Consider the following 57,671-nt stretch of genomic DNA (forward strand, 5'->3'; position numbering starts at 1 on the left):
CCTAAAACACCGTTCATGGGTGTGCGTATTTCGTGGGAAATATTGGCTACAAAGTCACTTTTTGCTTGGCTTGCGGCAAGGGCTTGGTCAATCGCTCGCTCAAGTTCAACAGTACGCTGAGATACCTTTAACTCTAACGTGCTATTTAAACCCTGTAACTGTGATTGAGTGTGCTTTAACGAGCTGATATTACGCAAAATAGCAGCAACCTGGTAACGATTGCTAAATACATCAAATACGCTGGTAAGCGTGATTGAATAATATTCTTTATTGCCATCATCACCAGTATAAACCGCTTCAAATGGCATTTTAGAGCCATGCTCTATGGTTTCACTAATGCAGTTTTTATCTTCATCTGCAAGGGTAAATAAGTTACTAAAGCGGGTGTTGTCATTACCTAGCCTACTTGCAAAAACTTTTTTAGCCGTTTGATTACAGTGAATAATGGTTTCATCACTGTCTATGGTAAAAATAGCGTCGAGTGAATTTTCAATCACTTTATTATTTTGCTCTGTTAAAGAGTGTATAAGCAGCTTGCGATTAATATAACGCTGATATAACAGCGTTATAATTATAAATATAGTAAAAAATGTGGCGGTGATGGCAATAAAACTTTCGCGCCTTTTTGCAACGCGTTCCAACAAGGTTTCAGAATCAATAGAAACGGCCATCTCTAACGGCAGCATGGCAATATCGCCTTCAAAACTTACTCGTTTATTTAAAAAGTACTGTTTTGGCGCATCACCTATTAACAATGTTTCGTGAGAGTTCATGTTTTGTGTGGGGCTAAATTCATCGCTCCAGGTTTTGGCTTGGTTAAATTCAAAGCCAAACCGTAAATCAGGGTTTGGGTGGTATAAAAATTCGCTTTCATTATTAAGCAAATAAATATTAATCCCAGGTGGAAGTTCAAACGTTAAACTTTCAAATAACTTATCTGCGGAGTAGTTTGTCACTAAAATTGCAAACACTTGCTTTAAATGATCAAAAACAGGCTTAGCTACGCGGTATGTACTCACAAAGGGTTTTTGTATTTCACCGTTTTCGCGGTTGTAGTTAATAGGCGATATATACACGCTTTTTTCATCAAGCATGCTGGCTTTAAGTACGTAGTCTCGCCCGCCTTTTTTTTGCAGTTGTGCGCCCTCTAGCCTAATTATGTCACCTAAAAAGCGGTCTACACGTACTATCTCTTGGCCATTTTCAGCAAGCATAATGTAACGTGCTTGCAAAATAGAATCGTCGGTTTGCATAAACCCGCTAAAAATATCAGCAAGGCGGTCTTGCCATACAGCAATTGGGGTTTGTAATAATGGGTCGATTAATTGGTTGTCGGTCGCTCTAGATATACCTTGAATAGGTGGAGTGGCGTTTAAAAAGCGAATAGCGGTAATACTGTCGTTTAAATGATTTTTTAAAGACGCGGCTTTTGTTTCAAGCTCACGATTGAGTTCATTACGTGCATCGTTATATATCTCTGCGCGTACTTTTTTTTCAAACACATATACCGAAGGCAATGCAATAACTAAAAAAACAATAATGGCAACCAGTAATAATTTATTACCTTTTGCTGCTGTTATAAATACATTCCTTTTTAGCATTGAACCCTCACTCCTCACTATTTTCTAGGTTAGATTATAGAGGATTATTTGATAAAAAATAGAAGTAAAAATAATTAGTTACTTAAAAAAGTGTAATTAAAGTTTGAACAAATACTCTAAACCAATCACTTAGTATTACTATTAAAAAGCAGTGTTAATTTAAGATGAATACCATTCTAAAAAACATACAAATTAATATAGACGGCAAATAAAAAAATTATAAGCGATAACAGTAATGGGTAGTAAAAGTAAACGAGCAAGGCAATACCCTGCCCGTTTATAAAACCTTAAACTATCTAAATAATACGTCTTCGCGGTTAAACCACTTAACACAAAAAGCAAGTAATGCCCCAGCTATAATAGCTGTTGCTAAAAATATTAAGCCTACAAGGGTGTAATCTACCGTGCCTTTAACAATTTCTTTAATTGCGAGCGCAACATTAGTAACAGGAATAAAAGCAGTTTTAGCTGTTAGCTCTACATTAGGCATAATGGATACAATGATGGGAAAAAACACCCCCATACTCAATGGTGCCATGTAGTTTTGAGCTTCTTTAAATGTACGAGCATAAATAGATATTGCTAACGCCAATGCTGAGAATATCGCGGCAATAGGTAGTAACAATACAAAAATCATTAATAAATCGCTTACCGCTAATGAGCTAAATGCTGTTTTAATTACTTCTAGGTCTGCAAATGCAAGGGCTACCGCTATCCACCCGCCCATACTGAGTACAGTTATAGTTGTTGATGCAATTGAGGTGGTCAGTAAGGTTATAAATTTGCCTAGTACAAGCTCGGTACGCGTAATAGGTGTAAGCAATAAGGTTTCTAATGTACCGCGCTCTTTTTCACCTGCACCTAAATCTATTGCTGGGTACGTAGCACCCATAAGAACTATGGGAATAAGTAGGTAGGGCAAAAAGCCACCTAGTTTTTCACCTAAGTTTTCACGTTTATCGGCGGTATCAACCTTTACTACTTCAATAGGGGTTAAAAGTGCTAAATGAGCTTCTTTTTCAATACCAAAACTGATTAATTTTTCTGTTTGTAATGCATCGCTATATTCTTTGGCGAGCTCTTTTACACGCTGAAATAAAAAGTTGATAGATTTAGCATCATTAAATACCACTTCCCACTTACTTTGCTGGGCATCATTTAAGGCTTGTTTAGCGTTAGTGGGTAAATATATACCCATGTCTATATCACCTGCGATTACCCCTTCTTTTAGCTCTTCGATGCTATTAAAGGTTTTAGCACCTTTATAAAGTTCAAAGCTTTTATGATAAAACACTTTTTCGGTAAATTCTGGCGCGTAGTCGCCATTAATAATGGCGTAGGTATGTACCTTTTGTTCAGCATCGAGTGCCGCTTGAGAGCTAATAAACGCCATAACGGCAAATAATAAGGGAAACACCGCAACGGGTAGAGCGACTACAAACAACAAGGTTTTTTTATCGCGTAAGAGTTCTGTTAATTCCTTTTTAAAAACTTCAAACATCGTGTTTCTCCGTTAAAATATTCATAAACGCTTGGTTTAGCTCTTCACTATTACCTGCCTGTTTGAATTCAGCAAGTGTGCCATCAAAGCAGCTTACGCCTTCATTAATTACCGCAACACGGTCACATAAAAGGGCCACTTCATCTAAATGGTGCGTTGAAAAAATAACAGGCGTGCCTTGCGCCTTTAAGCCTTTTATAAAGTTGATCACTGTTTGTGTGGTCATGATATCAAGGCCTGTTGTTGGCTCATCGAGTACCACCACTTCTGGGTGATGTACCACAGCACGGGCAATATTAGCTTTTTGCTTCATGCCGGTAGATAAGTTTTCTGCACGTTTATCAATAAATTTATGCATGTCGAGCAAAGTAAAAAGCTCTTCACAACGAGCCGCTATTTGCTCTTTGTTCATTCCATGAAGCTTTGCAAAGTATTCAATATTTTCTTTAACGGTCAGACGACCATACAAACCAGTTGAACCGGATAAAAAACCAATAGACTTGCGCCCTACTAACGGCTTTTTAATTATGTCGTTGCCGGCAATAGTTATTGTGCCTTCATCGGGCTTAAGTGCAGTTGAGAGCATACGCAATGTAGTAGTTTTACCCGCGCCATTAGGGCCAAGTAACCCTAACACTTCACCTTTTGCACATTGAAAGCTGACATCTCTTACAGAATGAAAAAAATCTTTATCTTCACGCGGGTCTATATCATCAACTTTATTTTTTTTATGATCCTTGGTTAACTTAAACTTTTTTTTAAGCCCTGCGACTTCTATCATTTTCGTATCCTTCGTTTAGCTCTAAAGTAGTCGGTATTATCATAGAACGATTCATTCTCATTTGCGTCATGCCACCCTGGTACACCTAATAATGGCAATGGAGAAAGCTGTTTGTTATCGGCTAAGCAATGCTCTATTTTTATCTTCTCATAAAGTACTTGGTCTAGGTACTGATATTGAGTAACTAAATCTTTACAAAATATTTCATCCGGTACACTTACAAATAACGCTTTACCCGTTAAACCAATATAGGGTTTTGTAAGCATTTCATAATTAGCGTGGCCAAACATAAAAGGTTGTATTGTTTTGCCCCACTCTTCTCGGTGAGTTATAAATGCAGTTTTCCATTGATGGTCTGTTAAAAGCGTTTGCCACTTAGTATCACTAATGGCAAGCACCACGCCGCACTCGTCAAATAATGTGAGTGCATTACGATGTTTAGTACGTTGCTTTAAGCCATGTTGCGCTATTTCTTGCACGTGGCGCTGATTAATAAGCGCCTTAGTTTTTGGAAACAAACACCAAATAAAGCCACCAAATAAGTCGTGCCAATTTTTACTACGTGTAGGCACTACGCCAGTTTCAAAAATGACTTGCTCGTAATAGCGCTCACCAAAATCAACGTTTGCATCGTCTTCAAACGTTATTGGCAGGTTATTAGCATTAATGGCATTCAAATACACAGTGAACCAATCGGGGGTTGGCCAATCAGTTTGTTTATCAATATTAAACAGTGTTCGTAAGTGCTCAAACGCACCGCTTTTCAAACTACTAACTTGCCATTGCTCGGGCGGAGTAAAGCGCTTCATTTATACCTTTAACAATTTATGCTGTTAATTTGCGGGCAGTTTACCGCAAAAACTGGTTCTAATTAATAGAAGTTAATATACTAATCACATCTTAGAACAAGAATAGAGCTACTATGAAACGATATTTCTCTCTCACACTGATTGCTGGCGCTGTGTTAGCTGGCTGTGCAACAACAAGTATTACACCTACCGATGTAACAAATGGTTACAACAGTATTAAAGCAGATGAACTTGCAGCGCACATTAAAGTGCTTGCCTCTGATGAATTTGGCGGTAGAGCGCCTTCATCTGAAGGTGAAAAGTTAACGCTTGATTACTTAACTACACAATTTAAAGCATTAGGGTTTGAACCTGGTAATGGTGATAGCTTTTTACAAGAAGTGCCGCTTGTTTCATTAGAAGCTGATTCAAATATGGTATTAAGTATTGGTGGTAAAGATTATCAATACAAAAAAGACATGGTTATGGGCAGTAGCCGCATTAGCGCACAAGAAGGGATTGAAAATTCAGAGCTTGCCTTCGTAGGTTACGGTGTAAATGCCCCTGAATATAACTGGAACGATTACGAAGGCCTAGACGTAAAAGGCAAAACTGTTGTAATGCTTGTTAACGATCCGGGTTTTGCTACAAAAGATCCTACGTTATTTACCGGCGATGCAATGACCTACTACGGCCGCTGGACTTATAAATATGAAGAAGCGAGTCGTCAAGGTGCAGCCGGTGCTATCATCATTCACGAAACAGCCCCTGCGTCATACCCGTGGTCAGTGGTTGAAAACTCGTGGAGCGGTGAGCAGTTTGGTTTTCAAAAAGAGAACAACAATATGGACCGCGTTGCGGTTGAAGGCTGGGTAACCACTGATGTAGCTAAAGAGTTATTTGCTAAGGCGGGTCTTGATTTTGAGACTGCAAAAGCCAATGCAGCTAAAGGTGCGTATAACGTTGACATGGGCGATTTAACTGCATCGGTTAATGTTAAAAATACAATTAAAAAATCGGTGTCGTATAACTTTATTGCAACGTTGCCGGGTAGCGAAAAAGCGGATGAACATGTTATTTATTCAGCGCATTGGGATCACCTAGGTACAGATACAACCCGTAAGGGCGACCAAATTTATAATGGGGCACACGATAACGCCACAGGCACTGCGGGGCTAATTGAGGTTGCAGAGGCATTTACTAAGCTACCAAAGCACCCTACACGCTCAATGACATTTTTAGCTGTTACGGCTGAAGAGCAAGGCTTACTTGGATCTAAATACTACGCTGCTAACCCAGTTATTGCTGCCGATAAAACAGTCGCCAATATAAACATGGATAGCCTAAACTTATTAGGTAGAGTAAAAGACATGAACGTAGTAGGTTTAGGTAAGTCGCAAATGGACGACCTACTAGCCAAAGCAGCAAAAGAGCAAGGTAGAACAATAGCGGGCGACCCTAAACCATCATCAGGTGGTTATTACCGCTCTGATCATTTTGCATTTGCAAACATGGGTATTCCGGCTATGTATGCAGGCGGCGGTACTGTTGCTGCTGATGAGGATACAGCAAATTATCGTAAACGTATGAGCTTAGTGCTACGTGGTTGCTACCATCAACCCTGTGACAGATACCGCGATGAGTGGGATTTATCGGGTGCGGTGCAAGACTTACAATTGTTTTATAAAGTAGGCTTTGATATTTCTGAGCAAGCACAATGGCCAGCATGGTACGAAAACTCAGAGTTTCAACGCAAATAATGTATTTAGCCTGAGCGTAGGTTATTTACCATCGAAAAACTCAAACTGAGCTATCGATTTAAATAGATGCAAATGATATTGATTATCATTTGCAAAGTGTATACAGTGTGTCCTAGTTAAACTAAAACTGGGGCACACTTATGATTTTACTCTCTCAAATAGGATTTATTACGCCAGCTTCCAAACGGTTTGTTAGCCAAAATAAACGTTTACTCCTACCACTTTTTTTATTGGTATGTTTAGCTGTTCCTAGTCTTCGCGAAATAACCATTACTGCTCTCAGTGATGCGTTTTTTCAGGTTAGTGTATTTGTAGCGGCTACGTTACTTATTTACTACTACGCAATAGAACATATCCCTCAATTAGAAATGAGCTACTTAAGCGCTAAATCTAAGTCGCTTGAAGTGCTGTTTGCATCCGTTCTTGGCGCTTTACCCGGCTGTGGTGGTGCAATTATTGTGGTTACTCAATACACTAAAGGCCAAGCAAGCTTTGGGGCTATTGTTGCTGTACTTACCGCCACGATGGGAGATGCTGCTTTTTTACTGCTTGCTACGCGCCCCACTGAAGGTTTAACAATAATGGCTATAGGTTTAGTGGTAGGCACACTGTGTGGATTAATAGTTAATGCAATTCACAAACCTGATTTTTTACGTCCCAGCGCACAAGAGCAAAAACACCAAGTAAAAGTTTTGCCCACTAAAATAATAAAAATTAGCAAACCTGTGTGGATGTTTGCCATTATTCCAAGTTTAATCATTGCGTTTTTTATTGCCTTTAATGTGGACTTTAACCAATTTGGTCAATATACCAGCACCGGTATTAGCTTATTTGGTGCAGCAATGGCACTGTTTACGGTTGTTATTTGGGCCTACTCTTCTAAAGGTGAAACCTATAAAGAAATTACCTCTGAAGAGGATGAATGTAATCCGCCTTCAAAGCTTATAAAAGTATTACAAGATACCCATTTTGTAACTGCTTGGGTGGTGGCTTCGTTCATGCTGTTTGAAATATTAGTCAGTGTGGTAGGCCTTGATTTAAAAACCTGGTTTATGCACTACGCCTATTTAGCACCGTTAATTGCAGTCGTCATTGGTTTTTTACCTGGCTGTGGGCCACAAATAATTGTAACCACGCTTTATATACAGGGCATTATTCCTTTTAGTGCATTAGCTGCTAATGCGATTTCAAATGATGGCGATGCGTTGTTTCCTGCCATTGCAATGGCGCCAAAAGCGGCTGTAATTGCTACCTTGTATACCTCTATACCTGCTTTAGTTGTTGGTTACGGGCTTTACTTTTTAAGTTAACAGTTTAAAAAATCATAAGTACAAAAAAGCTCAGCAATTGCTGAGCTTTTTTAATGTTAGCGTATTATTTATACAGAAACAGGTTCAGCCGCTAACTCTTTTGGATTTGGGCCATAATCGTTCTCACCTTCATGTGAGTCTTGCGCAAGGAATACAATTATAACAATCCAGCCAATGATTGGCACTAACCAAAGTAGCTGCCACCAGCCAGAGCGGCCAGTATCGTGTAAACGGCGTGCGCCAGCGCTCAATTGAGGAATTAACAGTGCCAAGCTATAGACAGTACCAATTACAGCTACACCCATTAGCTCATCAACAACACCTAGTACTATGCTGATTAATAAATTTATTAAGTAAAACATCCAAAATGCTTTACGGCGATTACGTCCTGAAAAATCTGCGTAGCTACGCAGCGCGTTCATATAATGTTCCATTACAATTCCTTAGTGTTAGTTTTTATATTCCCTAGCGGGTTTGTTTTATTACCTTTTAGTAACATTTGTATCTTAATTAAAAACACCGCGCTTTAAAACAAAAAACCAGCAAATTGCTGGTTTTTTGTCAGTTTAATTTTTAACTCATTGCCATCATCATTGCCGATGGACTTTCTAGGTACGATTTCCACAAGTTATTAAAGCGAGCAATTGTACCGCCATCAATAACGCGGTGATCGCCTGACCAACTCACTTGCATAATAGCTTTGCTAACAACTTGGCCGCTTTCATCAAAGCGCGGTAAGTGTTGTAACTTCCCTAATGCTACAATAGCAACTTCTGGCTTATTAATAATCGGGGTCGCAATAGTGCCGCCAATTGCCCCAATATTTGAAATGCTAATGGTGCCCCCTTTTAAGTCATCTGGTGCTACTCGCCCCTCGCGTGCTGCATCAGTTAAGCTTGTTAAACTGTTTGCAACTTCAACAATACTCTTAGATTGGCACGATTTAATATTAGGCACTAGCAAACCCACTTTTGAATCCACTGCTACCCCAATATTATGATCGTCAAAGTAGGTAAGCTCAGTGCAATCATCATTTACTTTAGAATTAAGCACTGGGTACTCTTTCATCGCAAGCGATAACGCTTTGATAAAAAATGGCATCATAGTGAGCTTTACACCCTGCGCTTTATATTGCTCTTTTAAACTCGCTCGCAGGGCAATTAATTGCGTTAAGTCTATCTCGTCACTAAAGGTAAAGTGAGGGATTGTAGAGACCGAGGCCATCATTTGCTTTGCCATAGCCGCTTTAATGCCTTTAATTGGCTCTGCTCGCATACCACCGCTTTGTGTTTGTGGCGATTGTGGCTCTTTATTTTGAGTAACGCTGTTTTGAGTAGTAGCACTACTAAGTGGTGATGTATCTATTGTATTAGGTACCTCACCTTTAATAAATTCTTCTATGTCTTGTTTATAAATGCGGCCATTTTTACCACTGCCCGGTACGCACGTTAAATCAACATCAAGCTCTCGGGCTTTGCGCCTTACAGCTGGTGAGGCAACCGCTTTTTTATTAACAACTTTATTTGCTGTTGTCTGCTGCGTTGCTACAGATTTATCTGCCGCTTTACTTTGTGCTTTTACAACAGCTTCGTTTACATCTACATTGGGTTTAGCTGTACTGCCGGCTATGCTCATTTGAAATAACGGGCTATGTACCTGAGCAATTTCACCTTTTTGATAGTAAAGCTTTTGCACTGTCCCTGTGTATTTAGCCGGAATTTGTACCAGTGCTTTGTCAGTCATTACATCACACACAGCTTGATCTTCTTGTATTTCATCGCCCTCGGCCACTAGCCAATCAACTATCTCACACTCAACAATCCCCTCACCAATATCTGGAAGAATAAAATCTTCTAAATGCTCTGACGATGCGTTGTCGCTTTGTGTATTTTGCACTTGCTCTGTGTGTGTTTCATCGCTTTGGCTTTGCTCATCGCCTACATTCATAGCAAACAAGGGTGCATGAACCTGCGCTATCTCCCCTTTTTGATAATACAATTTAGTGATTACGCCATCGTGCACAGCCGGTATTTGCACTAGGGCTTTATCGGTCATCACGTCACAAATGGGTTGATCTTCTTTTACTGTGTCACCCTCTTGTATTAGCCATTCAACCACTTCGCACTCAACAATGCCTTCACCAATATCGGGTAATATAAAATCTTTAGCCATGGTATCCCCTAAAAATCCATTGATTGTTTAATTGCGGCCATTACTTTTAGCGCATCAGGCACATATTCTTTTTCAAGTGCTAATGGGTAAGGTGTATCTAACCCACATACTCGCATAATAGGTGACTCAAGGTGTAAAAAGCACTCTTGCTGAATAGTCGCCGCAATTTCGGCACCAAAGCCATTGGTAATAGGCGCTTCGTGGCTTATCACTAAACGTCCTGTTTTAGTGACCGACTTAGCAATTGTCTCAACATCCCAAGGTAATATGCTTCTAAGGTCAATCACCTCACAACTAATGCCTTGTTCATTGGCTTGTTTTGCTGCGTTTTCAACAATTTCCATTTGCGCGCCCCACGCAAGTACAGTGATATCTGTACCTTCTTGTACTACTTCTGCTTTACCCAGCTCAATGCTGTAATCATCCTCTGGTACTTCGCCGGTAGAAGCGCGGTATAAACGTTTAGGCTCGAAGAAAATAACGGGGTTATCGTCTTTAATACTTGCTCGTAGTAACCCTTTTGCTTGGTACGGGTTACGCGGTACCACTATTTTTAGCCCTGGCGTATGGGCAAAGTATGCCTCTGGCGATTGTGAGTGATATAAGCCCCCCGCAATACCGCCACCATACGGTGTGCGAATCGTTAAATTGCCCACGTTAAATTCATTACCACTGCGGTATCTAAACTTGGCAGACTCATTAACTATTTGGTCAAATGCCGGGAAAATATAATCAGCAAATTGTATTTCAGCAAGTGCAGGCGCGCCAAACGCGGCTAAGCCATTGGCAAAACCTAAAATACCTTGCTCTGTAAGCGGAGTGTTAAATACGCGGTGTTTACCGTACTTTTCTTGCAAACCTGAGGTCGCTCTAAAAACACCACCAAAATAGCCAACATCTTCACCAAAAATACACGCCTGAGGGTGCTCATTCATGGTGATATCGAGCGCAGAATTAATTGCGTGTAGCATGTTCATTTTAGCCATTACTTAATTCTCCCTGCTGTGATTGGGTACGCATCTGGGTGCTGCTTTATATGTGCTTTTAAATCGTTATATTGGCGCTCAAGTGAAGGAATTGGCGTATCGTAAACATCTGATATTAGCTCTTCAAGCGCTGGCTTTTGCACTTTTTCAGCACGTTTAAGGGCGGCTAAAATATCTTCGCGAATAGTGTCTTTCGCTTTAGCATCGTCCTCTTCGTTTAACCACTCTTGTTTGATCAACCATTTTTTAAATTTATCAATTGGGCAAACTTTATGCGTGGCCTCTTCATCTTTTGAGCGGTAACCACTTGGATCATCTGAGGTTGAGTGAGCACCTAATCTGTACGCTATTGACTCAATTAATACCGGCTCGCCCTGCGTTGCTGCAATTTCGCGGGCCTTTTGTGTTGCTGCAAACACGGCTAATGCATCTGAGCCATCAACTCGTATGGTTTTAATGCCATACCCTACGCCTCGCGATGCTATACCATCGCCTTTAAATTGCTCATCTGCAGGTGTTGATATTGCATACCCGTTATTACGTGCAAAAAATATAACAGGGGCTTTGTGTACCGCAGCCATATTTAAACCCGCATGAAAGTCACCTTCAGATGCTGCGCCCTCACCAAAGTAACAAATAGTCACATTATCTATGGTGCTTGCAAGTTCGCCGGTTTTTGCGTCAATGTGTTTTACTTTTTGCCCATAGGCATACCCTGTAGCTTGAGGAATTTGCGTACCGAGGGGCGATGATATGGTCATATAATTTAATTCTTTTGAACCATAATGAATCGGCATTTGGCGGCCTTTTCCTAAATCTAACTCATTAGAAAACATTTGATTCATAAATTGGTCAAGCGTAAATCCGCGGTAATGCAAAGCGGCTTGCTCGCGGTATTGCGCCATAATCATATCATCTTGATCAAGTGCAGCAGCAGAAGCAGTAACAGCGGCTTCTTCACCTAAACATTGCATATAAAAGCTTACGCGGCCTTGGCGCTGCGCGCCTTGCATCCGCTCATCGAGTAGGCGAATAAAACGCATTGTTTCGTATAGTTTAATCGCTGTGAGTTTAGAAATAGTCGGTGCGGTAGCACTAGGATGAATGTCGCCGTCCTCAGTTAAAATACTAAGGGTTGGAATAGTTAGCGCATGACCGTCTATAAACTCGAGGTCGTGGTTAATATTCAGCGATACGTTATTTGGATTACTCATAACCTACCTTCTCTTGTTGTCTGTGATACAGCGCCCCTTTTAAGTTTTTATTATGGGTGAGGCTTGCGAATAAACTTTGCAGCATCTGCGCTGTATTTAATTAAAGCTGCCACCACCTTACGTTAACGTAAGATGTTATTCAACAAGTGTAAGACGAAACAAAAGTAAAATACGATTAAAAAGATGGAAAGTTAACTGTACGCATTTATTAAACTAATAAAAACATACAGTTAAATATTCAAGGCGAGTGGTCTGATGAGTTTTATTAGACGAAATTACTATCTACTTGCATAGGAATAACGGTAAGCAGTGCCCTTTGCCCAAGCGCAACGTGCGCATTTGGAAAAATAATAGCTTCCCCTTCCACATCGGCATAATAAGGGGTATCGCCGTCTGTTGCTAGCAACTCACCTTTAGCAAACCCTGTGAAATTTTCTGCATCATCAGAAAACGGAAAGCTAAAGTCCTGCTGCGTTCTATTAATTGTGCGATGCACGGCAAACAGCTCAAAATCACTTGCATTAAATTGAGGGTATTGGACTTCTTTTTGGCTAATTAATGCAGTTAGCGTTTGCTTGGTTTTTGCAAAGCGAGCCATGTCGTTTTCACCAAACGGTTTAACTTGACCCAGTTCAACGGTAAATGAATCAGCGCCATGAACAAACGAAGAATAGTAACTGAATGTGGTTGCCGGTGATTTCATCATCAATACGGTATTTACACCGCAGCTAAGTAAAAATTGTAACTGCGATTTTTTCCATGGTTTACCATGAAGATAAGGATACACAGCGAATTTTTCATTTTTTGAGCCACGTATAGCAGTATGTAAATCATAATGATAACGTGCACTGCCTTGCTCGCCCCGTGCAAAAAAGTCAGTTACATACTCTTCTAGTTTTGCTGCGCGTTTGCGCTCATCATTCATTGGCACACCCTCAACAGTGTGGTGGCCATTAAACAAACGGTTTAGGTTTTCTTCTACAAAGCGCAGGCCAATATTTATTGATTTTGGATTACCAAATATAAAGAGCACACGCTGATTTAATGCAAGCTCACCTTTTATTATGGTTTTTATTAGCTCGTCACATATTTCTATAGGTGCGGTTTCGTTACCGTGTACAGCGCTTGAAAGCACAACATCTTTTGTTGTTGTACCCTGAGGTTGAAATTCAATAACGCCTGTATCGTGAACGGTTACGCGCGTGCCATTTTCTAAAGCAAATTCACTTGCCTCTAAATGCCATTCATTGTCGCGACTGAGTGTTAAAAAATCGCCGCTATTTATTAGTTCATTTAAATAATCTGGTTTGGCTAACATGATAAGCCCTTTTATAGTGTGAGAGATACAAACAAAAACGGCTGAATAAATCAGCCGTTTCTAAATACTGTAAACCGTGTTAGCTGATCACAGAATCAACTAATTGCTTCGCTTCTTTTTCTAGTAGTGCTAAATGTTCTTCACCTTTGAAAGACTCAAGATAAATTTTATAAATATCTTCAGTACCAGAAGGACGTGCTGCAAACCAGCCGTTTTCAGTCACTACTTTTAAGCCGCCAATGGCCGCATCATTGCCAGGAGCATGAGTCAGTTTTTGTAAAATAGGTTCACCAGCTAATGTATCGGCTTTAACATCGCTTGCACTAAGTGCTTTTAAACGTGACTTTTGCGCACTGCTAGCAGGGGCATCTAAACGCTTGTATAGTGGAGAGCCAAATTCTTGCTCTAGCTCTTTATAAAGCGCTGATGGTGTTTTACCTGTTACTGCGAGTATTTCAGCTGCAAGTAACCCCATAATAAAGCCGTCTTTGTCGGTACACCATACGCTGCCATCAAATCGTAAAAACGCAGCGCCAGCACTTTCTTCGCCACCAAAGGCAAGCTTGCCTTTGTTTAAGCCATCTACAAACCATTTAAAGCCAACCGGCACTTCTTTAACTTTACGCTCATTACGTGCTACTACGCGGTCAATCATTGAGCTAGAAACCAGCGTTTTGCCAATTTCTACACTGCTGTCCCAGTCGCGATGTTTTAATAAATAATCAATCGCTACCGCTAAAAAGTGATTAGGATTCATTAATCCATCTGGGGTAACTATACCGTGGCGGTCGTAATCGGGGTCGTTGCCAATAGCAATATCAAAGTCGTCTTTTAATTTAATTAAATTAGCCATTGAGTAAGGTGATGAACAATCCATACGGATTTTGCCATCTTTATCAAGTGGCATAAATGCAAAACGCGGATCAACACTGTCGTTTACTACGGTTAAATCTAAATTATATTTTTGCGCTATTAATGGCCAAAAGTTAATACCAGAGCCACCTAGCGGGTCAATACCTACTTTAATACCCGCATCGCTAACGGCTTTTAAATTAACGATATTTTCTAAGTCGTTAATGTATGGCGTCATTAGGTCTTCGTATTTAATAAACCCTGAACGCGATGCTTTAGCAAATGGAAACAGCTCAACTTCTACTAAATCTTCTAATAGTAATTGATTTGCTCTGTCTTCAATCCATTTAGTTACGTCGGTATCTGCTGGGCCGCCGTTAGGTGGATTGTATTTAAAGCCACCGTCTTCTGGCGGGTTATGTGAAGGCGTTACCACAATACCATCGGCTAATTCGTTAGGATTTAATTTGTTATGGCAAACAATAGCATGGCTAATGACAGGGGTTGGCGTGTAATCGTGATTTTGCTGGGTGATTACTTGCACCTCATTAGCCACTAATACTTCTATGGCAGAGTTAAAAGCAGCTTCACTTAATGCATGCGTATCTTTACCTAAAAAAAGCGGACCAAAAATGTCGTTTTGCTTTCTGTAGTCACAAATAGCTTGTGTAATGGCTAAAATATGAGATTCGTTAAACTTAACATCGTAAGAGCAACCACGGTGACCCGACGTACCAAAAGCAACACAATGCTCTGGGTTTTGCTCTAAGTCTGGCTCATTTAAGTAATAAGCCGATACCAGTTTTGGTACGTTAACTAAAGTTGAATGTGGCGCAGTTTTCCCAGCACCTGAATGAATAGCCATGTTTATTTCCTTACAAGTAATCGCGAATTTCTTCTGCTTGCTCTGCTGAATAACCTAAGCACAGCGCAACCTCGTGTAGCATCATTTTTTTACGTGTCGTGTTTGAATTTGTCATCACCCAGTACTCACTGTCGGTAATGTTTTTAGGGTTCATACTACTGCCGCTATTAACTAAGTCTTCTTTGCTGGTTGCAAAGTAAACGCGGTCGCGCCCTTTTATATCAAGCACAGCACTAAACTCTTTTTTATGTGTTCTATAAAAAGCACTTAAAATAAATAAAAACCTGCCTACCACCCCTTTTTGCATTGCTAGTTCTTCTTTATTTAGAATATTAAATACATTAGCGTTTGTTTGCTTCACGGGTGTGACAACCTCTTGCTCTTGGCTGTCGTTAGTAGCTGGCGTGTCGTCAAGTGGGGCTTGAGTAGCTGTTTGATTGTTTTGATTGTTCTTAGCAACGGGAGTGTTGTCATCACCGTTTAGATTTAATAAACGACGTAAAATAGTGGATGCGCTTTCGCCAATACTTTGTGTATTGCTAGCAATATACTGATATAACTCGTCGTCTATGTCGATTTGTTTCATGTTGTTCCTGTCATTACGGGCCACATTTTTTCTTTCCCCGTGATTATACCCAAACCAAATATAAATGCGAGTTACAACAAGCACTCGCACAAACATAACCTATAAACGCGCTAATAAAGGTGTGTTGATTATTTGCTTATAAACCCAATGTAGTAATTAACAGCTTTTAAAAGTACTACCCATATTATTATCTCCATTAGGCTGGTAACACCAAAGAGCCCATAACTGGCGTAAAAATAAACGGTGTTACCCCATAAAAGGCGCGTGCAGAGCAGTTAACCGTTATATCTTTTGCTTTTTAGGGCAATGCTCGGCAAACTAAGCCAAAATTTTAGGAGGCGGTCATGCTATTAAACTATAAACAATACGGTGAAGGTCCGGATGTAGTGATCATTCATGGTTTATTTGGCTCTTTAGAAAACCTAAATGTTATTGCAAAACCATTGAGCGAGCACTTTAGGGTAACGAATGTAGATTTGCGTAACCATGGCGCTTCACCGCACAGTAATGAAATGAACTACCCTGCAATGGCCGCAGATATTGTTGAGCTAATGAACGCGTTAAATATTAACAATGCGCACCTGATTGGCCACTCAATGGGCGGTAAAGTGGCAATGGAAGTGGCGCTAATGCATAGCCAAAAAGTAAATAAGCTGGTGGTACTTGATATTGCCCCTGTGAGTTACCCTGCCCGCCACACACAAATTATTAATGCACTAAAAAAAGTGGCAACTAGCCAGGTTACTGATAGAAAACAAGCTGATGCTATTATGAGCGAGTACATTAATGAGCTAGGTGTTAGGCAGTTTTTACTAAAAAGCTTAGCTAAAAACGACGATGGACAGTACAAATGGCGATTTAATTTAGATGTACTTGATGAAAAATATTCGACAATCACAGCCAATGTTAATGAAAACAATTCTTGTTTGTGCGATACTTTGTTTATCAAAGGCAACGATTCTGATTACATACTGCCAGAATACCGCGATGAAATAACAAAGCGCTTTAAAAATACACGAGCAAAAATTATACACGGTGCAGGACATTGGCTTCATGCTCAAAAACCCGCTGCAGTTAATAAAGCAATAAATGACTTTTTAACAGGGCTTTAATGCAATTTTAATCATGTGTTTTTGGTTATCCGTACTAAATTAATGCATATTTATATGCTATAGTACGCGCCGTTTAATTTAAAGGTTATACGTTGATGGTCAGTCAGTTTATTAACGAATTTGATACCCTAGGGTTGTACTTTGGCTTAGCCGGTATTTTTGTATTCATCGGCCTGGCAATTAAAGACGTACTTAATAGTGGTAACGTACCTAAGTTTGGTCGCTACATTGTGTGGGGCGTCCTCTTTTTAGGGTGTTCTGGCTTTATTGCGAAAGGACTTATACAAGTTTTTTGGCAAGGTGCAGGTGTAGGTTAGGCATGGCGAAGTCAGAAACAGATAGAACAACTCCCGATTTATTTGAATACGAAAAGCGCCCAGGCAGGCCTAAAACGAACCCTTTACCAAGGGATATGCAGTTAAAGGTTAATAAACGTAATCAAATAAAACGAGATAAAGCACGCGGTTTAAAGCGTGTAGAATTTAAAGTTTCATCACAGTTATATCAGGCACTGAGTGATATGGCAGATGCACAAAATATTAGCCGTAGTGCGCTGATTGAAACAATTTTACAAGAAAGATTGGCTATTGATAGATAAAAGGTTTGAAGTCCATGGCAAGTGTAGGCATTTTTTTCGGAAGTGACACAGGTAATACAGAACACGTAGCAAAAATGATCCAAAAAGAATTGGGTAAAAAGCTTGTGGCTGTACACGACATTGCAAAAAGCTCTAAAGAAGAGATTGCAGAGTTCGATTTAATCTTATTCGGTATTCCTACTTGGTACTACGGTGAAGCACAATGTGATTGGGATGACTTTTTCCCTGAGCTTGAAGAAGTAGACTTTGAAGGTAAGCTAGTGGCTATTTTTGGTTGTGGCGACCAAGAAGACTACGCAGAATACTTTTTAGACGCTATGGGTATGATCAACGATATCGTTACCGAGCGCGGTGCTATTGTGGTTGGCCATTGGTCTAGTGAAGGCTACGACTTTGAAGCATCTAAAGGTATGGCTGATGACACGCACTTTGTAGGCTTAGGTATTGATGAAGACCGCCAACCTGAATTAACAGAACAACGTGTTAAAGCATGGTGCGCACAAGTATATGATGAAATGTGCTTAAGCGAACTAGCAGACTAACCTCCCCCCCTTTTATCGCTAACTGTTTAAATAATTATCAAACAGTTAGCGACTTTAGAATTAATAGCAAAATTGATCAATTGTTCTTTGCACTCAGTGCTTAGGCGCGTTATCCTTGTTATTGCTAATGTGTCGTGTGCATCTGTAAGAGATGTCTAGTATAACCAAACAAATTTGAGACAGATTTAATGACTGATCATAACTTGGAACTTAAAAAAGCCGGTTTAAAAGTAACTTTACCGCGTATTAAAATCTTAGAAATTCTACAATCTCCAGATAACCAACACATCAGCGCTGAAGATGTATACAAAATTCTTTTAGATTTAGGTGAAGAAATTGGTCTTGCGACTGTTTACCGTGTATTAAACCAATTTGATGACGCAGGTATTGTAAGCCGTCACCATTTTGAAGGCGGAAAGTCAGTATTTGAACTTTCTGGCAGCACTCACCACGACCACCTAGTGTGTTTAAAATGTGGTAAAGTTGTTGAATTTGAAGATGACTTAATTGAACGTCGCCAGTTAGAAATAGCCGAAGAAAACGGTATTACACTAACAAATCACTCTTTATACCTATACGGTGAGTGTCAAGACAAAGCAGCGTGTAAAGCATTTAGCGATTCAAATAGCTAATAACGCGCTATAGTAATAAAAAAACCTGCTATTGCAGGTTTTTTTGTGTTTAAAATTAAACATTTAAACTGTGTTTAATGCCAATTTGCAATAATGAGATATTATGCAAATTGGTATTATAAAAGCGTTACTGCTTCTCGATTTTAGCCCATGAATCTCTAAGACCAACCGTTTGGTTGAATACTAAATTTTCTGACTTTGTATCACGTGAGAAATAGCCAGTACGCTCAAACTGGAAGCCTTGAGCCGGTTCGGCTTTAGCAAGCGATGCTTCTAGTTTTGCATTTTCTAATACAACTAACGAATTAGGATTAAGTGTCGATTCGAACTCTTCAGCTGCACCTGGGTTTGGTACATTAAATAAACGGTCATACAATCTAACTTCTGCATTAACCGACTCAGGCGCAGAAACCCAATGAATAACCCCTTTTACTTTACGGCCGTCACTTGGGTTTTTACCTAATGTTTCGTTGTCGTAAGTACAGTAAATAGTGGTAATTTCACCATTTTCATCTTTTTCTACACGCTGGGCTTTAATTACATAAGCACCACGTAAGCGTACTTCTTTATCAAGTACTAAGCGTTTAAATTTATTATTCGCTTCTTCGCGGAAATCTTCACGCTCAATGAAAAGCTCACGAGTAAACGGTACTTCACGACGCCCCATTTCTTCTTTATTAGGGTGGTTAGCTACCGACAATGTTTCTACATTATCTGTATCAAAGTTTTCTATTACAACTTTAACTGGATCGAGTACTGCCATTGCGCGTGGTGCGTTTTCATTTAAGTCTTCACGGATACACGCTTCAAGCATGCCCATTTCAACCATGTTTTCTTGCTTAGTCACACCGATACGTAAACAGAACTCACGTATTGAAGCCGGTGTATAACCACGACGACGTAAACCAGCAATAGTTGGCATACGTGGGTCATCCCACCCTTCTACATAGTTATTTACAACTAAGTCGTTTAGCTTACGCTTAGACATAATTGTGTATTCAAGATTTAAGCGCGAAAACTCAATTTGCTTTGGGTGGCACTCAAGGCTGATATTATCAAGTACCCAGTCGTATAAACGACGGTTATCTTGAAACTCAAGTGTACACAATGAATGGGTTATCCCCTCAAGCGCATCAGAAATACAATGTGTGAAGTCATACATTGGGTAAATGCACCACTTGTCACCTGTTTGATGGTGATGAGCAAAACGAACGCGATAAATAATTGGATCGCGAAGCACCATAAATGAGCTTGCCATATCAATTTTAGCGCGTAGCACACACTCACCTTCTTTGAATTCACCCGCGCGCATTTTTTCAAACAATGCGAGGTTTTCTTCTACTGAGGTGTCTCTGTATGGGCTGTTTTTACCCGGTTCTTTTAACGTACCGCGATACTCGCGTGCTTGTTCGGCCGTTAAAAAACAAACGTACGCTAAGCCTTTTTCAATAAGCTCTACTGCATAGCCGTATAGGGTATCAAAATAGTTTGACGAATATTTTATCTCACCACTCCAGTTGAAGCCTAACCACTGCACGTCTTCTTTGATTGAATTAACGTAGTTAATATCTTCTTTTTCTGGGTTTGTATCATCAAAACGTAGGTTACATAAACCATCGTAATCTTTTGCAATGCCAAAATTCAAACAAATTGATTTTGCATGGCCAATATGTAAAAAGCCATTTGGTTCAGGTGGAAAACGTGTATGCGTAGTTGCATGTTTGCCACTTGCTAAATCTTCATCAATTCGAGTTCTTATAAAGTTACTTGGGCGATTCTCAATTTCCGCCATAGGAGTGCGATCCTCTGAATATTCGTGATAACAAAACTAATGCATTATTACAAAAACAAACACTAACATACAGCACTAGATGCGGGTTTATTCTAGTTATTATGGCAATGGTGCATTAGTTTATTACTTAAATTTGTTTTAGCGCAATATTTGAGTCATGAAAGGCATTTATAGTACCTAAAAACTTAAGCTCCTTAAAAGGATTCAAAGATGGCCAGTTCTACACAACACAGAGTCTATATACCAACAAATGCGCGAGCTAATCACTATTTACTCGCTGAAATTACACCCACTGATGACTTTTACACTAGTTTTAGCGATATCGATAGTTGCTATACCCGCATTGCCAAGCAACTATTTGCAGGCTGTGATGAATACGAGCTACATAATGTACACCTACTCGCTAACGACAAATTACCCGTTGTCAGATTTCATGATGAGTCGTATCAATTAGAAACAGCTAAGCAAATGTTGTTTTTTTACAACCCGCGTTACCACGAGGCGCACAAACTACACTACACCCCTACTTTTAAAAGTAAAAAAATTCGCTTGTTATTTTTAGCCACCGGTGATGATTTACGCGCAAGCTCGGCACAATTTCACAGCAGGGTACAAAAAGTGTTAGATAATTTACAAACACAATTATTTATTGAACAACCCCAGTTTAAGCTTCGCGATCATCAGCATTTAACCTATGACTTATTTGCCAAGAGTAAAGGCTGCAACCAAAGTTACGGCTACAAACTTAGAAGCCTATACCCCCGTTATTTAGCTCGCCAATGTAAAATACCCGCCGAGCATGCAGAAATGACCTATGCAACGTTTTCTATACCGGTTTCGCGCGGCATTAAAACGCAATTTCAAAGCTTAATAAATAAAAATAATTACACTGAGTTTTATAACTACTTTGCCCAATCATTTAAAGGGTGCTGCGAGCGATACGAATTATCTCACGGCGCTATGGTTGCTAATGGTGCAAGGCCCATAGTGCGTAATAGCCAAATAGATAAAAATGATGGGAATGCAGAATTACAAAAAATAAGTTTTGATGTGAATGGCACAGCCACGCAAATACATATTTTTTTCAATGCTGAAAAGTTAGTTGAGTCACTACATTTTGTGATTGTTGCCACCCATAAAGATAAACATGAAATGGGCTACGGCCGCTTTATGAATCAAGTAGAAAAAACAATACACGCTATGTGCTCAGAGCTGGCAATAAATAAAGAACGACAAGATTTATCAGTACGGTTTTTTCAACACATTAGTTACCCATACTAATTTTTAAGCCAATAACAAAAAGGCTCGCAAATGCGAGCCTTTTTAAAGATTAAGCAAACTGATTACCAGCCTGTTTTCTCTTTAAGTGCTTTACCGATATCAGCAAGTGAACGTACAGTTTGTACGCCAGCAGCTTCTAGTGCAGCAAATTTCTCATCAGCAGTACCTTTACCGCCTGCGATGATTGCGCCAGCGTGACCCATACGCTTACCTTCTGGTGCAGTTACACCAGCAATGTAAGAAACAACAGGCTTAGTTACGTTAGCTTTAATGTACTCTGCAGCTTCTTCTTCTGCAGTACCACCAATTTCACCAATCATTACGATTGCTTCAGTTTGTGGATCTTTTTCGAACATTTCTAGCACGTCGATAAAGTTAGTACCTGGGATTGGGTCGCCACCAATACCAACACACGTAGACTGACCAAAACCAGCGTCTGTAGTTTGTTTAACCGCTTCGTACGTTAAAGTACCAGAGCGAGAAACAATACCTACTTTACCAGGCTTGTGGATGTGACCAGGCATGATACCAATCTTAGTCTCACCAGGAGTGATAACACCTGGACAGTTAGGACCGATCATACGAACACCAGAGTTATCAAGCTTAACTTTAACGTCAACCATGTCTAGCGTTGGGATACCTTCAGTGATACAAACGATTAGCTCGATGCCCGCATCGATAGCTTCTAAGATTGCATCTTTACAGAACGGTGCTGGTACGTAGATAACTGACGCTGTTGCGCCTGTTTCTTTAACTGCATCGCGTACTGTGTTGAATACTGGAAGACCAAGGTGCGTTTGACCGCCTTTACCTGGGCTTACACCACCAACCATTTGTGTACCGTACTCAAGCGCTTGCTCAGAGTGGAAAGTACCTTGGCCACCAGTGAAACCTTGACAGATAACTTTTGTATCTTTATTGATTAATACAGACATTATTTGCCCTCCGCAGCAGCTACAACTTTCTCAGCAGCGTCTGTTAGTGATTCAGCAGCGATGATATCTAGGCCAGAGTTCTTAAGAACGTCACGACCTAATTCAGCGTTAGTACCTTCTAAACGTACAACTACAGGCACGTTTACACCTACTTCTTTAACTGCGCCAATGATACCTTCAGCAATCATGTCACAACGTACGATACCACCAAAGATGTTAACTAAAACAGCTTTTACGTTATCGTCAGAAAGGATGATTTTGAATGCTTCAGAAACACGCTCTTTAGTCGCGCCGCCACCAACATCTAGGAAGTTAGCTGGCTTGCCGCCGTGTAGGTTTACGATGTCCATAGTACCCATCGCTAGGCCTGCACCGTTAACCATACAACCTACGTTACCATCTAGTGCTACGTAGTTAAGCTCGAAGCTTGCTGCGTGAGCTTCACGTGCATCTTCTTGAGATGGATCGTGCATTTCACGGATTTTTGGTTGACGGTAAAGTGCATTACCATCGATACCAATTTTGCCGTCAAGACAGTGAAGGTTACCTTCGTCTGTGATTACTAACGGGTTGATTTCAAGAAGAGCGAAATCAAAATCGTTGAACATGTTGCCAAGACCCATAAAGATCTTAACGAACTGCTTCATTTGTGTAGGGTTAAGACCCAGTTTAAAACCTAACTCACGTGCTTGGTAAGCTTGAGGACCCACTAATGGATCGATCTCTGCTTTGTGGATAAGCTCTGGAGTTTCTTCAGCAACAGTTTCAATTTCAACACCGCCTTCAGTAGACGCCATGAAAACAACTTTGCGAGAAGCACGGTCAACAACTGCACCTAAGTACAATTCGTTAGCGATATCTGTACAGCTTTCTACTAAAATTTTAGCAACAGGCTGACCATTTTCGTCTGTTTGGTAAGTAACTAAGTTTTTACCTAACCAGTTTGCAGCGAATTCTTTTACTTCTTCGATTGTTTTAACTAGCTTAACACCGCCAGCTTTACCACGGCCACCTGCGTGAACCTGAGTTTTAACAACCCACATATCACCGCCAATTTTTTCGGCAGCTGCTGCAGCTTCTTCAGGTGTATCGCAAGCGAAACCTTGAGAAACTGGTAAACCATATTCGGCAAAAAGTTGTTTTGCCTGATACTCATGCAAATTCATGATGCTTTATCCAATTTTTTATACTAAAAGAGCTGAATATTTATGCAAATAAACAGCTATCCCAAATTGCGCACCTAGTATAGATCCCAAGGCTTAACATGAAAACCCCAGTAACACCAAAGGCGCAAAAAAAAAGCTGTGAATTGTCATTCACAGCTTATATTTCATACTACTCGATTAAACATCCAGTAATAAGCGAGTTGGATCTTCAAGTAACTCTTTAATAGTTACTAAGAAACCAACAGATTCTTTACCATCGATTTGGCGATGATCGTAAGATAGTGCCAAATACATCATAGGAAGAATTTCAACTTTACCATTTACAGCCATAGGACGCTCTTGGATTTTGTGCATACCCAAGATTGATGACTGTGGTAAGTTAATAATAGGCGTAGAAAGTAACGAACCAAATACACCACCGTTAGTAATGGTAAAGTTACCACCTGTCATATCGTCAAGTGTTAGTTTACCGTCACGGCCTTTAAGGGCTAATTCACGAATACCTTTCTCGATTTCAGCAACAGATAGCTTGTCGCAATCTTTAAGTACTGGTGTAACTAAACCACGTGGTGTAGATACAGCGATGCTGATATCAAAGTAATTGTGGTAAACAATATCGTCACCATCAATTGATGCATTTACGTCAGGGAAACGCTTAAGTGCTTCAGTTACTGCTTTCACGTAGAAAGACATAAAGCCTAAACGAATACCGTGACGCTTCTCGAATACTTCTTGGTATTGCTTACGAAGGTCCATGATAGGTTTCATGTTTACTTCGTTAAACGTAGTTAACATTGCTGTTGAGTTTTTCGCTTCTAATAAACGATTAGCAATGGTTTTACGTAAGCGCGTCATTGGTACACGTTTTTGTGTACGGTCACCCATAGGTGCAGCAGGTGCTGAAGCGGCTTCTTTTTTAGCAGCTGGAGCAGGTGCTTTTAAGAAAGTATCAACGTCTTCTTTAGTTACACGGCCGTTCTTACCTGTGCCTTTAATTTTAGACGCATCAAGCCCTTTTTCAGCGATTAAACGACGTACAGACGGCGTTAACACATCTGAGCTATCGTTAGACTCACTTGCAGCAGGCGCTTCTTCTGCTTTAGCTGCAGGTGCCGCTGGAGCGCCGCCCGCTTTAACGTTACCAATAACTTGTTCGCCAAGTACAGTATCGCCTTCTGCGTTTAGTTGCTCGCCCATGATACCGTCTTCTTGAGCTACTACTTCAAGAACAACTTTATCAGTTTCAATATCTACCAAGTTTTGGTCGCGAGTTACCGCTTCACCTGGTTGTACATGCCATGTAGCAATTGTTGCGTCTGCAACTGATTCTGGAAGTACAGGTACTTTAATGTCCACTTCTTTACCTTCTGATGCTGGAGCTGATTGCGCCGCAGGCGCGTCTTCTGATTTTTCAGGTGCGGCTTCTTCTTTAGCCGGAGCACTGTCACTTGCTGGTGCTGCATCAGCATCACCAAGTAAACCGATAACTTGGTCGCCAAGTACCGTTGCACCTTCTTCTTGTGATATTTCAGTAATTACACCATCATTTTGTGCAACCACTTCTAAAACCACTTTATCTGTTTCAATGTCTACTAAGTTTTGGTCACGGCTTACTTTGTCGCCTACACTTACATGCCATGTAGCAACGGTAGCATCTGCAACCGACTCAGGAAGAACAGGAACTTTAATTTCTGTGCTCATTGCTTATCCTTTCTTTTGTATAGTAAGCGCGTCTGCAACGAGCGCTTGTTGTTCTTTAGTATGTACTGACATGTAACCACACGCTGGAGATGCCGACGCCTTACGCCCTGCGTAAGTCAATTTAGCACCCTGTGGGATTGCATCAATAAAGTGATGTTGCGAACAGTACCAAGCACCTTGGTTTTGTGGCTCTTCTTGACACCAAACAAAATCAGTAACGTGTTGGTAACGTTCCATAATCGTGTCCATTTCTGCATGTGGGAACGGGTATAACTGCTCCACACGTACAATAGCAATGTTGTCTTGCTCAAGCTTACGACGCTCTTGTAATAGTTCGTAATAAACTTTACCGCTACAAAATACTACGCGTTCTACTTTCTCAGGGTTAATATCATCGATTTCGTCGATCATATTATGGAATACACCTTGTGAAAGTTCTTCAAGTGAAGATACCGCAAGTGGGTGACGAAGTAGTGATTTTGGTGTCATTACAATCAATGGACGTCGAAGTGGTCTAACTGATTGACGACGTAGCATAGCGTAAACTTGTGCAGGTGTTGAAGGAACACACACTTGCATGTTGTGATCGGCACAAAGCTGTAAAAAACGCTCTAAACGTGCAGAACTATGCTCTGGACCTTGACCTTCATAACCATGCGGAAGCAAACATGTTAAGCCACATAAACGGCCCCACTTTTGCTCACCAGAGCTTAAGAACTGGTCAAATACGACTTGTGCACCATTTGCGAAGTCACCAAACTGGGCTTCCCAAAGGACTAATGATGTAGGTTCAGCTGTTGCATAACCATATTCAAAAGCAAGTACCGCTTCTTCTGATAAAACAGAATCAAATACTTCAAAAGTACCTTGGTCTTCACTTAAATTTTGAAGAGGTAAGTAAGTTGAACCATCCGACTGGCTATGTACTACAGCATGGCGGTGGAAGAAAGTACCACGCCCTGAGTCTTGGCCAGTTAAACGTATATCTGTGCCTTCAGAGGCAATTGTTGCATAAGCAAGTGTTTCTGCCATACCCCAATCTAGTGGTTTTTCGCCACTTGCCATAAGCTTACGGTCATCGTAAATCTTTTTAACACGAGACTGTGCTTTATATTGCTCAGGGAACTGCGCAACTTGTTCGCCAAGTGCTTTTAGCTTATCTACCGGTACGCTTGCGTCGTACTCAACATTCCACTCATGGCCAACATATTTTGCCCAATCAGATGAGTGCGAAGTTTCTGGCTGAATTTCTTCAACAACACAGTTACCTTCATCTAAGCCGTTACGGTATTCATCAGCTAATGCTTTAATTTCACTCTCAGTGAATGAGCCTTCAGACATAAGTTGATCAGCGTAAATTAAACGCGGAACCGCATGCTTTTTAATTTTTTGGTACATAAGAGGCTGTGTTGCATTAGGCTCATCAGCTTCGTTATGACCATGGCGGCGATAACATACTAAATCGATGACTACGTCACGTTTAAACTGGTTTCTAAAATCAAGTGCAAGTTGTGTAACAAATGCAACGGCTTCAGGGTCATCAGAGTTAACGTGGAAGATTGGTGACTGAACCATTTTAGCAATGTCAGTACAGTAATCTGTAGAACGTACGTCGTCTTGTTTTGAGGTTGTAAAACCAACTTGGTTATTTACAACAATACGGATACTACCACCACATGAGAAGGCATTTGTTTGCGACAAATTAAATGTTTCTTGTACAACACCTTGGCCTGTAATCGCTGAGTCACCGTGGATAGTAATAGGTAATGCTTTGCTACCTGAACTGTCACCTAAACGGTCTAAACGTGCTCTTACTGAGCCCATAACCACAGGATTAACAATTTCTAGGTGAGAAGGGTTAAACGCAAGTGCCATATGAACATTGCCACCTTTGGTCGCAAAGTCAGATGAATAACCCATATGGTATTTAACGTCACCAGAGCTTAACGTGTCTTTGTGTTTACCAGCAAACTCATCGAATAATTCAGATGGGTTTTTACCTAACACATTAACTAGTACGTTTAAGCGACCACGGTGGGCCATACCAATAACAGCTTCTTTTTGCCCGCTTTCGCCGGCACGGTGAATAAGTTCTTTAAGCATAGGAACTAACGCATCACCACCTTCAAGTGAGAAACGCTTAGCACCAGGGAACTTTGCACCTAAATATTTTTCAAGACCATCTGCTGCGGTTAATCCTTTAAGGATACGCAGTTTTTCTTCTTTAGAAAAAGTAGGTCGTGATTGAACAGATTCTAAACGCTGTTGTAACCAACGCTTCTCTTCTGTTGATGTGATGTGCATATACTCAGCACCAATAGAACCACAATAGGTGGTTTTAAGTGCCTGGTATAGTTCACCTAAAGGCATAGTATCGCGGCCTACGGCAAACGATCCTACGTTAAATTCGCGGTCAAAATCAGCTTTAGATAAGTCGTGGTATTCTAGCTCTAAATCTCGAACACGCTCTCGTTGCCAAATGCCTAATGGATCTAGGTTAGCATTTTGGTGTCCTCGAAAGCGGAAAGCATTAATAAGTTGTAGTACTTTAACCTGTTTAAGGTCACCGCCACTACCCTCTGCTACCACTACCTCTCTATGCTTGTTTTTAGCAAGCGCCGCAAACTGTGAACGAACTTCTGAATGCTTTACTTCAACATCCACACCATCTACTTTTGGTAATTGTTCGAACACTTCTCGCCATTCTTCTGGCACAGAAGTCGCATCATCTAAATACGCTTCATAAAGCTCTTCTACATAAGCAACGTTGCCGCCGTTTAAATGTGAAGATTCTAGCCATGCCTTCATCACACCTTCGTGCATTTATAAGCCCTTTTCTTTAGCGCAGAAATTAATAGTTGTCATAACAAGATGGCTAATAAAAATATTAGCCATCTTACGTTACTAAGTGATTAAACCGCGCGGTTTAATAACATAGATTTAATTTGTCCAATTGCTTTGGTCGGGTTGAGACCTTTAGGACAAACGCTAACACAGTTCATGATACTGTGGCAACGGAACACACTGAACGCATCGTCTAAGTCTGCTAAACGTTCTTCAGTTGCCGTATCGCGGCTATCAGCCAAGAAACGGTAAGCATGAAGAAGGCCTGCTGGACCAATGAACTTGTCTGGATTCCACCAGAACGAAGGACACGATGTAGAACAACATGCACATAAAATACACTCGTAAAGTCCATCTAATTTATCACGTTCTTCAATAGATTGAAGACGCTCACCAGCCGCTGGCTGATCGTTAATTAGGTATGGTTTAACTTTTTCGTACTGAGTGTAGAACTGACTCATGTCAATAACAAGGTCACGTACCACAGGTAAGCCAGGTAAAGGACGAATTACAATAGTACCTTTGCCGCCTTTTTGCAGCGTAGATAATGGTGTAATACATGCTAAACCATTTTTACCATTCATGTTAACGCCATCAGAGCCACACACGCCTTCACGACATGAGCGACGGAATGATAATGTTGGATCTTGCTCTTTTAATAATAAAAGTGCATCCAATACCATCATGTCCTGACCTTCCTCTGTTTGCAAAGTATATTCTTGCATACGAGGTGCGTTATCAACATCCGGATTGTAACGATAAACTGAAAATTGTACTTGTGCCATCGTCTCGCTCCTAGTAGGTACGTGCTTTAGGTGGGAACGCTTCACGCGTCTTAGGCGCGTAGTTTACGTCACGCTTGCTCATTTCATCCGTTACCGGATTGAATACTGAGTGACATAACCAGTTTTCGTCATCACGATCTGGGTAGTCAAAGCGAGAGTGTGCACCACGGCTTTCAGTACGGAAGTTTGCAGCTACTGCAGTTGAGTAAGCTGTTTCCATTAAGTTGTCTAGTTCAAGACATTCGATACGCTGCGTGTTGAAGTCTGATGATTTATCATCAAGACGTGCATGCTGCAGACGTTCACGAATTTCTTTAAGCTCTTTAAGACCTGTCGCCATAGACTCACCTTCACGGAATACCGAGAAGTTAAGCTGCATACATTGTTGTAGGTCTTTTTTGATTTGAACTGGGTCTTCACCTTGGCCAGCCGTTGAATTTTCCCAACGGTTAAAGCGTGCAAGAGACGCGTCAATATCAGATGCTGTCGGTGCTTTAGTAATTTCAACTTCGTTTAGGTATTTACCTAGGAAGTTACCCGCAGCACGGCCAAATACAACTAAATCAAGTAATGAGTTACCACCTAGGCGGTTTGCACCATGTACAGATACACAGGCAATTTCACCTACTGCAAATAAGCCTTCTACTACTTTTTCGTTGCCGTTAGCATCGATTTGTAGCGCTTGACCATTTACGTTAGTTGGAACACCACCCATCATGTAGTGACAAGTTGGTATTACTGGAATTGGCTCTTTAGCAGGGTCAACGTGTGCGAAAGTTTTAGCAAGGTCACATACGCCTGGTAGACGTAAGTTAAGCGTTTCTTCACCTAAGTGGTCAAGTTTCAGCTTAAGGTGTGGACCCCAAGGACCATCACAGCCACGGCCTTCACGGATTTCAGTCATCATTGAACGTGCTACAACGTCACGAGACGCTAGGTCTTTAGCGTTTGGTGCATAACGTTCCATGAAGCGTTCGCCATCTTTATTTAAAAGATAACCACCTTCACCACGACAACCTTCCGTTACAAGTGTACCAGCGCCTGCAATACCCGTTGGGTGGAATTGCCACATTTCCATATCTTGCATAGCAACGCCTGCACGGGCTGCCATACCAACACCATCACCCGTATTAATGTGAGCATTGGTTGTTGATGCGAAAATACGACCAGCACCGCCGGTTGCAAGTACAACAGCTTTTGATTTGAAGAAAGTGATTTCACCTGTTTCAATCTCAATTGCTGTACAGCCTACTACATCGCCATTGTCGTTTTTAACTAAATCTAGTGCATACCACTCAGAGAATACATTAGTTTGGTTTTTAACGTTTTGTTGGTATAGAAGGTGTAATAAAGCGTGACCAGTACGGTCAGCTGCTGCTGCAGTACGTGCAGCTTGTTCACCACCAAAGTTTTTCGATTGACCACCGAAAGGACGTTGGTAAACACGGCCATTTTCAAAACGAGAGAATGGTAAACCCATGTTTTCTAATTCAGTAATAGCTTCTGGGCCTGTTTGACACATGTATTCGATAGCGTCTTGGTCACCGATAAAATCGGAACCTTTAACGGTATCGTACATATGCCATTCCCAGTTGTCTTCGTGTGAATTACCTAGCGCTACTGTAATACCACCCTGTGCAGATACAGTGTGTGAGCGTGTTGGGAATACTTTAGATATTAATGCACACGTTTTGCCAGATTCGGTAATGGCAAGAGCGGCGCGCATACCAGCACCACCTGCACCAATTACTACGGCGTCAAATTCACGAACAGAATATTTCACTTAAACACCCCATAAAACGATTAGACCAATAGCTACGTAAGCAACGGCCATCAGGTTTAATACAAAGCCTAAAACAGCGCGTAGTTTAGCGTTTTTAACGTAATCCGTTAAAACTTGCCAAAGGCCAATGCGGGTATGAACCATCATGCATACAAGAGTAATAAGTGTAAAACCCTTCATTGCTAGATTAGAGAATAGGCCTGTCCAGGCTTCGAAAGTGACTTCTGGCGTTGCTAAAAAATAGCCGATAATAAAAATCGCGTATGCGGTGATTACTAGTGCCGTGGTACGTAAAGATACGAAATCTTGTACACCATCACGTTTAAGAGTTGCTTGATTTAAGACCATATCCACACCCCTGCCAGTACGGCAAATACAACGCCAAGTGCCATTGCAATTTTAGCGCTAAGGTTACCTGATTCAAGTTCTTCCCAGTGGCCCATATCCATAATGATGTGACGGATACCACCAATAAGGTGATAACCCAATACAGAAAGTGTGCCCCAAGCTATGAATTTGGCAATGAATCCGCTAAACAGACCCTTGACGAATTCAAAACCTTCAGCTGAAGAAAGAGACTCAGACCAAGCCCAAATGACAAACGTTAAAGCAAAAAATAATGCAACACCGGTGACGCGGTGAAAGATTGATGCTTTAGCCGTTGCCGGCATAGATATAGTTGTTAGATCTAGATTTACAGGTCTTTGCTTTTTCACAGTTACTTGCCCATCTTGCTCACATTGGAGCTCATCTACTTGTTTTTCTAAAACCCACCAAAATTTCTGGTGGAACTATCAAAGTAAACGTGTCAATACAGCAAAAGTTCACAAATCTGCAAAAATTACGCTGTAAAAATATGTTTACCTAAATACAAAGCGGTTTAAAACCTCCGATAGTATATATACCCAAAGGTTGTTTTACAATTCTTGTTTAGTTAGAGACGTTTGCGAATTAGCCGATAGTATAATATTTAATTAATACCGAATATTTATTATACATATATGCATAATGTTTATAAAAATTGACTTTAACCCCCTCTTTCACGTTAAAATGCGAAGATGTGCTTAAAACAAGATTTCAGAACTTTAAAAATCTAAAAATCAGAATAGATATCTTAATAGGAGATACATAGATGGCAGATAAAAAAGCCACAGTCCATATTGATGGACTAGATCCAATCGAACTTCCAATTTATCAAGGCACTGCTGGCCAAGATGTGATCGACGTACGTACGTTGGGTTCACACGGTCACTTTACTTATGACCCAGGTTTCATGTCGACTGGCTCTTGTGAATCTGCAATCACCTACATTGATGGTGGTAAAGGTGTATTACTTCACCGTGGTTACCCAATTGAGCAATTAGCTGAAGACTCTAACTACATCGAGCTTTGTTACTTACTATTAAACGGTGAGTTACCAACTAAAGAGCAATACGATGCATTTGCAAAAGAAATCACGCATAACACCATGCTTGATGAGAAAATTGCTAACTTTTTCCAAGGTTTCCGCTTCGATGCTCACCCAATGGCAATGCTATGTGGTGTAGTAGGCGCATTATCTTCTTTTTACCACGAAGATCTTGATATTACTGATGCAAGCCAACGTAAAACAAGCGCTATTAAACTTGTCGCTAAATTACCGACTATTGCAGCTATGGCGTACAAAACAAACATTGGTCAACCGTTTGTTTACCCGCGTAACGATTTAAGCTACGCAGAAAACTTCTTACACATGATGTTCTCTGTACCGGCTGAAGAATACAAAGTTAACCCTGTTACAGCTAAAGCAATGGATAAAATCTTCATGCTTCATGCTGATCATGAGCAAAACGCTTCAACGTCAACAGTACGTTTAGCGGGCTCTTCAGGCGCTAACCCATATGCATGTATTGCAGCGGGTATCGCATCTCTTTGGGGCCCTGCTCACGGCGGTGCTAACGAAGCATGTTTAAACATGTTAGAAGAGATTGGTTCTGTTGATCGTATTGATGAGTACGTAGCAAAAGCGAAAGATAAGTCTGATCCGTTCCGTCTTATGGGCTTTGGTCACCGTGTTTACAAAAACTTCGACCCACGCGCTACAGTAATGCGTCAAACGTGTCACGAAGTATTAGAAGAGCTTAACATTCAAGATCCGCTTCTTGATATTGCAATGAAGCTTGAACAAATTGCCCTTGAAGACCCATATTTTGTAGAGAAGAAACTTTACCCTAACGTTGATTTCTACTCAGGTATTATCTTAAAAGCGATTGGTATTCCAACAAGCATGTTCACTGTAATTTTTGCAATGGCACGTACTGTTGGTTGGATCACTCACTGGGATGAGATGCTATCTCAACCTGGTCATAAGATCAGCCGCCCTCGTCAAATGTATACTGGTTACACTCAACGTGACTTCGTATCAACTGACAAGCGCTAAGCTTAGTTAGTTAAAAAGGCCGCTTTTGCGGCCTTTTTTGTGTGCTTAGCTTGTCAATTTTATGAAACCGATTACAATTCCTGCCTAAATTTATAGATGTTGAATAGCCATGCCTTCTCGAGAGTTTGATATAACAAAAATCCGCAACGACTTCCCTACTTTAAACCAAACCCTTAATGGCAACCCTTTAGTTTATTTAGACTCTGGCGCAACGTCGCAAAAGCCACAAAGCGTTATTGATGCAACCACTCGTTTTTATAATTTAGGCAACGCAAACGTTCACAGAGGCCGCCACACCTTAAGCGAGCGCGCTACAGAGCATTTTGAAGAGGCAAGATTAAAAACAGCGGATTACTTTAACGTAAATGCTAAAGAAATCGTCTGGACTAAAGGCGCAACAGAGGCGCTAAATTTACTTGCTCATGGTCTACAAAGGCAAATTACTGGTGAAGATACGGTTTTAATTACACCCCTTGAGCACCACGCTAATATTGTTCCTTGGCAGGTATTAACGCAAAATACCGGGGCTACGTTATCTGCACTTCCCCTTGAGCAAAACGCGACGTTTAATATAGCGCGCTGTATAGACATGATCACGCGCACTAAAGCAAAGGTGCTGTGTATCAGCCAAGCGTCTAACGCATTAGGTAATATTACCAATTTAGCGCCATTAATAGCTGCAGCGAAAGCAGTCGGCACGTTAGTTGTTGTTGATGGCGCACAAGGAGCCATGCATTTACGCCCTAATTTAAAGCAGCTTGGATGTGATTTTTATGTATTCTCAGCGCATAAAATGCTTGGGCCTACGGGTGTAGGGGGCTTATATGGTCGCTATGAATTACTTAATGCGCTTACCCCGTATCAAACGGGTGGTGAGATGATAGATACTGTAACGCTTGAAAAAACCAGCTACAGAGACGCTCCTGCTAAATTTGAGACCGGCACCCCAAATATAGCCGGCGTCATTGGCTTCAGTGCAGCAATTGATTATTTATCAGCCCTAAACATAGAACAGTTACAGCGCCATGAGCAGGCTATTTTTAATTATGCAGCCACACAGTTGAGTAAAATTAACGGTATTACTATTTATAGCGACCTAAACAACAATATTGGCACCCTTAGTTTTAATTATAAAAGTGAACACCCTTACGATTTGGCAACTTTGCTTGACGGATTTGGTATTGCAGTACGCAGTGGACACCATTGTACGCAACCATTAATGCACCATTTAGGGGTAAAAGGCACTGTTCGAGCAAGCTTTGCATTTTATAATACCCACCAAGATGTTGATAATTTCATCAATGCCTTGAAAGAAACGATTGAATTATTAGACTAATTTAGGATAACTCATGACAAATACGTTTAAAAACGTAGTAAAACCTATACAACAGGCGCAATCTTGGCAGCAAAAATATCGCGAAATAATGCTTCTGGGCAAAACACTTCCCGCTTTAGCGGATGTACTTAAAACCGATGACGCACTGGTGCCAGGGTGTGAGAGCAAAGTGTGGATGTTTATGGAGTTTGACGATAGCGAGAATCGTTTAGTGGTTATTGGCGACTCAGACACTCGCATTGTAAAAGGCTTATTAGCGATAATTTTAGCGCTTTATAATGGCTTAACACCTGAAGAAGTCGTGAATATTAATGCGTATGACGAATTTGAAAAGTTAGGCTTAATTAAACACCTTAGTGCATCTCGAGGGAACGGAATAAAAGCCATGGTCGAGGCAATTCAAAGCATGGCAACTAACAAGCTCAATTAAACTATTGAGCTTGTTGTAAACGCTGTTTTTTATCTAAATATTTACGTACCGCTTTAGCCGCTACAAAAAAGCCAAAACTTCCGGTGATCATAGTTACCGAGCCAAACCCGTTATTACAATCCATATTCATTGTACCATCAGCATTTTGTTTAGCGTGGCATACACTGCCATCACTGCCTGGGTAAACAAGTTGCTCAGTTGAGTACACACAATCAATATTAAATTTGCGTTTAGGGTTGTTACTAAAATTATATTGTTTGCGTAAAATATAACGCACTTTAGCAAGTAGCGGATCTTGCGTGGTTTTAGCCACATCACCAAATGTTATTTGGCTAGGATCAGTTTGCCCACCCGCGCCGCCAGTAGTAATAATAGGCATTTTATTGCGCTTACAATGAGCAATAAGCGCCGCTTTTTCTTTAACTGCATCAATACAGTCAATAACGTAATCAAAACCTTGAATATGCTCACGAATATTTTCAAGAGTAATAAAGTCATCTATCACAGTTACTTTACACGCTGGGTTTATCAGTTCGCAGCGACTTTTCATTGCATCTACTTTGGCTTGGCCAATACTGCCGCTAAGTGCATGAATTTGCCTATTTACGTTCGTCGCGCAAATATCATCTAAATCAATTAAAGTGATTTTACCCACGCCTGTACGTGCTAAAGCTTCGGCGGCCCAACTTCCTACACCGCCTATCCCCACTACACAAAAATGGGCTTGTTGTAGCCAGTCAAATTGTTGGTTACCGTATAGGCGTTTGATCCCGCCAAAACGAATATCTGTTACTTTTTCGCTCATTTACCAATCCAGTTGCCATGGCGATTGCCATGCTTGAAATTCTTGATGATTAATTAATTGCTGGTACTCATCACCCGTAGTAGGTAGCAAAGAGCAATTAATTTGCTCCCCATGCCATAAAAAACTTAACGCATAGGCATGAAGATACGCCCGCTCAGCTGCGGTGCCACTATAAAGTGTATCGCCTAAAATTGGCGCCCCTAAACTTTTTAATGCCACTCTAAGTTGGTGGGTTTTACCCGAATACGGCTTTAAAATATACGCTCTAAACCCCGGCTTATAACTAAAAGAATAAAAGCGGGTAATGGCCGGGTTTTGCAGGGTCGGTAAAAGCTTAAACATGCCCCTGCGAGACTTAGCCATATCACCTTTTATCCACCCTTGCTTTTTTTTAGGTTTAGCATTGCTTATAGCTAAATAAAACTTGTTTATTGCGTGCTCAGTAAAAAGAGACGTAAATTTAGCAGCGGCTTCTTTATTGCGACTAAGAATAATAAGGCCAGATGTCACTTTATCAAGGCGGTGAACAGCAAATAATTTTTCGCCAGTTTGCTGCTCAGCTAATACCACAAACCCTTTTTCACCTTCTGAGTGAAAATTAAGCCCCGCTGGTTTTTCAAATATATAAAAATCAGCGTGGCTAAATACTATGGGTAATTCACTTTTAACCATTATTAGGCTTGCTTAGCTTTTAGGTAGGCAATCACTTTTTCTAAATCCTCGGCCGTATCAACCCCTGCATGTGGTGTTACTTTGGCCTGCTCAATTTTAATAGCGTAACCATGGTACAACACTCTAAGTTGCTCTAGCGACTCAAGTACTTCAAGCGGCGATACACTTAGCTCAATATACTGCTTAATGAAGCCCGCACGATAAGCATATATACCCACATGGCGCTGAAAAGGCGTTATATCTAACACACTGTCGTTATTTAACATTGCGCTTCTATCAAACGGAATATTGGCCCGCGAAAAGTACAACGCATTTTTATTAATATCACTAACAACCTTCACGGCATTAGGATTAAACACTTCGTCTTGCTCTTCAATGGCTACACTTAATGTTGCCATTGGCGCGCTTGAATTATTTAGTAAAGTGGCAACTTGCGATACGTTTTCGCTGGCAAGTAATGGCTCATCGCCTTGTACATTGACCACCAGGGTTTCTGCGTCTAGCTTAAGAAGGTCAACAACCTCTGCTAAACGTTCGGTACCCGATTGATGATCTTCTCGCGTCATCAGTACATCGTTTGTGAACAACTTAACAGCATCAAAAACTTTTTGATGATCGGTTGCAATAACCACTTTACTTGCACCTGACAAACACGCTTTTTCATACACGTGTTGAATCATAGGTTTACCGCATATGTCAGCTAATGGTTTGCCAGGCAAACGGGTAGACGCGTAACGTGCAGGTATAACAACTACGAATTCCACTTATCAACCTCATCTTGAGATAGCTCACGCGCCTCATTTTCTAAAAGTACCGGTATATCATCGCGTACTGGGTATGCAAGTTTAGCTGCAGTACTAATAAGTTCTGCATTTTCTTTATCAAAACGAAGCTTTCCTTTACACACAGGACAAGCAATTATTTCAAGTAATTTTGTATCAAAGGCCATTGAGGATCCCTTTTTGTTTTAATAATAAATCTAATTTATGTATTACAGCGTCTGTAGGTTTTGCATTTACGGGTAGGTAATACCAAGTATCTTTTGCAAAGTCTCTACATTTTACTGCATCTTTTTCTGTCATTAATACGTTATCATCATTAAATTGAGTAAAATCAGCCATGCTATAAGCATAGTGATCTCTATAATGATGAGTCGAAAGCAGCTGAATATTTTGCCCCTTTAATGAATCTTCAAAACGTTGTGGGTTACCAATGGCACTTACCGCATGGCCTTTTTCAATTGTTTTATTCACAGGGGTATTGTTAGCAACGTGTTTAAGTGCACCAGTTTGCAAAACGTAGCTTTGGGATGCATCTCCCCCGTTTTCAATCACTAAATCAACGCTATTTAATCTGTTTGTGGTTTCACGTAATGGCCCTGCAGGCATAACAAAGCCATTACCAAATCGCCTTTGGCTATCAACAATGCAGCACTCTATATCGCGTGCCATTTTATAATGCTGCATACCATCATCTGAAATTATGACATCCACACAAAATTGCTGCTCTAATAATGTAATGTTGGCTTTTCTATCGGGTCCAACAACAAGCGGACATTTTAAGCGATTAAATAAAAGTATTGGCTCATCACCGGCTTGTGCACTTGTTACGCCGCGCTCTACCACCAGCGGGTAACTGTTGGCTTTACCGCCGTAACCTCGGCTGATAATACCCACTTTTAGGCCTTGCTCTGACAAGTATTCGTAAAGCCATAACACAAATGGCGTTTTGCCATTTCCGCCTACACTTATATTGCCCACCACTATCACTTTAGATTTAGCTTTAAAAGGCGTGGCAAAGCCAACCTTAAAAAACCATTTCCTAATACTTGAAATTAACCAAAAAAGCGCAGCTAATGGCAGTAAAAGTAGCGTTATAAAACTAAATGGTTTATACCAGCTTTGCTCTATTTTACTCACCCGTGCTCACCAAACTGCATTTTACATAGAGCTGAATAAGTACCATCTTTAGCTAATAAACTTTGATGATCGCCACTTTCAATCACCCGACCACCATCAATAACGTATATTTTGTCGCTGTTCTCAATGGTTGAAAGGCGATGGGCGATTACTATAGACGTTTTGTCTTGCATTAGGGTATCAAGAGCTTGCTGAATTAGTTTTTCAGACTCTGTGTCTAAGGCTGAAGTTGCTTCATCTAAAATTAAAATAGGTGCATCTTTTAATATAGCGCGAGCAATTGCTATACGTTGACGTTGACCACCAGAGAGCATTACCCCGTTTTCACCGACCATGGTATTGAGTTGCTCAGGTAGGTCTTTAACAAATTCCCACACGTGGGCTTGTTTAACCACCTCTTCTAGTTGCTGCGGTGTTATTTCGCGGCTTATGCCATAACAAATATTATTGGCAATTGTGTCGTTAAATAACACAACTTGCTGAGATACTAAGGCAAACTGGCGGCGTAAATCGGCCAGTTTATATTTCTCAAGCGCAACGCCATCTAATAAAATTTCACTTGGTGCTTCTAAATCATAATAACGCGGTAATAAATTAGAAATAGTCGATTTACCCGAGCCTGAACGCCCTACAAGCGCGATGCTTTCACCGGCCTTTATACTTATTGATAGGTTATTTAAAACAGCTTCATCTTTAGTTGGGTATTTAAAGGTAACATTTTTAACCTCAATTTCGCCCTTCACTTTATCTACGGTGTAAGTACCTTTGTCTTTTTCAATTTCTTCATCTAAAACTAAAAAAATACTTTGCGCTGCAGAAATACCGCGCTGCATATCACTGTTCACGTTTGCTAATTGTTTAAGCGGGCGTAAAAGCATCATCATAGAAGAAATGAGTACCATAAAATCGCCAGAGCTGATCGTATCTATCATTGAAGGCATAGATACAACCCACAAAATAACAGCCATTGCACTTGCTGCAAGCACTTGAATTACCGACACGCTTAACGCTTTAGTGGCATCCATTTTAATACGTTGCTGGCGATTATGATTATTGATTTTTGAAAACTGGTCGATTTCTTGTTTTTGCCCACCAAAGCCATGAATAACTTTGTGTCCACTTAGCATTTGCTCAGAGCTACGGGTGACCTGCCCCATTGCAGACTGTATATTTTTCGAAATATGGCGAAAGCGTTTAGACACAAACGTTACAATAATTGCCACTAATGGAATGATCACTAAAAAAATCAGCGAAAGCTGCCAGCTGGTATAAAACATAAGGGCAAGTAAAAAAACGACAAAAGCGCCTTCTCTTACAACAATTAACAGTGCTTTGGTGATTGCTTGCTGAACTTGTTCTGTATCAAAAGTAATTTTTGAAATTAAATCACCTGTTGAGTTTTTATCATGAAACGAAACAGGCAAATGTAATATGTGTTCAAATAACTGCTGGCGTAACGAACGTACTACTTGCGAGCCTACATAGCTTAGGCAATACGAAGACATAAAATTAAACAGACCACGCCCTATTACCAGCGCAATTACCACAAATGGGGCATAAGCTAGCACTTCGCTATTACGTTGGTTTAGGCCTTCATCAATAAAGGGTTTCATTAATTGAATAAATAAAGCATCCATACCCGAATAGCCGATCATTCCAATAATAGCGACGAAGGCAACGCTTTTATAATCACCAACGTAAGAAATCAACCGTTTATAAATTTGTGTAGTACTTTGACTCATATTACTCTCGTTATACAATTACAGCCCTTATTGTATCCTTCAAACCGTTAAAACTAAACGTCAATCTTCTATAAACCAATAACTTTCGTGTTTGCGGGCCGTTGTCACTTTAAAGCTATCTTGATAAATACTTACCGTAATTTGCCCATCACGTGCCGTAACATATTGTTTAGCATTTATAGCTTTGTAGCGCGAAACCACTTTTTCACTGGGAAATTGCCATTGGCCTTGAAAAGCTGTTGAGTGAATAACCGTATTCGGATTTACATGGTTGATAAATTCCGTGCTTGAAGACGTATCGCTGCCATGATGAGGGCTTAAAATCACATCGGCTTGTAATGAGTGAGTTTTAATAAGGCTCAGCTCACGTGCTTTAGAAATATCACCCGTTAATAACATAGTAAGTTGGGGTGATTTGATTAAAAGCACACACGAATTATCATTTTCGTTATTAAATGAGCTATCAGCAAAGCTGCTAATGCGCAATCCATTAAAGTTATAATCTAAAGAGATACACTGTGTGGTTGTGCCGTGTGGGTGAAAACGCTTAAAGCTTTCACCATACCCTGCATTAATAAAATGTGCTGCGCCCCCTGCATGGTCGTTGTCTTGATGACTTATTATTGCATCACTAACGGTTAAGTTATGTTTTTTTAAATAGGGAATTAACACACTGTATGTACGGCTAAAACGGTTAAAATAACTCGGACCAAAATCGTAAACCAACGCTTGATTGTCTTTTTCGAGTAACGTCATTAATCCGTGCCCAACATCAAACACATGCAATTGCCAAAGAGGCTTTGGTAAATACAGATAATCTATTAATGTAACGCATAGAGGAATGAGTGCTAAACGTTTAAAGGGGCTAAACCAAGTAATTAGTATGCATAGGTAAGCTGCAACTAAGTACAATGTACGCGGTTTAGCTATATCTAACCATCTGTAATGCCAAGGGATTGCATCCATATACTTAAACAATGTTATAAGTACACTATCGAATAATAAAATGACGGGCGTTATATCTACCACAGCACTTATTATCGTAAATAGCAGCAAAAACGGCATGATCACCACGCTTAATAATGGAATTGCCAATAAATTAATAACCAACCCAGCAATACTTACCCCATTAAAATAAATAAGGGTAATGGGCAAAAGCCCAATAAATAAAGCAAGCTGAATAATACACAGCGCTATAAACACGCTAAGCCAATTATATTTAGTTTTAGGAAGGTACTTTATAACAAGAAAAATAATTGCAACCGCAATAAAGGAAAAATATAAACCTGGGTTTAAAACATTAAAAGGATTGATGAGTAATACAGCGACTAAAGCATATAGAATGCTTCGCCAGCGCAGTGGCTGTTTGGCAATAAAGTAAAGACCTAATACGCAACTTAACATAATAAATGCGCGAGTCGCTGAGAGTAAAAATTCACTTAAATAAACATATATAAATGCCGCTAACCAGCCGATAAAACAATAAATAATAGATAAATTAATTGACTGCAATACATTAATTTTCAAAATGTATGCTGTGTACTTACTCAGTAAATAAAAACAGCTGAATATAAGCCCTATGTGCAACCCTGAAATGGCTAATAAATGGCTGAGCCCTAAACTTTGCATTGTTTGTTTATTTTCAAACGACATCAGTGATTTATCACCACTAAGCAATGCATAATAAAGCCAGTTAAGCGTTGTTTTTTGATAAGTGTGTTTTAAAAACGACCTGTATTTATAAATTATTGAAGGTGAAGCGGCGCTAGTAATGCGCAATTGTTTATTAAGTACTTTGCCTTTAAATAGTATGCGTTGTTTAAAGGCATGCACATTATTATCAAACACACCGATATTTTTAATTGTTCTGAATTTTTTCAGCGCTATTGTTGCCTCAAAAGTATCGCCCTGCTTAATAAGCTGTGCAGAATCGACACTTAACATGGCTTTAGGTGCTTTAAATTTGTGTATTTCATCCCCATTTAACTTTAATAACGTTGCTTTTATATACTGTGGTTGCTTTGCAGAGATAACGTCATCAACAAGAATTGTGGCAGGGTAAGCATAGTTATTTTCATCATTTGGCAATGTATAGCTATAAAACAGGTAAAAGTGCACAACAATGCAGCAAATAGCTAAAATAAACCCTAACAAAACATTCAAAAACGGCTTAAAATAGGCGCTCGCAATAAGGACAGATATTGTGATGACTGTAAATTCATGGGTTTGATAATAAAATACGGTTGAAATACAACCTATTACAAATCCAAGACTAATCCACACTGAAGTAAATGGTTGCTTGAAATGCCTAAGAAAACGATCCAACGATTTTTACCTGATCCTAATAAAATTAGGCATCATAAAACACTTAGAATATTCGGCCGCCTATTACAAGACGCCAACCTATGGCATTTAAACAGACGCTCGGCAAGGGGCGCATTTGCGGTGGGTTTATTTTTTGCGTTCATCCCTGTTCCTTTTCAAATGGTTTTAGCCGCTGCGGCAGCTATTGTATTTAGAGTTAACTTACCTATCTCTGTGGCATTGGTGTGGCTTACCAACCCATTGACTATGCCGCCAATATTTTACGGCTCATACCTTGTAGGTACGCTTGTTTTAAATCAACCAGAGCAGCATTTTGCATTTGAAGCCAGTTGGGCATGGTTCTTAGAAAGCCTTTCTACCATCGGACCTGCATTTTTAATTGGCTCACTGGTATGCGCTTCTGTTGCCGCAATTATTGCTTATTTAGGTATTGATATTATTTGGCGACGCTCTGTGCGCAAAGCCTGGTTAGCGCGAAATACTAATACGTAATAAAGCCAACGATTAAAGTGCTCAAGAATGACTTAATGAAGCAAATTGAGATAACTAATTAACGCCAAGCACTTTATTATAGACGAAAAAAAACCAACTTTTATAAGTTGGTTTTTTTATGAAAAGCATAAAGCTTAAAACCTAAATACTCTGCGTAAGCCCACTAGCGGCAATAATAACAGTGTGTACCAAGGGAAGCTTGCTGAGCTTCTTTCATAGAGCTCTTCTTCTATAGGTGTACAGTCTTCTACTTCACCATCAATAGGTGTTAGTTTTACTGCAACAGCAACACTTTCGTACTCAATATTACCTTCGATATCGGTTTCTACATTACCAAAGGTATCGCGCTTTTCAACGGTTTTGGTAGCTACACCAAAAATTTCATTGTCTTCATTAATGACTTTCGCTTCAGCCATTGTGTAGGCGTAGTCTGTTTCACCATCTGTTTCATAACAAGGTAGTAAATCGTTTAAATTGGTAATTTTATCGTCACCAATTTTATATATAAACGCTTCTTTACGACGGCTGTTTTCAGATGTACCTACCTCGCCTTCACCAACAACATAACCTTGGTTATTAATATCATTACCATAAGCGCTTGAGCTATTAAAGTAACCGGTAGGGAAAACGGTATTGCCAGTACTTATATCATGATAGAAAAACTGATCACGGATCGTGGTTTCAATACGCTTTGATGCATAACCAACAATTACATCGTTGTCATTGACAGCAAGCGCTTTGCCAGAAAGCCAATCATCTTCTTGGTCTATAAAATTAAACACGTCACCATTTTTAAAATAAACAGGCATTGTTAAAATAGTGTCGTCATTTTTATAGTAACGAGCATTTGAAGAGCCCACCACTGTGCCATTATTATTTAGCGCAAGAGCGGTACTTGTAAAAGCAAAGTCATCATCTTCTTCTGGCGTTAAGGCAAGGCCTAGTATTTCAGTAGAAGTGATATTAAATGCTTCATCAAGCTCCCATTTTACCGCGCGCTCATCAAATACGCCGGTGGTTACACTTGAATTTAATAATTCCACACAGGTATTGGTTGGCTCGTCTTCGTTATCACAGTTATCTTCAATATTATCAAGCCTGTCTTCAGGAATACCTGTTGAAACATAACCAACAACAGTGTACCCGTCATTTGTTTTAACAATATCGTTAGCTCGGCTAGTACCGCCGTAATCGTCAAAGTCTGGAACTAACTCAACCTTTTGCGTTCCATCTTCAGAAATAACTATTCCGCGCTCAATAAAGTCATGGGTAAACCATGTTTCTTCTTCATCTTCATCATCTGGCGTAAATAAAACTTTATCATATGGAGCTGCACTCCAACCAACGCTCACGCCATCTTCGCTTACCGCATTATAAAAGTTACTAACCGAACGCGTTAAACCAACGTAATCTACCGACTCTTCATCAAACAGTATTTGCTCAGTTACTATGCCATCGTCAAACTTAATACCAACTACCGAGCTTAACTTTTGGTACTCGTAATCTGTTGGTCTGCCAGCTAAAAAACTAACCATAAATGAATGTGCATCGGCGTTATTAAAAACCGCATCGTTATTTTCTATATCATCAAGTGTAAAAGTAATTTCTTTATCACTTAGCTCAAAGTTGTACTCTTCACTATCGTACGCATTTTCAATAACGCTTTCGGTAAAGTCGATATAGCTAATATCGATTGGTAAATTATACAATCCGTTGGCAGTACCAATAATGTGCCCGCTTTCGCTTACGTCAGTCACGTAAGAATGTTTAGCGCCGTCAAGAGTACCTAGTTCTGTTAATTCATAGGTTGCACTTAATGCAGATGTACTCAATGTCGCTAAAATACTGGCAGCGAGTAATTTATATTTCATTTTAATCCTTACTACTGATTCTGTAATTCTTCAAGTTCTTCCCAGCGCTCAAACGCGGCTTCAAGGTCAGACTCAAGTTTTGCTAAATGGTTCAATGCATTAGTGGTTACGTCGCTATCTTGTTTGAAAAAGTCAGGATCGCTCACTACAGCTTGCTGCGCTTCTACAGCGGCTTCAAGTTGTTCCATTTTATTGGGTAGTTGCTCTAATTCAAGTTTTAATTTGTAAGAAAGCTTAGTGCTTTTGTTTTCAGGCTTTGTAGCGGCTACAGGCGCAGGTTTAACGTCTTTTTTGGGTGCTTGTTGCTGTTTTTCCTGCTCGGCTAAATAGCTTAAATAAGCTTGGTAATCGGTGTAACCCCCTACCATATCAGTTATTTTTCCATCACCTTCAAACGCCCATACACTACTACACGTATTATCAATAAATTCACGGTCATGGCTTACTATAAGCACAGTACCCTGATACTGATTAATAATTTCTTCGAGTAACTCTAATGTTTCAATATCCAAGTCATTGGTTGGCTCATCGAGTACTAAAATATTTGATGGTTTTAGAAATAGTTTTGCAAGTAAAAGCCTGTTTTTCTCACCACCAGAGAGTGCTTTTACAGGTGTACGCGCGCGTGCCGGTGGAAACAAAAAGTCTTGCAGGTAACCAAGTACATGACGAGAACGCCCGCCCATCATTACCTCTTGTTTACCCTCTGCAACGTTATCTTGAACAGTGGCGTCTTCATCAAGCTTTTGCCTATATTGGTCAAAGTAAGCAAATTCTAAATTAACGCCTTGTTTAACATGGCCGCTATCGGCTTCTAAATCACCAAACAACAGTTTAAGTAAGGTTGTTTTACCAATACCATTTGGGCCAACTAAGCCAATGCGGTCACCGCGCATAACAAGAGTAGAAAAATCATTAGCAATCACTTTATCTTTAAAGGCATGACTAAGGTGTTTTGCCTCAAACACTAGCTTGCCGGATCTATCAGCCGTTTCAATATTAAAATCGGTTTTACCTACTTGCTCTACACGAGCTTTGCGCTCAACACGTAACTGTTTAAGTTCACGTACGCGGCCTTCGTTGCGGGTACGACGGGCTTTAACACCTTGGCGTATCCAGGCTTCTTCCTCTGCTAAACGCTTATCAAAGAGTGCATTTTGTGATTCTTCTACTTTTAAGTCATGCGCTTTTTGTTCAAGGTAGGTCGCGTAATCGCCAGGGTAAGAGATAAGTTTACCGCGGTCTAAATCTAAAATACGCGTTGCAACAGCACGGATAAACGCACGGTCATGCGATATAAATACAATACCGCCTTTAAATTCTTTTAAAAACTGCTCTAGCCATTTAACACTGTCTACGTCTAAATGGTTTGTTGGTTCATCAAGTAACAATAAGTCAGGCTCACTCACAAGTGCACGTGCTAAAGCAACTTTACGCAACCAACCACCTGAGAGCGACTCTAATTTAGCATCTGGGCTAAGCTCTAAACGCGTTAGTACTAATTGAATACGCGAATCAAAACGCCAACCGTCACACGCTTCTAAATCGTTAGATAAACGTTCAAGCTTATTTAGCAGTTTGTCGGTACAATCGGTTTGTAACTGCGTGCTCACATGATGATAATCAATCAGCAAATTAGCAATATCAGGCATACCCTGCGCTACATAATCGAATACTGAGCCGTTTGCTCCTTTAGGAGGATCTTGCTCTAAGCGAGATATTTTGATCCCGCCAAGCTGGTTAATTTCACCATCATCTAAAATAACTTGGCCATCTAGTACTTTTAAAAGTGTAGATTTACCCGCCCCATTTCGCCCTACAATACAGACGCGCTCACCGCTTTCTATCACTGCATCAGCATCATCAAGTAATGGGTGCGTACCATAAGCTAACTGCGCTTTTTGTATTCTAATTAAATCCATAAATACTGCTCTTTTATTCTTGCGCTAAAAATTCATGCACTGTTTGTGCATCAAACGGCCAATACAAATGGTGGCCGCTTTTGCTCTCAAATACGGGAATACTTAACTGAAAACGCGCTATTAGCTGCTCATCAGTGAGTATATCAATTAATTTAAGCTCACTATTTTTATCCAAAACCGATAATAAAACCTGCTCGGCTTGCTCACATAAATGACAGCCATCGGTGTGGTATAAAACATAATTAGCCATGGGTAATTAACCAACTGTTGTGTATTTTTTTATTACGTTTGAAATCAGGTGATAACGTTTTTTCTGAAATATTTTCAGCTTTTAACCCTAAGCCCATCAAACCTACTTCATCCATTACAAAACCACGTTTATTATTAGAAAAAATTAATGTACCCGACGGACTCAAGATTTTTTTAACCCAAGTAAGTAATTTTATATGATCGGTTTGCACATCAAACGCGTCTTTCATTCGTTTAGAATTAGAAAACGTAGGCGGGTCTAAAAAGATTAAATCGTATTGGCCTTGTGCGTATTCTAGCCATTTTAAACAATCAGCTTGCTCAAAACGGTAGCGAGTATTGCTAATATCATTTAGCGCAAAGTTATCTTGGCCCCACTTAAGGTAGGTTTTTGATAAATCAACGGTGGTAATTGCTTTTGCACCCCCTAATGCCGCGTGCACAGAGGCTGTACCTGTGTAGGCAAATAAGTTTAAAAAGCGTTTGTCTTTTGCATTTTGCTGAATATAACGACGCGCTAAACGATGATCTAAAAACAGCCCTGTATCGAGGTAATCAAACAAGTTTACTTTAAACTTAGCGCCAAATTCTTCCACCACCATAGTACGGTTTTGTTTAGCCATTGGGGTGTACTGCTCTTCCCCTTTTTGTTTTTTACGCACTTTAACGGCTATGTTTTCAGGTGATATGTTTAGCTGCTGTGCAGTTAAGCTAATCACATCTTGAAGACGCTTTTCTGATGTTTTTTCGTCAATTTCTTTAGGTGCTGCGTATTCAAAAATAACAGCAGAGTCGCCGTAAATATCAACCGCTACGTTGTACTCAGGAATATCAGCATCGTATACGCGATAAGCTTGTACTTCGTTTTGTTTAAGCCAATTTTTTAGGCCTTGTTTGTTCTTTTTCAAACGATTAGCAAACGACATTGAGCCTTCAAAATTAAGAGCCGGTTTGTCATCGCTTGTCAGGCTTACCTGTTTATCATCTAACTGATATAAATTTAGCTCTACATCTAATGGGCCGTTTTTAAATTTATAACGCTTTTGTTTAACCAGTTTTAACAGCTTAAATAGGCTTTCATCCATACCTAGTAACGCAAGCTTCCAATGATTAAAGTGCTTTTTAAAACCCACGCCCATGCTGCGGTGTAGATTTACCAGCTCAGCCATAGAGCCAATACGTTCGCCGTACGGTAAGTTAGAAATAACCACCCCGGGTAATTTAGCAACAGAGGTAAGCTTTGTTGCATCACTTTGCTTAAACTTAATAACATTACCCAGCTCTGCTCGCTCGGCATTGGCAATGGCTTTATCAAGAACTTGCGCATCGTAATCGTGGCCAATTAACCACAATTTAGGATCGGTAATCTGTGCAATTAATTCTTCACGCAGTTGTTTAAATTTGGCCGCCCTAAAACTAGGTAAACGCTCAAAAGCAAACCCTTCTCTAAATAAACCAGGTGCTTCGTTACGCGCCATGCCCGCCGCTTCTATTAAAATAGTGCCAGCACCACAACATGGGTCAAATAAAGGCTGATTTACATTTTCAAGCCAACCACTGCGTTTAATAATCGCGGCCGCTAAGTGCTCTTTAATTGGGGCTTTACCTTGGCCTTGGCGATAACCTCGCTCAGATAAACGAGGACCCGAGTAATCAATGTACAATGCCACACCATGGCGGTTTAAACGCGCCACAACACGCACATTGGCATCTTGCTTATCTACATTTGGGCGCTGTTCGTATAAATCGTTAAAGTAGTCAACAATTGCATCTTTAATTACCAAGCCTGAAAACTGGGTATTTTTTAAAGAGTCGTTGGTACCATTAAAATCAACGGCAAATGTTTGGGTAGGGCCAAACCATTCTTGCCATGGCTGAAAACGAGCAAATTTATACAGGCTATCTTTATCATTAACGCCTTCTTTTTCTTCAATAAGCATCAGCACACGTGTTGCATAACGAGTTGATAGACAAACCTTTTGCGCCAATGTTGAATCTGCCTCAAAGCGAACAGAACCCACAGTTTGTTTAGACACGACGGCGCCTAATTCTGTTAGTTCATCAACAAGTAAATTTTCGATTCCGATAGAAGTAAGTGCGATAAATTGCAAAGTAATAACCCTTAATAGCTAATTGCGCAGGATTATAACATAGGTTGGCTGACAAACACTTGATAAACGCAGCTCGATTTGTAAATTTGCTAAGCTGATTTAGTGTGATATTGCTCAAGTAATAGAGGGTGAACACGATTGTTTAAAACGCGGATAACTTCAAACTGTTCAAGAGACAAATTATCATCAAGTTTGAATGTTTCGTTAAGGTTTAAGCAAATTGAAGCATCAGGGCAATGTTCAACAATTAAAAACTCACCGGTTTGTGCTTTTGAGGTAAGTTTAACGATGGCTTCTGTACTTGGCTGGGTGCCTGTGTACTCTTCAAAAAACCAACTTTTAGCCAGTACCGGTTTCAAATGAAATTTTACAGCGGTGGCATTAAGCGCAATTTGGCAAATTTGTGCAGGCTTATACAGCTCAAAACCATCTAAGTAATTGTATACCTGCTCATAAAAGGCAGCATCTTCTAAGCTAAAACGCGGGTTTTTAAATACACAGTCGGTGAGTTGTCTCAATTTATACGGGGTGCATAATTGCATATCGTCATTTAAATCAAGTAGTAAGCGGTTTTTATTTGCACATGCAATCCACTGCCATTGTTTTGTTGCTTGTAACATTTGCCTCCTCCTTGTTTAAAAATTTATTTTTAATTAAGACATTAATATTAGATTATAACGGCTTTTGACCATTTTTAAAACATTTGTTTAGAACATTTATTGAACGATCAAAAGCTTACATAACTGATCCTTATAAGGAATCAACGATCGATTTTACCAATTGTGGCCCTTTGTAGATGAACCCAGTATAAACCTGCACTAAATTTGCGCCTGCATTTAGCTTTTCTTGAGCAGATTGCGCATCATCAATACCACCTACACCAATAATTGGTAATTTACCTTGTGTTAAACGTTTAAGTTCGCTAACAATGTGTGTAGAGCGCTCTCTTACTGGGCTGCCAGATAAACCACCCGCCTCATCGGCGTATTGCTGACCCATTACTGCACTACGTTCAAGCGTAGTATTTGTTGCGATTACGCCATCAATTTGATTAGTTAATAGTGACTCGCTAACCTGCTCAATTTGGATTTGATCAAGATCTGGCGCTATTTTAACCAGCATAGGTACTTGCTTATTATGCTTGGCAATTAAATCAAGCTGTTCATTCTTTAAACTTTGCAGTAAATCATCTAACGCGGCGCCATATTGTAAATCGCGCAGCCCTGGAGTATTTGGAGATGAAATATTGACCGTAATATACGAAGCATGCTCGAACACTTTACGCATACAATGAATGTAATCGTCTTTACCTTGCTCATTTGGGGTATCTTTATTTTTACCAATATTAATACCTAAAATACCGGTGTACTTGGCATTTTTTACGTTATTAACTAAATTATCGACCCCTTTATTATTAAAGCCCATTCGGTTAATAATGGCATTTGACTGCGGTAATCTAAAAATGCGCGGCTTATCATTACCTGCTTGCGGGCGCGGGGTAACCGTGCCAACTTCTACAAAACCAAAGCCCATTTGGCTAAAGGCATCAATACACTCAGCGTTTTTATCTAAACCTGCAGCCAAACCCACAGGGTTTTTAAACTCAAGGCCTAAAAAATTAACTGGTTTGTTTTGTAGTTGTTGTGACCAAGCTGTGTTTAAAGGGGTGTGTGCAAAACGGCGTAAATTATTAAGAGCAAACTCATGTGCCCATTCAGCATCTCGGGTGAACATAAAACGGCGGGCTAAATCGTAAAACATGAATTGTTCCTCTTTAAATTACAGACAAAAAAATACCTCAGACTAGGCTGAGGTATTGTATAACAATTTTAACAATTAACTGATTATTTACTGAATAAATAACCAATTAAAGCTAAATTATTTTCCTGATGTATCACAGTTATGGCTTAACAACATTAATTCGCGCAGTGCAACTGAGAACTTAGCAAAGTCGTGACTTTGCGAGGTTTTAAATTCAGCTAACATTTGCTTCCAACGCTGTAGCAGCAGATCTTGGCTTGCCATCCACTGATCGATTTGATTATCAACATCGTTTTCGTCACCTTCAAAGCTGTTTAGCACAACATGAGAAAGCGTACGTTGTTGCCAATCAAGCTCTTCACGGTACGACGCACGGGCAAGTGCTTGCCAATGATTAGAAACAGGCTGGTTAGTAATTTGATCTAAGAACCAGTGTAAGCCCATACGCGAGCCAAGTTTAAAGTAGGTATTAGATACCATCGCCACACTGCGGCCTGAATTATGCGCTATTTCAGCAATATCCATTACAGAGAACAGGCTAGAAAGGTCAATAATACGCTTAGCAATTTGCTTAGGTACACCTTTTTCAACTAGCTCATTTGCTTTGCCAGTTAAACATTCGTGTTCTTTGTCTTGCATGTACGTATTTAAGTTTTCGCTTAAATCTTTAAACGTTGGTGCAAAGAACTCGATAGCTTGTTCAATTGTTTGTGACTTATTACGATGACGTAAGAACCAGCGTGTTGCACGGCGAACAGTACGACGTAATTGGTACAGCATTTCGGTTTGAACTGCTGCTGGGATTTTATTATCTAGCGCGCTGATTGATGACCAGGTTTCACGCATTTCAAAAATCTCACTCGCAATTGAGTAGCACATTGCGATCTCAGCTTCGTTAGCACCGGTCTCTTCGTTCATGCGTACCATGAAGTTTAAGCCCATGTCATTAACGATATTGTTCGCCAGTTTTGTTGCAATGATTTCTTTTCGCAGTGGGTGGTTATCCATCGCGTCGTTAAATTTTTCACGCAGTGGACGCGGGAAAGACTTAACTAGTAGCTGACGGTAGTAAGGGTTTTCAGTAATTTCATCTGTTACTAAAGACTCTTTAAGCACCATTTTAGCGTACGAAACTAATACTGAAAGCTCTGGACGTGTTAGGTCTTTACCTGCTGCAGCGCGCTCTGCTAACTCTTCATCAGTTGGTAAAAACTCGATTGCACGGTTTAGCTTGCCTTCTTTTTCAAGGGCATGAATAAAGCGGATCTTCTCTTTAAGAGTTGATGCACCTTTAGACTGAGTAATCGACAATGTATGTGTTTGACGGTAACAATCTTTAAGTACAAGCTCAGATACTTCGTCGGTCATAGAGTAAAGTAACTCATCACGTTGTTTACGTGTTAAATCCCCTTCTGAAACTAAGCCGTTAAGTAAAATTTTAATATTTACTTCGTTATCTGAACACGCAACACCGCCTACGTTATCAATAAAGTCGGTATTTACACGCCCGCCTTTGGCTGCAAACTCGATACGCCCTAATTGGGTTGCACCTAAGTTACCCCCCTCACCTAATATTTTAGCGCCTAGGTCTTTACCGTTTATGCGCAGCGCATCGTTTGCACGATCCCCTACATCAGCGTCTGTTTCGTGGCTGTTTTTAATATAAGTACCAATACCACCGTTCCACAGTAAATCAAATTCCATCATTAATGAGGCTTTGATCAACTCGTTCGGTGTCATGCTTGCTTTTTTAGTGCCAAGCATTTTTTTCATTTCTGGGCTTAAAGAAATCGATTTAGCTGCGCGCGAGAAAATTCCACCACCCGCTGAAATCAGATCTTTATTGTAATCTTCCCATGATGAACGAGGCAGGTTAAACAAGCGCTCACGCTCTGGGTAAGAGGTCGCTGCATCTGGTGTAGGGTCTACAAATATGTGCATATGGTTAAACGCGACTTGTAAGCGAATGTGCTTAGACAATAACATGCCGTTACCAAATACATCGCCGGCCATATCACCAATAGCAACCACAGTGAAATCGGTAGTTTGACAGTCAATATCCATTTCACGGAAATGACGTTTAACAGACTCCCATGCACCTTTTGCTGTTATGCCCATTTTCTTATGGTCATAACCTACTGAACCACCTGATGCAAACGCGTCACCTAGCCAGAAGTTGTATTCGTTAGCAATACCATTAGCAATATCAGAGAAGGTAGCTGTACCTTTATCGGCTGCAACTACTAGGTATGGGTCGTCTTCATCGTGACGTGTTACATTAGTTGGCGGTACAATTTCACCACGCTCAATGTTATCGGTAATGTCTAATAAACCACGAATGAAAATCTTGTAACACTCTTGACCTTCTTTAATAAAGGCTTCGCGTTCACTCGGTAGCTGCTTACATACAAAACCACCTTTAGAACCTACCGGAACAATTACGGTGTTTTTAACTTGTTGTGCTTTTACTAAGCCGAGTACCTCAGTACGGAAATCTTCACGACGGTCTGACCAACGAAGGCCACCACGAGCAACTTTACCACCACGTAAATGCACACCTTCTACACGCGGAGAGTATACAAAAATCTCAAATGCTGGCAGCGGAAGCGGCATATCAGGAATTAAGCTAGGCTGTACTTTAAACGACACGTAAGATTTAAACTGACCTGTTTCATCTTTTTGGAAGTAGTTAGTACGCAGTGTTGCCACAATCATATCTACATATAAACGTATAATACGGTCATCATCAAGGTTCGCTACGTTTTCAAGCTCTAAGTAAATTTGTGCACTTAATTTTTCAAGTGTTTTAGGGCTTGCAGGGCTTTTTACTGAGAATTTTTTAGCAAATAAGTTAACTATTTGCGCAGCAATATGCGGGTAGTTTGCAAACGTGCTTTCAATGTAGGTCTGCGAGAAGGTAACCCCAATTTGGCGCATGTATTTTGCATAGGCACGTAATATAGAAGCTTCACGACCTGTTAAACCACCCATTAATACTAAGCGGTTAAAGCCGTCGTTTTCAAGGCGGTTGCCCCATACATTAGTTAATGCAGCGCGAAAACGAGCAGAAATCTTATCAAAGTCGGCCATTCCTTTGCTGTCAATCAGCATAGAGAAGTCCATGATCCAATTGATACGACCATCACTTGTTTTAACAGAATATGGCGTTTCACCTACAACGCGTAAACCAAAGTTTTCTAGCATTGGCATAACATCAGATAAGTGAATTGGCTCATCTTTATGGAACAAGCTTAGGCGTACAATATTGCTGTTAGCTTCTTCTTGCGGACGGTAGAACAGCATTTCTAGCTTGTTCTCGTCGTTTAACAATTCTAGTTTTTCAATATCTACAACCGCAGCACTCGGTAGTACTTCATCTTTGTAAGAGCGTGCAAACGCGTTGCAATATTTACGATTTAGCTCATTACCGCGGGCTTCCCCTGCTGACTCTAACAGTGCAGATTGTAATTTATCTTCCCATGTACGAGCAGCTTCTACTAGGTTGTTTTCGATGTCTTTCACGTTATATTCGATATTGTTATCGGTCACACGAACGGTGTAATGTGTACGCGCCAGTGTTGACTCAGAGAAATAGGTAGTAAATTCGACTTTTTCGTCAGAATTAAAGGCGTTAGCTAAAATGTCTTGTGTTTCTCGGCGCAGCGCTGTGTTATATCGCTCACGCGGAACGTACACCATACAAGAGAAGAAACGTCCGTAGGCGTCTTTACGAACAAACAAGCGACACATGTCGCGCTCTTGAATTTGTAAAACACCCATTGCTACTTCGAGTAACTCGCTCTCGCGAGCTTGAACTAATTCATCACGTGGGTACGTTTCTAAAATATTAAGTACCGCTTTGTATGCATGGGTGCCTTTAGCAAAGTCACACATATCCATGATGCGGTTAATTTTAGTTTTTAGAACAGGCACATCTGCTGCGCTGTTGTTGTAAAAGCTTGATGAAAATAGGCCGATAAAACGGTCTTCACCAACCACATTGCCTTCATCATCAAAGCGTTTAATACCAACGTAATCTATGTACGCTGGGCGATGAACGCGCGATACAGAGTTCGTTTTTGTTAATACTAATAAGTTACTGCTGAGGGCTTCTTGGCGAGCAAATTCTGGTAATTCAGATAATAAACGTGTGTGCTCATCGGTTGAATTTTTCATCAGGCCGAGACTGGTGTCCATTTTACCTTTTAACTGGTAATCACCTTGTACAGGGGTAAGCTCGTACTCGCGATAGCCCATTAAAGTAAAGTTATCTTTAGCCAGCCAATCTAAAAACTCTACGGCTTCAGATACTTCGTTTTTATTTTTATTGTGCTTACGTTTTGGTACTTCTTTAGTAACAGAGACTAATTTTTCGCGAATTGGCTGCCAATCATCTACCGCAATAGAAACATCAACCAATACTGATTCGAGCTCTTTTTTGAAAGAAGCAATAACAGATGCATCGGTTTGGCGGTCAATCTCAATAAAGAACACTGTTTTAGTAGAGGTTGATTCTTGCTCTGCTTTTAAATTTGATAAACCAGAAATTTTAGCGTTATCGTCACGCTGAATTTTTAGTGGGCAGTGAAGTAATAAGTGAGAAGCTATATTTTCACGGGTCATAGCCATACGAACAGAATCTACTAAAAATGGCATATCTTTAGCAATAATTTCTACAATTGTATGTGATGACTGCCAGCCATCTTTTGCTACTTCAGGGTTGAAAACGCGAATTACTGCGTCGTCCGTGGTGTTTTTTTCTAGTGCATTCCAAAGGCTGAGTGCAGCACCGTATAGGTCACTATCATTGCGATTTGCCAAATCCTCTTTAGACATATTGCTGTACAAGGCTTTGGCGAATTTCTCAACGAGTAACACATTATCAGCGTGAACTTTTTTCTGGATAAGCTTACAGACATTATCTAGGATAACCGAGGCTTGGCCTTCATTTCGTGTCATTGTATGTTCCTTAATCTATTACTGCTTTTAGTTAAGCAGAATATTTGTACAGCCATTTATTAGCGTGGAGTCAGTTAAATTCTAACCCTTTTAGCGCTAATAAACAGCCTTTTCGATGAAAACATTTTAAGCATTTCAGCTATTTGGTCATCTATTCACAAAATATAGATATAAATGACCATTACAGGTCATTTAGGAGCACAATTATTCACTTTATTTTTTCTGGTCGGTCCACAGCAGACTACCAATTGCGGGTAAAAGCAGTACCGCACCTAACATATTTACTAAAAACATGAAGGTAAGCAGTATTCCCATATCTACTTGAAACTTAAGATCAGAGAATATCCACGTACTCACACCTATCGCAAGGGTAATACCGGTAAACAATACAGCACTGCCACGCTCAACAAGGGCATTACGGTACGCCACGCTCAGCGGTACGTTTTGCTTAAGTTGGCCCATCATCGAAGAAAGTATATAAATACCGTAATCCACACCAATACCTACACCTAAGGCTATAACAGGTAAAGTAGATACTGTTAAGCCAATTTCTAATTGCACCATAAGTGCTTGTGCAAGAGTTGATACAATATACAGAGGTAATACCACTGCGATTGTCGCTTTTACGCTCTTAAAGCTTAACAAACACAAAATAATAACCGCGCCGTAAACGTACAGCATCATCGGAATTTGCGCCGCAGAAACAGACTCGTTTGTTGCCGCCATCACCCCTACAGGCCCAGACGCTAACTTAAAGGCTAACTTGTCTGTGCCTTCTTCTTGTGCAAATTGCTTAACACGTTGAATAACGGTATCGATTGTATTTGCTTTGTGATCATCTAAAAATATAATCACCGGCATGACTGAGCAATCACCATTGAGTAACCCTGTGCTTGTTTCTACACGGGCTGTTGATTGCACTAAGCTGGCTGAATTACGCGGTAAGCTTTGCCATTTTAAGTTACCTTCGTTGTAACCTGCGTTAACCGACTGCGCCACAGAGCTTAAACTAACCGCCGATTGTACGCCTGGCACGTTTTCTACCTTGTACTGAAAACGGCTAATGCGCGCCATCACATCGTGCTCTGTACACGCCGCTGGGTAAGCCTCAACAATCACTTTTAAAATATCCGACGAAATAGTGTATTTGTCCGATATTAAAAAAGTATCTTGATTGTAGCGAGCATCTTGATGCAGCGAAGGCGCACCTGCATGTAAATCACCAATTCGCATTTTATCTGCTTGCCAGTAACCTAAGGCAAATAACACCAGGGTAAAACCAATAATCATTTTTGCGGTTTTAGGGTCTGTGGCTTTTACTAATAAATCGCGTATCGCATCTAGCATATTTGGCTTTTGCGCATCGCCTGATTGAATATGCACAGTGTTGGCAAAATTCATATACGAGGCCCACACTGGCAATAAAATTAAATTAGTAAATATAATAACCGCAACACCTAAACTTGCTGTGATTGCAAGTTCACGAATAATACCTATATCAATAGTCAGCAGGGTTAAAAAGCCCACCGTGTCTGAAAGCAGCGCAATACCACCAGGTACAAGTAATGCTCTAAAGCTTGATTGACAACAAATGCGGGTACTTTTGCCCTCACCTACTTTTTTACCAATGGCGTTGATCATCTGCACGCCGTGGCTTACACCAATCGCAAATACTAAAAACGGCACCAATATAGACATAGGGTCGAGTCCAAAACCTAAACTCGACAGCAAACCCATTTGCCAGATTACGGCA

The 57,671-nt window shown here is 40.3% G+C and carries 47 protein-coding genes (2 of these 47 cut by a window edge); 12 read left to right on the forward strand and 35 right to left on the reverse strand.

Features of this window, described 5'->3' with window-relative positions:
• From PSH48_RS02955 to PSH48_RS02970, 4 genes are all read right to left on the reverse strand, one after another.
• Positions 1-1,601 carry the 5' portion of an ATP-binding protein gene (locus PSH48_RS02955; RefSeq protein ID WP_273610876.1) on the reverse strand. The gene continues 1,456 nt to the left of window position 1, outside the view, so only the first 1,601 of its 3,057 coding nucleotides appear in the window; it begins with the start codon at positions 1,599-1,601; its stop codon lies off the left edge, out of view.
• Between the two features lie 292 nt (positions 1,602-1,893).
• Positions 1,894-3,102: an ABC transporter permease gene (locus PSH48_RS02960; RefSeq protein WP_024033560.1), complete on the reverse strand. Its 1,209-nt coding sequence runs from the start codon at positions 3,100-3,102 to the stop codon at positions 1,894-1,896.
• Entirely contained in the window at positions 3,095-3,883 is a 789-nt protein-coding gene (locus PSH48_RS02965) for an ABC transporter ATP-binding protein (protein WP_024033559.1), read from the reverse strand. Before PSH48_RS02965 ends, PSH48_RS02960 begins: the two co-directional genes overlap by 8 nt.
• The gene (locus PSH48_RS02970; RefSeq protein WP_273610877.1) at positions 3,880-4,692 is read right to left on the reverse strand and encodes a DUF3025 domain-containing protein; all 813 of its coding nucleotides are present in this window, start codon (positions 4,690-4,692) and stop codon (positions 3,880-3,882) included. The genes PSH48_RS02965 and PSH48_RS02970 overlap by 4 nt, the downstream gene beginning before the upstream one ends.
• Before the next feature lie 113 nt (positions 4,693-4,805).
• Between PSH48_RS02970 and PSH48_RS02975 the strand changes: the two genes are divergently transcribed.
• On the forward strand, positions 4,806-6,431 hold the full coding sequence (locus PSH48_RS02975) for a M28 family metallopeptidase (RefSeq protein ID WP_273610878.1): 1,626 nt from the start codon (positions 4,806-4,808) through the stop codon (positions 6,429-6,431).
• A 140-nt stretch (positions 6,432-6,571) separates the two neighbouring features.
• On the forward strand, positions 6,572-7,741 hold the full coding sequence (locus PSH48_RS02980; RefSeq protein WP_273610879.1) for a putative manganese transporter: 1,170 nt from the start codon (positions 6,572-6,574) through the stop codon (positions 7,739-7,741).
• 68 nt (positions 7,742-7,809) lie between these two features.
• Here PSH48_RS02980 and PSH48_RS02985 read toward each other — a convergent pair whose 3' ends face one another.
• The 7 genes from PSH48_RS02985 to seqA form a co-directional block, all read right to left on the reverse strand.
• Complete coding sequence (locus PSH48_RS02985) at positions 7,810-8,175, reverse strand: DUF805 domain-containing protein (RefSeq protein ID WP_273602616.1); 366 nt, start codon at positions 8,173-8,175, stop codon at positions 7,810-7,812.
• A 139-nt stretch (positions 8,176-8,314) separates the two neighbouring features.
• On the reverse strand, positions 8,315-9,913 hold the full coding sequence (locus PSH48_RS02990) for a dihydrolipoyllysine-residue acetyltransferase (RefSeq protein WP_273610880.1): 1,599 nt from the start codon (positions 9,911-9,913) through the stop codon (positions 8,315-8,317).
• Between the two features lie 8 nt (positions 9,914-9,921).
• On the reverse strand, positions 9,922-10,899 hold the full coding sequence (locus PSH48_RS02995) for an alpha-ketoacid dehydrogenase subunit beta (protein ID WP_024033553.1): 978 nt from the start codon (positions 10,897-10,899) through the stop codon (positions 9,922-9,924).
• On the reverse strand, positions 10,899-12,113 hold the full coding sequence (locus tag PSH48_RS03000; RefSeq protein WP_273610881.1) for a thiamine pyrophosphate-dependent dehydrogenase E1 component subunit alpha: 1,215 nt from the start codon (positions 12,111-12,113) through the stop codon (positions 10,899-10,901). Before PSH48_RS03000 ends, PSH48_RS02995 begins: the two co-directional genes overlap by 1 nt.
• A gap of 265 nt (positions 12,114-12,378) precedes the next feature.
• The gene (astE, locus tag PSH48_RS03005) at positions 12,379-13,431 is read right to left on the reverse strand and encodes a succinylglutamate desuccinylase (protein WP_054982559.1); all 1,053 of its coding nucleotides are present in this window, start codon (positions 13,429-13,431) and stop codon (positions 12,379-12,381) included.
• Positions 13,432-13,510: 79 nt separating this feature from the next.
• Positions 13,511-15,148 carry a phosphoglucomutase (alpha-D-glucose-1,6-bisphosphate-dependent) gene (gene pgm / locus PSH48_RS03010; protein ID WP_004586669.1) on the reverse strand — a complete coding sequence of 546 codons (1,638 nt, stop codon included), beginning with the start codon at positions 15,146-15,148 and terminating at the stop codon, positions 13,511-13,513.
• A gap of 10 nt (positions 15,149-15,158) precedes the next feature.
• Positions 15,159-15,734 carry a replication initiation negative regulator SeqA gene (seqA, locus tag PSH48_RS03015; RefSeq protein ID WP_024033550.1) on the reverse strand — a complete coding sequence of 192 codons (576 nt, stop codon included), beginning with the start codon at positions 15,732-15,734 and terminating at the stop codon, positions 15,159-15,161.
• Positions 15,735-16,078: 344 nt separating this feature from the next.
• Between seqA and PSH48_RS03020 the strand changes: the two genes are divergently transcribed.
• From PSH48_RS03020 to fur, 5 genes are all read left to right on the forward strand, one after another.
• On the forward strand, positions 16,079-16,846 hold the full coding sequence (locus PSH48_RS03020) for an alpha/beta fold hydrolase (RefSeq protein WP_055253688.1): 768 nt from the start codon (positions 16,079-16,081) through the stop codon (positions 16,844-16,846).
• Positions 16,847-16,941: 95 nt separating this feature from the next.
• Entirely contained in the window at positions 16,942-17,163 is a 222-nt protein-coding gene (locus PSH48_RS03025; protein ID WP_004586672.1) for a DUF2788 domain-containing protein, read from the forward strand.
• A 2-nt stretch (positions 17,164-17,165) separates the two neighbouring features.
• A complete protein-coding gene (gene ybfE / locus PSH48_RS03030; RefSeq protein ID WP_004586673.1) occupies positions 17,166-17,444 on the forward strand; it encodes a LexA regulated protein in 279 nt (92 codons plus the stop codon).
• A gap of 14 nt (positions 17,445-17,458) precedes the next feature.
• Complete coding sequence (fldA, locus tag PSH48_RS03035; RefSeq protein WP_004586674.1) at positions 17,459-17,986, forward strand: flavodoxin FldA; 528 nt, start codon at positions 17,459-17,461, stop codon at positions 17,984-17,986.
• A 188-nt stretch (positions 17,987-18,174) separates the two neighbouring features.
• Positions 18,175-18,618 (forward strand): ferric iron uptake transcriptional regulator, encoded by a 444-nt coding sequence (gene fur / locus PSH48_RS03040; protein ID WP_004586675.1) that lies wholly within the window; start codon positions 18,175-18,177, stop codon positions 18,616-18,618.
• A 127-nt stretch (positions 18,619-18,745) separates the two neighbouring features.
• On the opposite strand, the gene glnS is transcribed toward fur, so the two are convergent.
• On the reverse strand, positions 18,746-20,410 hold the full coding sequence (gene glnS, locus PSH48_RS03045; RefSeq protein WP_273610882.1) for a glutamine--tRNA ligase: 1,665 nt from the start codon (positions 20,408-20,410) through the stop codon (positions 18,746-18,748).
• A 210-nt stretch (positions 20,411-20,620) separates the two neighbouring features.
• On the opposite strand from glnS, the gene PSH48_RS03050 reads away from it, so the two are divergent.
• Entirely contained in the window at positions 20,621-21,691 is a 1,071-nt protein-coding gene (locus tag PSH48_RS03050) for a DUF3083 family protein (RefSeq protein WP_138576498.1), read from the forward strand.
• Positions 21,692-21,753: 62 nt separating this feature from the next.
• On the opposite strand, the gene sucD is transcribed toward PSH48_RS03050, so the two are convergent.
• From sucD to sdhC, 8 genes are all read right to left on the reverse strand, one after another.
• Positions 21,754-22,626 carry a succinate--CoA ligase subunit alpha gene (gene sucD / locus PSH48_RS03055; RefSeq protein WP_004586678.1) on the reverse strand — a complete coding sequence of 291 codons (873 nt, stop codon included), beginning with the start codon at positions 22,624-22,626 and terminating at the stop codon, positions 21,754-21,756.
• Entirely contained in the window at positions 22,626-23,792 is a 1,167-nt protein-coding gene (gene sucC, locus PSH48_RS03060) for an ADP-forming succinate--CoA ligase subunit beta (RefSeq protein WP_004586679.1), read from the reverse strand. The genes sucD and sucC overlap by 1 nt, the downstream gene beginning before the upstream one ends.
• 177 nt (positions 23,793-23,969) lie before the next feature.
• Positions 23,970-25,493: a 2-oxoglutarate dehydrogenase complex dihydrolipoyllysine-residue succinyltransferase gene (gene odhB / locus PSH48_RS03065; protein ID WP_024033546.1), complete on the reverse strand. Its 1,524-nt coding sequence runs from the start codon at positions 25,491-25,493 to the stop codon at positions 23,970-23,972.
• Positions 25,494-25,496: 3 nt separating this feature from the next.
• Positions 25,497-28,316, reverse strand: a complete 2,820-nt coding sequence (locus PSH48_RS03070; RefSeq protein WP_004586681.1) for a 2-oxoglutarate dehydrogenase E1 component — start codon at positions 28,314-28,316, stop codon at positions 25,497-25,499.
• Between the two features lie 89 nt (positions 28,317-28,405).
• Positions 28,406-29,122, reverse strand: a complete 717-nt coding sequence (locus tag PSH48_RS03075) for a succinate dehydrogenase iron-sulfur subunit (protein WP_004586682.1) — start codon at positions 29,120-29,122, stop codon at positions 28,406-28,408.
• Between the two features lie 10 nt (positions 29,123-29,132).
• Positions 29,133-30,905, reverse strand: a complete 1,773-nt coding sequence (gene sdhA / locus PSH48_RS03080) for a succinate dehydrogenase flavoprotein subunit (RefSeq protein ID WP_004586683.1) — start codon at positions 30,903-30,905, stop codon at positions 29,133-29,135.
• Positions 30,906-31,253, reverse strand: coding sequence for a succinate dehydrogenase, hydrophobic membrane anchor protein (gene sdhD / locus PSH48_RS03085; protein ID WP_004586684.1), 348 nt, complete (start codon positions 31,251-31,253; stop codon positions 30,906-30,908). It abuts the gene before it with no gap.
• Entirely contained in the window at positions 31,244-31,621 is a 378-nt protein-coding gene (sdhC, locus tag PSH48_RS03090; protein ID WP_084554498.1) for a succinate dehydrogenase, cytochrome b556 subunit, read from the reverse strand. Before sdhC ends, sdhD begins: the two co-directional genes overlap by 10 nt.
• A 416-nt stretch (positions 31,622-32,037) precedes the next feature.
• Between sdhC and PSH48_RS03095 the strand changes: the two genes are divergently transcribed.
• The 3 genes from PSH48_RS03095 to PSH48_RS03105 all read left to right on the forward strand — a co-directional run bounded on the left by PSH48_RS03095 (position 32,038) and on the right by PSH48_RS03105 (position 35,090).
• Positions 32,038-33,324: a citrate synthase gene (locus tag PSH48_RS03095; protein WP_004586686.1), complete on the forward strand. Its 1,287-nt coding sequence runs from the start codon at positions 32,038-32,040 to the stop codon at positions 33,322-33,324.
• A 109-nt stretch (positions 33,325-33,433) separates the two neighbouring features.
• Positions 33,434-34,660, forward strand: a complete 1,227-nt coding sequence (locus tag PSH48_RS03100) for an aminotransferase class V-fold PLP-dependent enzyme (RefSeq protein ID WP_273610883.1) — start codon at positions 33,434-33,436, stop codon at positions 34,658-34,660.
• 13 nt (positions 34,661-34,673) lie between these two features.
• Complete coding sequence (locus tag PSH48_RS03105; RefSeq protein WP_004586688.1) at positions 34,674-35,090, forward strand: SufE family protein; 417 nt, start codon at positions 34,674-34,676, stop codon at positions 35,088-35,090.
• A 1-nt stretch (position 35,091) separates the two neighbouring features.
• Here the strand turns inward: PSH48_RS03105 and tcdA are convergent, their stop codons facing one another.
• The 7 genes from tcdA to PSH48_RS03140 are packed head-to-tail and all read right to left on the reverse strand — an operon-like array spanning position 35,092 to position 42,553.
• Complete coding sequence (tcdA, locus tag PSH48_RS03110; protein ID WP_248450925.1) at positions 35,092-35,895, reverse strand: tRNA cyclic N6-threonylcarbamoyladenosine(37) synthase TcdA; 804 nt, start codon at positions 35,893-35,895, stop codon at positions 35,092-35,094.
• Entirely contained in the window at positions 35,896-36,567 is a 672-nt protein-coding gene (locus tag PSH48_RS03115) for a TIGR01621 family pseudouridine synthase (RefSeq protein ID WP_248442252.1), read from the reverse strand. It lies immediately after the preceding gene.
• A 2-nt stretch (positions 36,568-36,569) separates the two neighbouring features.
• Positions 36,570-37,331, reverse strand: coding sequence for a 3-deoxy-manno-octulosonate cytidylyltransferase (gene kdsB / locus PSH48_RS03120; protein ID WP_248450924.1), 762 nt, complete (start codon positions 37,329-37,331; stop codon positions 36,570-36,572).
• Positions 37,319-37,516 (reverse strand): Trm112 family protein, encoded by a 198-nt coding sequence (locus PSH48_RS03125; RefSeq protein WP_004586692.1) that lies wholly within the window; start codon positions 37,514-37,516, stop codon positions 37,319-37,321. Before PSH48_RS03125 ends, kdsB begins: the two co-directional genes overlap by 13 nt.
• On the reverse strand, positions 37,506-38,486 hold the full coding sequence (gene lpxK / locus PSH48_RS03130; protein WP_273610884.1) for a tetraacyldisaccharide 4'-kinase: 981 nt from the start codon (positions 38,484-38,486) through the stop codon (positions 37,506-37,508). The genes PSH48_RS03125 and lpxK overlap by 11 nt, the downstream gene beginning before the upstream one ends.
• Positions 38,483-40,228, reverse strand: a complete 1,746-nt coding sequence (gene msbA, locus PSH48_RS03135) for a lipid A export permease/ATP-binding protein MsbA (RefSeq protein ID WP_004586694.1) — start codon at positions 40,226-40,228, stop codon at positions 38,483-38,485. The genes lpxK and msbA overlap by 4 nt, the downstream gene beginning before the upstream one ends.
• Positions 40,229-40,288: 60 nt before the next feature.
• On the reverse strand, positions 40,289-42,553 hold the full coding sequence (locus tag PSH48_RS03140; RefSeq protein ID WP_273610885.1) for a DNA internalization-related competence protein ComEC/Rec2: 2,265 nt from the start codon (positions 42,551-42,553) through the stop codon (positions 40,289-40,291).
• On the opposite strand from PSH48_RS03140, the gene PSH48_RS03145 reads away from it, so the two are divergent.
• Positions 42,533-43,045, forward strand: a complete 513-nt coding sequence (locus PSH48_RS03145; RefSeq protein WP_024033538.1) for a DUF2062 domain-containing protein — start codon at positions 42,533-42,535, stop codon at positions 43,043-43,045. The genes PSH48_RS03140 and PSH48_RS03145 overlap by 21 nt on opposite strands.
• Before the next feature lie 134 nt (positions 43,046-43,179).
• Here the strand turns inward: PSH48_RS03145 and PSH48_RS03150 are convergent, their stop codons facing one another.
• The 8 genes from PSH48_RS03150 to PSH48_RS03185 all read right to left on the reverse strand — a co-directional run.
• Positions 43,180-44,916 carry a DUF3466 family protein gene (locus PSH48_RS03150; RefSeq protein ID WP_273610886.1) on the reverse strand — a complete coding sequence of 579 codons (1,737 nt, stop codon included), beginning with the start codon at positions 44,914-44,916 and terminating at the stop codon, positions 43,180-43,182.
• Between the two features lie 11 nt (positions 44,917-44,927).
• Positions 44,928-46,838 carry an ATP-binding cassette ATPase Uup gene (gene uup / locus PSH48_RS03155; RefSeq protein ID WP_096739570.1) on the reverse strand — a complete coding sequence of 637 codons (1,911 nt, stop codon included), beginning with the start codon at positions 46,836-46,838 and terminating at the stop codon, positions 44,928-44,930.
• Positions 46,839-46,851: 13 nt separating this feature from the next.
• Positions 46,852-47,088 (reverse strand): glutaredoxin family protein, encoded by a 237-nt coding sequence (locus PSH48_RS03160; RefSeq protein WP_004586699.1) that lies wholly within the window; start codon positions 47,086-47,088, stop codon positions 46,852-46,854.
• Positions 47,081-49,198: a bifunctional 23S rRNA (guanine(2069)-N(7))-methyltransferase RlmK/23S rRNA (guanine(2445)-N(2))-methyltransferase RlmL gene (gene rlmKL, locus PSH48_RS03165; protein WP_273610887.1), complete on the reverse strand. Its 2,118-nt coding sequence runs from the start codon at positions 49,196-49,198 to the stop codon at positions 47,081-47,083. The genes PSH48_RS03160 and rlmKL overlap by 8 nt, the downstream gene beginning before the upstream one ends.
• Positions 49,199-49,287: 89 nt before the next feature.
• Positions 49,288-49,818, reverse strand: a complete 531-nt coding sequence (locus PSH48_RS03170) for a cell division protein ZapC (protein ID WP_029772629.1) — start codon at positions 49,816-49,818, stop codon at positions 49,288-49,290.
• Between the two features lie 130 nt (positions 49,819-49,948).
• Complete coding sequence (gene pyrD, locus PSH48_RS03175; RefSeq protein ID WP_138611489.1) at positions 49,949-50,959, reverse strand: quinone-dependent dihydroorotate dehydrogenase; 1,011 nt, start codon at positions 50,957-50,959, stop codon at positions 49,949-49,951.
• Positions 50,960-51,076: 117 nt separating this feature from the next.
• On the reverse strand, positions 51,077-55,918 hold the full coding sequence (locus tag PSH48_RS03180; protein WP_121637544.1) for an NAD-glutamate dehydrogenase: 4,842 nt from the start codon (positions 55,916-55,918) through the stop codon (positions 51,077-51,079).
• Positions 55,919-56,131: 213 nt separating this feature from the next.
• A protein-coding gene (locus tag PSH48_RS03185) for an efflux RND transporter permease subunit (protein WP_096041646.1) crosses the window boundary here: on the reverse strand, positions 56,132-57,671 show its 3' portion. 782 nt of this gene lie beyond the right edge of the window; the window shows 1,540 of its 2,322 coding nt (coding positions 783-2,322); the start codon falls outside the window, past its right edge; its stop codon occupies positions 56,132-56,134.

Source organism: Pseudoalteromonas sp. Angola-4 (assembly GCF_028599265.1).
Lineage (GTDB): Bacteria > Pseudomonadota > Gammaproteobacteria > Enterobacterales > Alteromonadaceae > Pseudoalteromonas > Pseudoalteromonas atlantica.

Coding starts and splice junctions, on each gene's coding strand:
- seqA (WP_024033550.1), bottom strand. CDS start 15,734: ATGAAACAAATCGACATAGACGACGAGTTATATCAGTATATTGCTAGC.
- PSH48_RS03145 (WP_024033538.1), top strand. CDS start 42,533: ATGCCTAAGAAAACGATCCAACGATTTTTACCTGATCCTAATAAAATT.
- PSH48_RS03070 (WP_004586681.1), bottom strand. CDS start 28,316: ATGCACGAAGGTGTGATGAAGGCATGGCTAGAATCTTCACATTTAAAC.
- glnS (WP_273610882.1), bottom strand. CDS start 20,410: ATGGCGGAAATTGAGAATCGCCCAAGTAACTTTATAAGAACTCGAATT.
- PSH48_RS02980 (WP_273610879.1), top strand. CDS start 6,572: ATGATTTTACTCTCTCAAATAGGATTTATTACGCCAGCTTCCAAACGG.
- PSH48_RS03095 (WP_004586686.1), top strand. CDS start 32,038: ATGGCAGATAAAAAAGCCACAGTCCATATTGATGGACTAGATCCAATC.
- fldA (WP_004586674.1), top strand. CDS start 17,459: ATGGCAAGTGTAGGCATTTTTTTCGGAAGTGACACAGGTAATACAGAA.
- PSH48_RS03150 (WP_273610886.1), bottom strand. CDS start 44,916: ATGAAATATAAATTACTCGCTGCCAGTATTTTAGCGACATTGAGTACA.
- PSH48_RS02990 (WP_273610880.1), bottom strand. CDS start 9,913: ATGGCTAAAGATTTTATATTACCCGATATTGGTGAAGGCATTGTTGAG.
- PSH48_RS02995 (WP_024033553.1), bottom strand. CDS start 10,899: ATGGCTAAAATGAACATGCTACACGCAATTAATTCTGCGCTCGATATC.
- ybfE (WP_004586673.1), top strand. CDS start 17,166: ATGGCGAAGTCAGAAACAGATAGAACAACTCCCGATTTATTTGAATAC.
- PSH48_RS03050 (WP_138576498.1), top strand. CDS start 20,621: ATGGCCAGTTCTACACAACACAGAGTCTATATACCAACAAATGCGCGA.
- sucC (WP_004586679.1), bottom strand. CDS start 23,792: ATGAATTTGCATGAGTATCAGGCAAAACAACTTTTTGCCGAATATGGT.
- PSH48_RS02970 (WP_273610877.1), bottom strand. CDS start 4,692: ATGAAGCGCTTTACTCCGCCCGAGCAATGGCAAGTTAGTAGTTTGAAA.
- tcdA (WP_248450925.1), bottom strand. CDS start 35,895: ATGAGCGAAAAAGTAACAGATATTCGTTTTGGCGGGATCAAACGCCTA.
- uup (WP_096739570.1), bottom strand. CDS start 46,838: ATGGATTTAATTAGAATACAAAAAGCGCAGTTAGCTTATGGTACGCAC.
- PSH48_RS03100 (WP_273610883.1), top strand. CDS start 33,434: ATGCCTTCTCGAGAGTTTGATATAACAAAAATCCGCAACGACTTCCCT.
- pgm (WP_004586669.1), bottom strand. CDS start 15,148: ATGGCTATTCATTCAGGTGCTGGGAAAACTGCGCCACATTCAACTTTA.
- PSH48_RS03025 (WP_004586672.1), top strand. CDS start 16,942: ATGGTCAGTCAGTTTATTAACGAATTTGATACCCTAGGGTTGTACTTT.
- odhB (WP_024033546.1), bottom strand. CDS start 25,493: ATGAGCACAGAAATTAAAGTTCCTGTTCTTCCTGAGTCGGTTGCAGAT.
- PSH48_RS03115 (WP_248442252.1), bottom strand. CDS start 36,567: ATGGTTAAAAGTGAATTACCCATAGTATTTAGCCACGCTGATTTTTAT.
- msbA (WP_004586694.1), bottom strand. CDS start 40,228: ATGAGTCAAAGTACTACACAAATTTATAAACGGTTGATTTCTTACGTT.
- PSH48_RS02960 (WP_024033560.1), bottom strand. CDS start 3,102: ATGTTTGAAGTTTTTAAAAAGGAATTAACAGAACTCTTACGCGATAAA.
- PSH48_RS02975 (WP_273610878.1), top strand. CDS start 4,806: ATGAAACGATATTTCTCTCTCACACTGATTGCTGGCGCTGTGTTAGCT.
- PSH48_RS03125 (WP_004586692.1), bottom strand. CDS start 37,516: ATGGCCTTTGATACAAAATTACTTGAAATAATTGCTTGTCCTGTGTGT.
- PSH48_RS03020 (WP_055253688.1), top strand. CDS start 16,079: ATGCTATTAAACTATAAACAATACGGTGAAGGTCCGGATGTAGTGATC.
- PSH48_RS03000 (WP_273610881.1), bottom strand. CDS start 12,113: ATGAGTAATCCAAATAACGTATCGCTGAATATTAACCACGACCTCGAG.
- sucD (WP_004586678.1), bottom strand. CDS start 22,626: ATGTCTGTATTAATCAATAAAGATACAAAAGTTATCTGTCAAGGTTTC.
- PSH48_RS03160 (WP_004586699.1), bottom strand. CDS start 47,088: ATGGCTAATTATGTTTTATACCACACCGATGGCTGTCATTTATGTGAG.
- astE (WP_054982559.1), bottom strand. CDS start 13,431: ATGTTAGCCAAACCAGATTATTTAAATGAACTAATAAATAGCGGCGAT.
- PSH48_RS03170 (WP_029772629.1), bottom strand. CDS start 49,818: ATGTTACAAGCAACAAAACAATGGCAGTGGATTGCATGTGCAAATAAA.
- sdhD (WP_004586684.1), bottom strand. CDS start 31,253: ATGGTCTTAAATCAAGCAACTCTTAAACGTGATGGTGTACAAGATTTC.
- PSH48_RS02965 (WP_024033559.1), bottom strand. CDS start 3,883: ATGATAGAAGTCGCAGGGCTTAAAAAAAAGTTTAAGTTAACCAAGGAT.
- PSH48_RS03180 (WP_121637544.1), bottom strand. CDS start 55,918: ATGACACGAAATGAAGGCCAAGCCTCGGTTATCCTAGATAATGTCTGT.
- PSH48_RS03105 (WP_004586688.1), top strand. CDS start 34,674: ATGACAAATACGTTTAAAAACGTAGTAAAACCTATACAACAGGCGCAA.
- pyrD (WP_138611489.1), bottom strand. CDS start 50,959: ATGTTTTACGATTTAGCCCGCCGTTTTATGTTCACCCGAGATGCTGAA.
- PSH48_RS02985 (WP_273602616.1), bottom strand. CDS start 8,175: ATGGAACATTATATGAACGCGCTGCGTAGCTACGCAGATTTTTCAGGA.
- fur (WP_004586675.1), top strand. CDS start 18,175: ATGACTGATCATAACTTGGAACTTAAAAAAGCCGGTTTAAAAGTAACT.
- PSH48_RS03075 (WP_004586682.1), bottom strand. CDS start 29,122: ATGGCACAAGTACAATTTTCAGTTTATCGTTACAATCCGGATGTTGAT.